At 37.8% G+C, this 52,796-nt stretch carries 39 protein-coding genes; 13 read left to right on the forward strand and 26 right to left on the reverse strand.

Going from position 1 to position 52,796, the window contains the following annotated elements; genetic code table 11:
* Positions 1-297: 297 nt before the first annotated feature.
* From HY841_11160 to HY841_11175, 4 genes are all read left to right on the forward strand, one after another.
* Entirely contained in the window at positions 298-2,445 is a 2,148-nt protein-coding gene (locus HY841_11160) for a SpoIIE family protein phosphatase (protein ID MBI4931313.1), read from the forward strand.
* A gap of 60 nt (positions 2,446-2,505) precedes the next feature.
* Positions 2,506-3,081 (forward strand): DUF1697 domain-containing protein, encoded by a 576-nt coding sequence (locus HY841_11165; protein MBI4931314.1) that lies wholly within the window; start codon positions 2,506-2,508, stop codon positions 3,079-3,081.
* A 157-nt stretch (positions 3,082-3,238) separates the two neighbouring features.
* Entirely contained in the window at positions 3,239-5,287 is a 2,049-nt protein-coding gene (locus HY841_11170; protein MBI4931315.1) for a M13 family metallopeptidase, read from the forward strand.
* A gap of 42 nt (positions 5,288-5,329) precedes the next feature.
* A complete protein-coding gene (locus tag HY841_11175; protein ID MBI4931316.1) occupies positions 5,330-5,704 on the forward strand; it encodes a VOC family protein in 375 nt (124 codons plus the stop codon).
* A gap of 30 nt (positions 5,705-5,734) precedes the next feature.
* Here HY841_11175 and HY841_11180 read toward each other — a convergent pair whose 3' ends face one another.
* The gene (locus tag HY841_11180; GenBank protein MBI4931317.1) at positions 5,735-7,471 is read right to left on the reverse strand and encodes an ABC transporter ATP-binding protein; all 1,737 of its coding nucleotides are present in this window, start codon (positions 7,469-7,471) and stop codon (positions 5,735-5,737) included.
* A 115-nt stretch (positions 7,472-7,586) separates the two neighbouring features.
* Between HY841_11180 and HY841_11185 the strand changes: the two genes are divergently transcribed.
* Complete coding sequence (locus HY841_11185) at positions 7,587-7,796, forward strand: hypothetical protein (GenBank protein ID MBI4931318.1); 210 nt, start codon at positions 7,587-7,589, stop codon at positions 7,794-7,796.
* 62 nt (positions 7,797-7,858) lie between these two features.
* Here the strand turns inward: HY841_11185 and HY841_11190 are convergent, their stop codons facing one another.
* The 6 genes from HY841_11190 to HY841_11215 all read right to left on the reverse strand — a co-directional run bounded on the left by HY841_11190 (position 7,859) and on the right by HY841_11215 (position 16,740).
* The gene (locus tag HY841_11190; protein MBI4931319.1) at positions 7,859-10,354 is read right to left on the reverse strand and encodes a choice-of-anchor B family protein; all 2,496 of its coding nucleotides are present in this window, start codon (positions 10,352-10,354) and stop codon (positions 7,859-7,861) included.
* 330 nt (positions 10,355-10,684) lie between these two features.
* Complete coding sequence (locus tag HY841_11195) at positions 10,685-11,500, reverse strand: hypothetical protein (GenBank protein MBI4931320.1); 816 nt, start codon at positions 11,498-11,500, stop codon at positions 10,685-10,687.
* A 117-nt stretch (positions 11,501-11,617) separates the two neighbouring features.
* The gene (locus tag HY841_11200; protein ID MBI4931321.1) at positions 11,618-12,973 is read right to left on the reverse strand and encodes a choice-of-anchor B family protein; all 1,356 of its coding nucleotides are present in this window, start codon (positions 12,971-12,973) and stop codon (positions 11,618-11,620) included.
* A 70-nt stretch (positions 12,974-13,043) separates the two neighbouring features.
* Positions 13,044-14,039 carry a hypothetical protein gene (locus tag HY841_11205; protein ID MBI4931322.1) on the reverse strand — a complete coding sequence of 332 codons (996 nt, stop codon included), beginning with the start codon at positions 14,037-14,039 and terminating at the stop codon, positions 13,044-13,046.
* A 2-nt stretch (positions 14,040-14,041) separates the two neighbouring features.
* A complete protein-coding gene (locus HY841_11210; GenBank protein MBI4931323.1) occupies positions 14,042-16,243 on the reverse strand; it encodes a trypsin-like peptidase domain-containing protein in 2,202 nt (733 codons plus the stop codon).
* Between the two features lie 95 nt (positions 16,244-16,338).
* Complete coding sequence (locus HY841_11215; protein MBI4931324.1) at positions 16,339-16,740, reverse strand: polymer-forming cytoskeletal family protein; 402 nt, start codon at positions 16,738-16,740, stop codon at positions 16,339-16,341.
* Positions 16,741-16,828: 88 nt separating this feature from the next.
* On the opposite strand from HY841_11215, the gene HY841_11220 reads away from it, so the two are divergent.
* Positions 16,829-17,533, forward strand: coding sequence for a VIT1/CCC1 transporter family protein (locus HY841_11220; protein MBI4931325.1), 705 nt, complete (start codon positions 16,829-16,831; stop codon positions 17,531-17,533).
* On the opposite strand, the gene HY841_11225 is transcribed toward HY841_11220, so the two are convergent.
* From HY841_11225 to HY841_11300, 16 genes are all read right to left on the reverse strand, one after another.
* Complete coding sequence (locus tag HY841_11225) at positions 17,530-20,400, reverse strand: DNA gyrase/topoisomerase IV subunit A (protein MBI4931326.1); 2,871 nt, start codon at positions 20,398-20,400, stop codon at positions 17,530-17,532. The genes HY841_11220 and HY841_11225 overlap by 4 nt on opposite strands.
* A gap of 293 nt (positions 20,401-20,693) precedes the next feature.
* Positions 20,694-21,458 carry a phosphocholine cytidylyltransferase family protein gene (locus HY841_11230; protein ID MBI4931327.1) on the reverse strand — a complete coding sequence of 255 codons (765 nt, stop codon included), beginning with the start codon at positions 21,456-21,458 and terminating at the stop codon, positions 20,694-20,696.
* A gap of 18 nt (positions 21,459-21,476) precedes the next feature.
* Positions 21,477-24,365, reverse strand: coding sequence for an adenylyltransferase/cytidyltransferase family protein (locus HY841_11235; GenBank protein ID MBI4931328.1), 2,889 nt, complete (start codon positions 24,363-24,365; stop codon positions 21,477-21,479).
* A 12-nt stretch (positions 24,366-24,377) separates the two neighbouring features.
* A complete protein-coding gene (locus HY841_11240; GenBank protein MBI4931329.1) occupies positions 24,378-26,141 on the reverse strand; it encodes a hypothetical protein in 1,764 nt (587 codons plus the stop codon).
* A gap of 25 nt (positions 26,142-26,166) precedes the next feature.
* Positions 26,167-27,237, reverse strand: a complete 1,071-nt coding sequence (locus HY841_11245) for a nucleotidyltransferase family protein (GenBank protein ID MBI4931330.1) — start codon at positions 27,235-27,237, stop codon at positions 26,167-26,169.
* A gap of 10 nt (positions 27,238-27,247) precedes the next feature.
* A complete protein-coding gene (locus tag HY841_11250; protein ID MBI4931331.1) occupies positions 27,248-28,150 on the reverse strand; it encodes a methyltransferase domain-containing protein in 903 nt (300 codons plus the stop codon).
* On the reverse strand, positions 28,137-28,835 hold the full coding sequence (locus tag HY841_11255; protein MBI4931332.1) for an acylneuraminate cytidylyltransferase family protein: 699 nt from the start codon (positions 28,833-28,835) through the stop codon (positions 28,137-28,139). Before HY841_11255 ends, HY841_11250 begins: the two co-directional genes overlap by 14 nt.
* Positions 28,832-29,884, reverse strand: a complete 1,053-nt coding sequence (locus tag HY841_11260) for an N-acetylneuraminate synthase family protein (protein ID MBI4931333.1) — start codon at positions 29,882-29,884, stop codon at positions 28,832-28,834. The genes HY841_11255 and HY841_11260 overlap by 4 nt, the downstream gene beginning before the upstream one ends.
* Positions 29,874-30,788 carry a hypothetical protein gene (locus HY841_11265; GenBank protein MBI4931334.1) on the reverse strand — a complete coding sequence of 305 codons (915 nt, stop codon included), beginning with the start codon at positions 30,786-30,788 and terminating at the stop codon, positions 29,874-29,876. Before HY841_11265 ends, HY841_11260 begins: the two co-directional genes overlap by 11 nt.
* A gap of 12 nt (positions 30,789-30,800) precedes the next feature.
* Positions 30,801-31,385 (reverse strand): NeuD/PglB/VioB family sugar acetyltransferase, encoded by a 585-nt coding sequence (locus HY841_11270; protein MBI4931335.1) that lies wholly within the window; start codon positions 31,383-31,385, stop codon positions 30,801-30,803.
* On the reverse strand, positions 31,382-32,521 hold the full coding sequence (locus tag HY841_11275) for a LegC family aminotransferase (GenBank protein ID MBI4931336.1): 1,140 nt from the start codon (positions 32,519-32,521) through the stop codon (positions 31,382-31,384). The genes HY841_11270 and HY841_11275 overlap by 4 nt, the downstream gene beginning before the upstream one ends.
* Positions 32,514-33,506: an SDR family NAD(P)-dependent oxidoreductase gene (locus HY841_11280; protein MBI4931337.1), complete on the reverse strand. Its 993-nt coding sequence runs from the start codon at positions 33,504-33,506 to the stop codon at positions 32,514-32,516. The genes HY841_11275 and HY841_11280 overlap by 8 nt, the downstream gene beginning before the upstream one ends.
* On the reverse strand, positions 33,503-34,798 hold the full coding sequence (locus HY841_11285; GenBank protein ID MBI4931338.1) for an ABC transporter ATP-binding protein: 1,296 nt from the start codon (positions 34,796-34,798) through the stop codon (positions 33,503-33,505). The genes HY841_11280 and HY841_11285 overlap by 4 nt, the downstream gene beginning before the upstream one ends.
* 186 nt (positions 34,799-34,984) lie before the next feature.
* Positions 34,985-35,836 (reverse strand): ABC transporter permease, encoded by an 852-nt coding sequence (locus HY841_11290; GenBank protein MBI4931339.1) that lies wholly within the window; start codon positions 35,834-35,836, stop codon positions 34,985-34,987.
* A 23-nt stretch (positions 35,837-35,859) separates the two neighbouring features.
* Positions 35,860-38,187: a polysaccharide biosynthesis tyrosine autokinase gene (locus HY841_11295; GenBank protein ID MBI4931340.1), complete on the reverse strand. Its 2,328-nt coding sequence runs from the start codon at positions 38,185-38,187 to the stop codon at positions 35,860-35,862.
* Between the two features lie 171 nt (positions 38,188-38,358).
* A complete protein-coding gene (locus tag HY841_11300) occupies positions 38,359-39,081 on the reverse strand; it encodes a hypothetical protein (GenBank protein ID MBI4931341.1) in 723 nt (240 codons plus the stop codon).
* 452 nt (positions 39,082-39,533) lie between these two features.
* Here HY841_11300 and HY841_11305 point away from each other — a divergent pair, with 452 nt between their 5' ends.
* Positions 39,534-42,176: a T9SS type A sorting domain-containing protein gene (locus tag HY841_11305; GenBank protein ID MBI4931342.1), complete on the forward strand. Its 2,643-nt coding sequence runs from the start codon at positions 39,534-39,536 to the stop codon at positions 42,174-42,176.
* A gap of 56 nt (positions 42,177-42,232) precedes the next feature.
* Positions 42,233-42,427 (forward strand): hypothetical protein, encoded by a 195-nt coding sequence (locus tag HY841_11310; protein MBI4931343.1) that lies wholly within the window; start codon positions 42,233-42,235, stop codon positions 42,425-42,427.
* 3 nt (positions 42,428-42,430) lie between these two features.
* On the opposite strand, the gene HY841_11315 is transcribed toward HY841_11310, so the two are convergent.
* Positions 42,431-43,210, reverse strand: coding sequence for an enoyl-CoA hydratase/isomerase family protein (locus HY841_11315; GenBank protein ID MBI4931344.1), 780 nt, complete (start codon positions 43,208-43,210; stop codon positions 42,431-42,433).
* Between the two features lie 111 nt (positions 43,211-43,321).
* Positions 43,322-44,407: an acyltransferase gene (locus HY841_11320; protein ID MBI4931345.1), complete on the reverse strand. Its 1,086-nt coding sequence runs from the start codon at positions 44,405-44,407 to the stop codon at positions 43,322-43,324.
* A 139-nt stretch (positions 44,408-44,546) separates the two neighbouring features.
* Here HY841_11320 and HY841_11325 point away from each other — a divergent pair, with 139 nt between their 5' ends.
* The 5 genes from HY841_11325 to HY841_11345 all read left to right on the forward strand — a co-directional run bounded on the left by HY841_11325 (position 44,547) and on the right by HY841_11345 (position 51,706).
* A complete protein-coding gene (locus tag HY841_11325) occupies positions 44,547-45,218 on the forward strand; it encodes a hypothetical protein (GenBank protein ID MBI4931346.1) in 672 nt (223 codons plus the stop codon).
* 168 nt (positions 45,219-45,386) lie between these two features.
* On the forward strand, positions 45,387-48,188 hold the full coding sequence (locus HY841_11330) for a T9SS type A sorting domain-containing protein (GenBank protein ID MBI4931347.1): 2,802 nt from the start codon (positions 45,387-45,389) through the stop codon (positions 48,186-48,188).
* Positions 48,189-48,214: 26 nt separating this feature from the next.
* Positions 48,215-50,650 carry a T9SS type A sorting domain-containing protein gene (locus tag HY841_11335; protein ID MBI4931348.1) on the forward strand — a complete coding sequence of 812 codons (2,436 nt, stop codon included), beginning with the start codon at positions 48,215-48,217 and terminating at the stop codon, positions 50,648-50,650.
* Between the two features lie 3 nt (positions 50,651-50,653).
* Complete coding sequence (locus HY841_11340) at positions 50,654-51,229, forward strand: DUF2179 domain-containing protein (protein MBI4931349.1); 576 nt, start codon at positions 50,654-50,656, stop codon at positions 51,227-51,229.
* Positions 51,230-51,322: 93 nt separating this feature from the next.
* Positions 51,323-51,706 (forward strand): RidA family protein, encoded by a 384-nt coding sequence (locus HY841_11345; protein MBI4931350.1) that lies wholly within the window; start codon positions 51,323-51,325, stop codon positions 51,704-51,706.
* A gap of 3 nt (positions 51,707-51,709) precedes the next feature.
* On the opposite strand, the gene ftsY is transcribed toward HY841_11345, so the two are convergent.
* On the reverse strand, positions 51,710-52,651 hold the full coding sequence (gene ftsY, locus HY841_11350; protein ID MBI4931351.1) for a signal recognition particle-docking protein FtsY: 942 nt from the start codon (positions 52,649-52,651) through the stop codon (positions 51,710-51,712).
* Positions 52,652-52,796: the final 145 nt, after the last annotated feature.

Below are 52,796 nucleotides of genomic sequence, written 5' to 3' on the forward strand. Positions count from 1 at the left end.
CGATACATTGTGATGCCAGTACCATATCTCCTCGCTCGTGTCTACCATGAAGTAAACATACTCTTTTGCGCTTCGCGCAACGGCATTTCATCCCTGTGGCAAGACCACAGGGAGTTCATGCCGGGGTCATTAAAATAAAATCACTTAATAGACATTATTATGGAGCATTACACCGGCAAACATGAATCTGTCTTTACTGAAAAAAAATGTAAGAAGTATCAGAATAATAAAAGTAATTATTGAAAGCATGAATGGGAAAATGAATGCGTCTTAAAACTCAATTTATAAATAGAAATTATGAACCTGCTTCCGGTCAAACCATCCTTAGCAATAAAATTTTTTATCTGGGTTTCAATTATTCCCACTTTGGCAGGACAGATTTTTAAAATTCAACATTGGCCTGGAGCCAGTATGTTAATGCTCTTCGGCACTTTTGTTTTTGCTTTTTTTTATTTACCTCTTTTTGTAACTGAAAACTGGAAAACAAAAGAGAGTAGCATAACAAAATCGATCTTGATTTTTCAATCTTTAGTTATTTTCATTTTTGCAATTGGATTTTTATTTAAGATTCAGCATTGGCCAGGTGCAGGATTATTCTATTACTTTAATAATTTTCTTCTTTTATTCATTGTACTTCCCTATGCATTTTATCACTTTATAAAAGCCCAAAAAGGAAGTTTGGATAGAACTAACAACCTCTTTTTATTAATTTATTTTTTTAGCCATTGTACAAGCGCCTTAATTAACTCTGGCAGCGGAAAAATAAATATTGATAGCGTGCTCCAGCAAGGAGTGAACAGTGAAACTGCTTTCAAAACAGCTTATTCAAGAAACAAACAATTATACGCCACATTAAACAGCGGTACATCAGATAAAAATTCCGAAATATTTATTAAAGCAAATAAATTAAAAACCCTGACTGACTCAACGGTAATTCACATCAAGGAATTAAAATCTTCGTTAGTTGTTGCAACAGACAATATTCCAAAAGTTCAGGCAGATACATTATCTTCAATAAATATTGTAAACAAAGTTAATTATGACGTGCCAACTTTTCTGATGATAGGCAATGAATACAATGTAAGGAAAGACAGGTTTTCAGCATATAAATTAAAATCAGTAATTAATAATTTCAGGGATTCACTAATTAGTTTGGTACAGGAACAAAACCGAGCCATTATAAAAGAAGGTCTTAATTTAAGTACAGATAATTATGCAGATGAAAATGGTGAGCCGATTAGTTGGGAGATGACAAATTTCAATCATATGCCTTTGTTATATGTATTTAATACTTTAACAAATATTCAATACGAAGCAAAAAATGCCGAATACCAAGCCCTGACGGATATTATTAATTCCGGCAATAAAGAACTGAACACAGCGCTCTTTAGTCAAATTGCCCAACTCAACTCAAAATATGATGCTGTAAAAAAGCAAGAAGAAATTTCTAAGCTGCAAAGTGAGAATGACAAGGGCATGCAGTTATTGAATGCAAAGGATTCGGAGTTGAGTAATACAAGACAAGCAGTCGTTCTCTTTGTGCTCATCATTTTAGTTTTTATTGTTCTGGTCTTTTTTGTTATCCGAAGTAATTATCTGAGAAGGCAGGCAAATAAAACATTGCAACGGCAAAAAGAAATTATTGAATTGCAAAAATCAGAAGTTGAAAACCAGAAAACATTAGTGGAAGAAAAACAAAAAGAGATCATTGAAAGTATTACTTACGCCAAACACCTGCAGGAAGCCATTCTGCCTCCGGCAGAATTCATAAATAAATATTTGCCGGATAATTTTGTTGTTTACAAACCCAAAGATATTGTTGCCGGTGATTTTTATTGGGCAGAGAAAATTAATGATTTATTTTTTATAGCTGCTGCTGACAGCACCGGCCACGGTGTGCCAGGAGCTATGGTTTCTGTTGTTTGCAGCAATGCCTTAAACAGAACCGTTAAAGAATTTAATTTAATTGAAACAGGGAAAATACTCGACAAAACAAGAGAATTAGTTTTAGAAACATTTGAAAAAAGTACAAGCGAAGTAAAAGATGGTATGGATATATCACTTTTATGTATCGACTTGAAAAATCAACAAGTGTATTGGAGCGGTGCAAACAATCCACTCTGGTATATGCAGGATGATTCATTAATAGAGATTAAACCTGACAAACAACCGATTGGTAAAACTGTATATCCAACACCTTTTACAACACATAAAATAGAGTATAGAAAAAATACTTCCTTTTACCTGATTACGGATGGTTTTGCTGATCAATTTGGTGGTGAAAAAGGCAAAAAGTACATGTATAAGCAACTCAAAGAAAATCTGACAACACTTTATAATCTTCCAATGCAAACTCAAAAAGAAAAATTAGAAAAAGAATTTCAAGATTGGAAAGGAAATATAGAACAGGTAGACGATGTGACAATTATTGGAGTAAAAATATAATTAGCAGTTAATGTAAACTTGTGCGAATGTAATACTTAGTAGCAGCAGTAAATAAAATCCATGGCAGCAACACACTACCTTGCATTGTTACGTGGCGTAAATGTTGGTGGTAACAACATTATCAAAATGTCTGATTTGAAAGCTTGTTTTGAAAACATGGGCTTTACCGATGTTGCAACCTACATTCAAAGCGGCAATGTTTTGTTTCAATCCGATGAAAAGGAAAAAACTAAACTGACAAATAAAATCGAGAAGGTGCTGTCTGAAAAATTTCATTATAGGTCGCGTATTGTTGTCGTTTCACATAAACAACTTAAAAAAGTTGTAGATGAAGCGCCACGGAGATTTGGTAAAGATGCTGACAACTACAGATACGATGTTATTTTTTTAAAAGAGCCTCTTAGCCCAAACGAAGCAATGAAAAATGTCAGCGCAAAAGAGGGCGTTGATACTGCTTGTGCAGGGAAATATGTTCTTTACTTTTCCCGGCTTATAAGCAAAGCATCGCAAAGCCGCTTAATTAAAATCATCACACTTCCTGTGTATCAGAATATGACTATACGCAATTGGAACACCACCACCAAGCTGCTTGAACTGATGGAAAAAGAAGCAACAGTTTCTCACTTTCAAAAATGACACTAAGAAAAGCTTAACAGTTACTGCATTTCTGTTTTTTTATTTTACTTTCGCTCATGGAAAATTACAATACTTATAAATTGATAAAAAGGTTTTGCTTTTCTTGTTAACAGCAATGAATCTTTTTAGTTTAATTTTCAGGATATAAACATTTTTTATGAAACACATCCAATTCATTTCTCTTTTGTTTGCTGGAATTATTTTTTATTCCTGCGGAAATAATAATCCGTCATCTGACGAAAAAAAAATCAAAGACCCGCTCATTGAGCATATAGATTCAGGCATTAACGCCAGCAAAGATTTTTATCTTTTCGCTAACGGAAAATGGTTTAAGCAGAATCCGATTCCGGCTTCAGAAACAGGTAATGGTATTTTTCTGATTGTGAACGACAGCGTAAACAATGTTCTGAAATTAATCTGTGAATCAAACGCTAAAGAAACAAATCTACCGAAGGGAAGCAATAAACAGAAGATAGGTGATTTCTTTTTTTCGGGAATGGATTCCGTGACAATTGAAAAACTAGGAATGAGTCCGCTGGATGAGGAGATGAAAAGAATTGAATCAGTAAAAACAAAAGATGATGTGCTGGCTTCTATCGCAAGTCTCAACTCGATTGCTGTTTCACCACTGTTCAGATTCGGTGTCACACGTGATGATAAAATCAGTTCGAAGTATGCGGCACGCATAGTTCAGGGTGGATTAGGACTGCCCGATCGTGATTATTATTTAAATACTGATGAGCGAACAAAAAATATCAGGGAATCCTATACGAAGCACGTTTCAAATATATTTAAGCTGATGGGCGATAATGCCACAGATGCGGATGTTCACTGCAAAAGCATTTTAACTTTAGAAACTTCCTTAGCAAAAGCAAGCCGTACCATTGAAGCTCTTCGTGACCCTTATAAAAATTATAACAAGATGACGATTGCAGAGATGAACAAGCTTTGCCCTTCTGTAAATTGGAAGCAAATGATGGCTGGGCTTGGAATAAAAAATATTGATACTCTTATTGCCGGTCAGCCCGAGTTTTTCAAGCAAGTGGATGTTTCGCTGAAAACTGTAAGTATTGACGAATGGAAAACTTATTTGAAATGGAACCTCATCCGCGCCTATGCACCGTACTTAAGTAAAAATTTTGATGACGAAAATTTTAATTTCTATAACCGTATTTTATCCGGACAGAAAGAGCAAAAGCCAAGATGGAAAAGAGTAGTCGAGGAAACAGAAAATGATCTAGAACAGATTCTGAGCCAGGAATACGTTGCAAATTATTTGCCCAAAGAAACCAAAGAAAAATTCATTGAACTTGCGAATAACCTTATGGAAGTGTATGCGGAGCATATAAAAAAACTGGATTGGATGGGCGACACCACCAAACAAAAAGCGCTGTACAAGTTAAGCAAAGTCACCATGAAACTCGGCTGGCCCGATAAGTGGAAGGATTTTTCCTCGCTGGAAATTGACCGTAATGCGTATTGCATGAATGTGATGCGAACTGCTGAATGGCATTATAATTATAACGTCAATCATTTTGGAAAACCGGTTGACCGCACCGAATGGCAAATGACTCCCGAAACGTACAACGCATATTACGAACCAACGAATAACGAGATATGTATTCCAGGTTGCAACATCATTGTTCCTGGTTTTGACAGCATCCCTGATGACGCAGTGATTTATGCAGTGATTGCCGGCTCCACTTTCGGGCATGAGATTACGCACGGTTTTGACGATGAAGGAAGACAGTATGATGCGGAAGGAAACCTGAAAGGGTGGTGGACAAAAGAAGACAGCGCTAAATTTGCCAAGCGCGCAAATCTTTTAGCATCGCAATACAGCGCATACACGGTGCTCGACAGTTTGCATGTGCGCGGAGAAGCAACGCTTGGTGAAAACATTGCCGACCTTGGCGGAGCAATAATGGGATTTGAAGCATTTAAGAAAACAGAGCAATACAAGCAAAACAAAATCATCAACGGACTCACCCCTGCGCAACGTTACTTTTTAGCATTCGCTTACTCATGGATGTTTCAGCGCACGGATGAAGCCCTGGCGAATCAAATCATGACCAATGTGCATTCGCCCTCGCAGTTTCGCGTGGATGGACCTTTGAGCAACATCAAAGAATTTTACGAAGCGTTTAATATAAAAGCAGGTGATGGAATGTACCGTGACGATTCTGTGAGAGTAGTGATTTGGTAAACCGCTTTTCCTTCTCCAGGAAGGAATGAAAAAAAATAAAATATGGATAGTGTATCTCCAAACATTTTTGTAAAGGACATTAATAAGACAATTGACTTTTACCGGCAATTAGGATTTGAATTAATAACAACCGTTCCCGACCAAGGCGACTATGTTTGGGCAATGATGAAATGCGGCAATGTTACTTTCATGTTCCAAACTTTTGACAGTTTAGCTGATGGGTTGCCTGCCATCAGCAGACATGACGGTGGATCACTTTTGCTTTATATCGGACTGAAAAACATCAGAACATTTTTTGACAGCATAAAAGATAAAGTGACGGTTATTAAAGGTCTTGAAAAAACATTTTATGGCGCAACTGAATTTTCAATTACAGATAATAACGGATATGTATTAACCTTTGCTGAAGATGAATAAACTATTAGCATTTCAATTTCAGACAATTCATCATATCCTCGCCTGATAAGTATACAACTCAAAGTATCTTCCTTTTTTATCTATCAGTTCCTGATGTATTCCCTGTTCCTCTATTCTGCCGTTTTCAATCACTAATATTTGTGTGGCTTGACGGATGGTGCTTAAACGATGGGCGATAACAAAAGTGGTTCTTCCTTTCATAAGTTCACCCAAACTTTTTTGGATGAGCGCTTCGCTTTCGGTATCTAAATTGGAAGTGGCTTCATCCAGAATAATAATTTTAGGGTCGGCTAAAATAGCGCGTGCAATGGCAATGCGCTGGCGCTGCCCACCGGAAAGTTTTACACCTCTTTCGCCAATCAACGTATCTAATCCTTTTTCAAACCGGTCTGTAAATTCGTTTACATACGCTGCTATCACTGCTTTTTGTAATTGTTCAGCAGAAGCGTTAGGTCGCGGGAAAAGAATATTTTCCCTAATGGTTCCTTCAAATAAAAATTCATCCTGCAGCACCACGCCTAAATATTTCCGGTAGCTGTTTAAATTCACTTTCGATAAATCATTTTCATCAATGGTTATCGTTCCCGAATCCGGGGTGATGAAGGATGCAGCCAGTGATGCAATGGTTGATTTGCCTGAACCGGATGTTCCTACCAGCGCTGTAACAGAACCGATAGGCGCATCAAAACTAATGTTGCGTACCACTTCTTTTCCTTCTTCGTAGGCAAATGACACGTTATCATATTTAATATTTCCGATAATATTTTTTAAGTGAATCGTTCGTTTTGATTCATCGTTCTCAGGTTCCATGTTCATTATTTCCTGCGTTCTGTCCAATCCCGCAAACGCTTCTGTGAGCTGACTGCCGATATTGCTCATCTGCACAATGGGCGCAATCATGAAGCCAAGATAAAGCGTGAAAGAAAGAAACTCTCCAAAGGTCATTTGCTCAAGCATAATTCTGTACCCTCCTATTCCCATAATGGCTGTGGATGCCAAACCCAACAGCAGAGCGGAAGCGCTCGTGATAAGGGCAGTTGAGGTGAGAGACTTCTTTACGTTCTCAAAAAGAAGCGCTGCTCCTTTTTCGAATGCAGTGTTTTCCTGATCTTCTGCATTAAATCCTTTTACTACTCTGATGCCGCTGATGGTTTCGGTTAATCTTCCGGTTACGTTCGCATTTATTTCACCTCTTTTTTTAAAGATAGGGCGAATCGTGCCGAAAGCTTTCAGGGCGATCAACGCAAATATTCCAACGGGAACTAAAACATATAAAGTCATCATCGGACTAATTCTGATAAGCAGCACCAAAGAAACAATCGCAGTAAGTGTTCCGCCAACGAGTTGCACCAACCCTGTGCCAACTAAGTTTCTCACTCCTTCCACATCATTCATAATTCTTGAGACGAGCGCGCCCGATTTATTGTTATCGAAATACCGGATGGGGAGAGAAAGAATCTGTTTCTGCACTTTCACTCTCAGCAGAGAAATTAAATGCTGCGCTTCCACACTCAATAGTTTTGTTAAAAGGAAAGATGTTACGGATTGAACAATGATTGAACCCGCCACCGCCAACAGCAAAAGTTTTAGCATGTGCATATCCTTATTGACAATTACATCGTCCATCAGATATTTGCTTGCTCCGGGCAGCACCAAACTTGCCGCTCTGCTGATGACAATTAAAATTAATCCAATCAAAACAAGTTTCCGCCTCGGCCAGATGAAGGACTTGAAGGCGTCCATCATGGTTACTTTATTTTTCTTCATACAGGGGGTTTATAAAAAAATAATTTGATTGATTCAAAAGTAGGTAAATTCATTCCCCGATAGACGCGGAGTTACTTTTCACGTAATACTAAAAGCAAGCTGAGTTACATAAGAAATGAGAAACACAACAAAGTTAAAAGCCATTCTTCTTAAATACACGGTATCATTTGATATGAATGATGATGAGATTTTTACCATGACGATTATAGATAAAACCCTTGGCAGCGGTAAAGAGTTTCAAGCCAAAACATATTCTCAGGTTATCAGCAAAGCATATCACTTTATGTCAGGTGAGTTAAGAAAGTCCGAAGAAAGAGAGCAATAAAAAAGCCCGTTCGAAATTCCGATAACTATGGGACCGAACGGACTTTTTAAAAACAATCTCCTCTACTCTATCATTAATTTCCCTGAAGAAATAATCTCTTTGCCTGAGGTTATTTTGTAGAAATACATTCCGCTGGGCTGAGAAGTTAAATCAAGAGTTATTGAGTTATTGAGTTGTTGAGGGATTGAGTTTAACTTCTTAACTTTTGCACTCATCAACTCAACAACTTTCTCCCCCATCACATTATAAACAGAAAACTCAACAGGAGACTGTAAACCGTAAACCGTAAACCTTCCGTTAGAAGGATTGGGATACACCGTAACATTGCCGTTTTCAGCAGCTAAATTATTCACAGCGCTTGCTGCCGAATCATAGACAAAGAATTTATCCAAGCCACCTTCCACTATAGTTCCTCCGGGTCCGGCATCTGATGTGCTGAGAATTATTTGCATGTTAGCAGAGGGAGTTACAAAGGTGGATATCTTGAATGTTTTATGAAGCCATGTTCCGTTTCCTACAGTGCTTTTTATCATTCGTTCAAGCAGAACAGTGGTGCTTCCATTCGTAATATAAATGTTCATGGTATCGTTCGGCTGGTTGGCGTTTAGCTTGGCATCGTAGAACCAGCGGTAATAACTTACATAGGCATCGGTGTAAGCAGTGGGATTAAAAGTTGGCGATGTGAGAATGGTGTATCCCGGTGGATCCACATCGTGGTCAGAAACAGCTCCGCCACCGTTATCAGTAACGAACGCTTCGTCAGAGCAATCGTTTTGTACATCTGCATCCGGATTTGCCGTTGCACCGCCATTGGCAGCATCATAAGTTCCTACCGGAATGCTTCTCTCCCATGCATTTGCAGCTAATCCTGAAACTGTCCAGCCGAAATCAAAACTGAAGTCGTCATAAATGCCGGGGTCAAGACCCACGCTTAAAGGACCTGAAGATGAATTAAGATTTATTCCGGAAAAACATTTAGTGATATAGCCCCACTGACCGATAAGAATATCATACGTGCCACCCAGCATGTTTGGAATAGTAAAGTTTCCGCTGGCATCGGTGATGGTATCCCAAATCAAACTTGAATCCTGAATGTGTACAAAGGCTCCGTTCACTCCGTTTGTTGTAGGATTATCAAAAACATTTCCTGTATAGTTGAAAGGAGGGGTTAGTGAGCAGAGCTGAACATTAAGCGCAGTCACATTTCCTGAAGTAACAGAAACTGTAAAAGTCTGAGAAATATATGCTTGTTTAGAAACTGTTACCGTATACGTTCCGGCAGTAACAACACCCACTCCGTATTTGCCCTGCCCATCGGTAATATCAGAAGAAGAATTAACACTGTAGGCAGGAGGATTTACAATCTGCACCAGCGCACCGCTGAGAAGATTTCCGGTAATGCAATCGGTGACCACTCCTTCGAGATAACTTGCGCGGACATAGGTTGGGGAACAAACAAATAAACCATTCGCCATATCAGAAGCTACAATTGTTCCGGATGGAAAGAAGGGATAAACTCCCCAATCATTACTCATGCCTGAACCCGATGCGGTGGGCGCTGTGTCATAATTACCAACCTGAACGAGATTGTCCGGCCTTCCGGCATCCACAATGGTGAAGCCATCTTTATACCATGAAGTAACCGCAAAATCATTTCCTCCCACATTAATAATGTGCGTGTTGTGCACTACAGAATTGCTTCCGGGATTGGATTGTATTCTGTCAAGTTCCGTAATGTTGCCGAGAGCAGATACATCAAAAGCAGCAAGGTAAGAATCGTTGACTTCATCGGTGGTGAAACAGGTTTTGCTGTCGGCAGAAAGCCATGCGTTGTGCGCAAAATTGTTTGGAGTAGCAAAATCACCTATAGAAACTCCGGCAGCAGGATTTGCCACATTCACTACTTCGCAATCACCTTCATAAATGTGGCAGGCATACATGGTATCGTTGCGAATATACCCATCGTGGATGTAGCGGTTATCATATTTGCCGAGGTAAATGGGAGCCATAGGCGTTGTCTGGATATCAGCGATGAGCGCTCCCTGATTGGCAATGTTGCTTCCGAATAAATAAATTTTTCCTTTTGCTTCATCAATATGCAAGGCATGAATTGTTTTCAGCACTGTGCTGCTGATGGTGGGAGCCCATGTGGCAACGGGAAGCGGGGTTGCGGGAAGATTGGTGAGGTCAACAATTTGCAAGCCGATGGTTCCGCACTCGGTGGTAACGTAGGCATAATTGCCAAGCGTTTTGATTTCGCGCCAGGTGCAGTTGGGACCTGATACGAGCGTGACCTGAAAAACATTTGCCGGATTTGTTATATCCACCACTGATAATCCGTTAGCCGCACCTACCAGTGCGTATTCTTTTCCATCAATGGGACTTTTCCAGCCGCAGATATTGGAAAGGGCTGTGGCGCCATAGGTTAACTGGTCTGCCAGAGTAACGTTGAGGTTTTGGCTGAATGCAGAAGCAAACAGATTAAAACAGATGCAGACAGATAACATCCGTTTGAATCCATGTCTTTTATCAGTTTGAATCTTTTTAAGTTTTTTCATAAAAAGGATTTTAGTGTTATACGAATGAATAAAATGCCAATATACAAATGAATACCAATGATACAAATAATACGAATGGTTGTTTTATTATTATTAGTTTCATTTGTATGGGCTGTATATTAGCATGGCGCATCAAAGGAAACAATTTCATACTACGCAAACAAGGAAAGGGCGGGAATTATTTTTGAACGCAGATTGCATCAGGTTGAAAACAAAATAGAAAAGGCGCTCAATAACTGATAAATGCATTTCTTTTTTTACTTGTTCATTTATAGAAATAAATTCAGATAGAACTTTACTTTGTATAAGATTTCAAAGATGTCCTTTTAATTACTGACAAGTATCATTCACCAAAACAGTATTCCAGCAATGCCATTGTGAATCGGAGAAGTGGAACTGGTCTAATACCCTGCCTGCCATTGAACTTCTGTTCCATTTAATGCTGGTAAGGTTATTCTGCCCTTTGTTATAAATATAATAATAGGCATCATACACGGGGTCGCTTGCAATTCCGTAGTTGATGTATCCTCCGTTTTCGGCTCCACCTGGAACAACATTCGTATAGCGGATATCGCAGGTGCCGATTGAATTTTTGGTCCAGTCAATCTGCAATAAAGGAGTTTTATTAGTAGGATTATCGTTTAATGTCCATACCCCGCTTGTATTATCTTTTTTAGAAGTTCCGGTGTACCAAATGAAATCAGAAAAGCCACCGTCTTTAGATAGGTGCATTGACCAGTTTACATTATCTCCGTCTTCTTTTCCGTGCAGTTTGCAGCTATATGAATCGTTTCCAACAGGTACAGAATAGGACCATACCCAATCTTTACTTTTTTTATTCCATTCTGCCTGATGCTTGAATGATTCGGCAAAAGAGGCGACCGGAACTGCCAAACCTACTGTGAGAATAACATTCCAGACGAGTACGTTTGTTCCGGCAAAAATAAGATTGCTTTTTGTAGTGTCCGTAGCGGTGCCGGCAAGTTTTGCCGTGCCATCCCAGAAATTTCCAACTTCAATCGCCATGGATGAAGAGGGAGGCAATGTTAATTCAGGGTCTTTCTTTTTGCAGCTGATAATTGATGCTGCCATTAAAACAAATAAGAAAGCTACCGTGGTGATTTTAATGAAACAAGAATTTTTCATTGTAGATTTGGTTTTGTTGATTGTACAAATAACAATATGACAAATATAAATAAAAAAAAATTACTGCATCATGATCTTATCAGGACTTTCGCTCCGAAGGAGTCCCTTCGGGACAAATCATTCAACGCATAGTTTTCCGGTTGCAATTATTTTATCGTTTGAAAAGAGTTGATAGAAATAAATTCCACTCCTCGCTTCGCTTAGATTTACGGTTTCCTGTTTACTGTTTACAGTTTGTTCACGGACAATTTCACCTAAAGAATTGTAAATATGTATTTGAACCGGAAACTGCAGACCGTAGACCGTAAACTTCCCATTATTTGGATTCGGATAAACATTCACCGGCAAATTTTCAACAGTGTTTTCATTTACACCTGTTGTTAAATGAACAGAATTTAAAACAAAAAGCCCGAGTTCAATATCTGAAGCCACAATTATTCCCGAAGGAAGAAATGGATAAACTCCCCAGCATCCTCCATACCCTCCGCCCGACATGGAAGGTGAAGTATCATAGTTGCCTACCTGAATAAGATTTGAAGGGTTAGAAGCATCCACGATGGTAAGCCCATCTTTATACCATGAAGTTACCGCATAGTCAATTCCAAATTTATTAACGATATACGTATTGTGCACGATAGAGCCACTTCCGGGATTCGATTGTATTTTGTCGAGCAGCGTGATATTGCTGAAATTAGAAATGTCGAATGCGGCAAGAAAAGAATTGTTCACTTCATCGGTAGTGAAACAGGTTTTTCCATCGGTGGAAAGCCATGTGTTGTGCGTAAAGTTATCGGGAGTGGAAAAAGAAGCGAGCGGAATGCCGCTTGCAGGATTCGTGAGGTTAACAATTTCTACCGTGCCGGCATAGACATGCGATGCATACATGGTATCATTACGCACATATCCATCGTGAATGTATCCACCTGCATCATAGCTTCCAAGATAAACTGGCGCCATTGGAGTTGTGCTGACATCGGCAATAATTGCTCCTTGTCCTCCAACATTGCTTCCATAGAGATATAATTTCCCGTTATCAATATGCAAAGCATGTATTGTTTTTAACTGTACAGTGTTTATGGTAGGAGTCCATGTAGCGGTTAAAAGATTGGTTGCCGGAAGATTTGTCAAGTCAATAATCTGCAAACCCATTGTTCCGCATTCGGTAGTAACGTAGGCATAGTTTCCCCATGTTTTCACTTCGCGCCATGAACAGTTGGCAGATGCAGGCGGAACAGGAACCTGGATTATTTCTGTTGGAGCGGACGGATTGCTCACATCCACAATGGACAAACCATTGGCAGCGCCAACGAGGGCATATTCTTTTCCATCCACCGGGCTTTTCCATCCCCATATATTTGAAAGTTCCTGTGTTCCGTAACTTAATTGCCCGGCAAGGGTGATGTTTACATTCTGTGAATGAATGTAAAATGTAAGATGGCAGAAGGCAGATGTAATGAGTAAAAGGTTTTTCATAGATAGTTTTTTAAAGGAGACCAAAGGAAAGCAAAATATTTCGTAAAGGGAAGGAAAAAGTGTTAAATGTTTAATGCATTTTCCCTTTTTGCTCCTCTTCCGCGTTTTGAATCTTTTTCTTTTTGAGGTATTCAAATTCTGAAGTAGGAATAATGTCAAGCTTTTTGTCAACTAAAGTAAATACACACGTGTATTTTCCTGCCACCACATGATGTTCATCCCACTCTAACTGGCTTTTATACAACAGAAGCGTTGCTATGTCGGTGGGTGTAATCAGTTCGGATGCTCCTTCTTTGTGAGTGTGAATCGTAGCTTTGCTGACATCATACGATTTTCCTTTGTATTGAATGGAAATAAAAACGCAATCCTTATGCAAATCAGTTTTTTCTATCAGCATTTTTGTTTTCTTGTCATACACCAAAAGATAATCACCGCCAAAAGGAACTATGCCATCCTTCTTCACAGATGAATACACATATACTTTCACTTCTTTGCCTGCATCAAATGGAACTGCTTTGAGCGATGTTTCAGCATATAGTTTAAAAAAGGAAGTGTCTGTATTAATTTCTTTGTAAACCATTGAGCGATAATCCATCAGAATTTTTTCCTGTCCGGTTGGTTCTCTTTCTTCTTCCTCAATTATTTCAGAATTATTTTTTTTAACGATCATTTTAGGATAACAGATGGTCTTTATAATAACGCGAAGGTCTTCTGTTTTTTTCGGTTGCTGCTGAGCAACAATTCCGGTATCTCCCGCCTGCTTAAAATTTTTTGCTTTGTATTCTGCCGATGTTGTATCAATCTCTCTCCAGAAAATCGTTTTGATGGTATCTTTTTGCCGATAGGATAAATATCCTTTTACATAACTTGTATTGAATTCATTTTCATAATACAAATCATTGGATGTCCAGTTGGCAAGGATGAGTGTATAAAGGGCAAGCCCTTCACCTACTATTTCCTTCTTTTCTTTTTCTAGTTTTTTTTGAGAAAATGCCGGATGCAGACAAATGAATACGGATGCAATGGAAAAGAAGAATAATTTTGAAAAATGAATGTATCTCATCATTATTACTTCTTTCCTTTTTCTTTAACGGGCTGCTCTGCGATGGAAGAAAGCGTTAGCTGATGAAAAGCGAGCCGAACATTCTGCGATTCAAAACCAATTCTTCCTGCACTCATCAGAATATTTTTGTTGTCATAACTTAGCCATGTGGAATAATCAGAGCCAACAGAAATCGAATTACCATCCGCTTTAACTTGTATGGATGCTGTTGAGCCGAAAATTTTTGAAACAATATTTTTCTCTTTCAGAATTTTTTCTTTCCCGTTCTCATTCTGAATAAGAGATAATTTATTTTTCTCTTTCTCGAAACGCAGCGAGATTTGATTTTGATTATCTTTTCTTAAAATTATTTCAAACAGCGCATCCTTCTTTCCCTCATCAATGGAAACAACAATGCTCATTACAAAATCTGCAAGTTTGTATTTTGTGAATTCCATTATTTGAGGCGTGTCGCATTCTTCTGTGATGGCGAAAGAACCATCCACCATATAAAGAGGGCTGAGTTCTTCCGCTCCGTTATTTATTTTGTACTGATACCACCAGTTTGATTTCAAATCAAAATTGTCAGAAAACCAAAACGAAACAAGCGAAGGGGTTTGTGAAATGTTGCCAGTTTCAATGTTTTTTGTTTTCACAACCGTTAAACTGTCAAAAACAGGTTTGCTCTCGACCGAATAGAACCCCACTCTTCCACCCATTGAATAAGACGCATTCACATTGAATAAATTTTTTCCGTCAAGAAAACATGAAATACTATTTCCACTTACAGAAGCGGAAAGCCGATACCATTTTCCGATTTCAATGTCATCGTCTAATTTCTTTTCGGTGATGATAAACCATCCGAATGGACTTTTGCAATGATATGCCAGTTGCGCTTTGTTGGTTTCCTTGTGAATCCTCAGAAGGTAAAAACCATTTTCGGTCTCCCGAAAAATAATTCCAGCCCTGCTGTCTGCCTCCATCCCACCGCCCTCATTAGTGATTTTTACTTTTGCTTTCACAGTGTAATCGTTCCAGTTTTTATCACCCAGGTAAATGGCATGAAGCGTTCCATTGTTTTCGAACTGGTTGAGCTTTCCGTCCTCCAGATACCATGTTCTGTTTTTTTCTCCCCCTGTGCTTTGCTCCCATCCATCAAATCTTTTTGCATCATCAAAATTCTCTTTCATTAATACTTCTTCGGTATTAGTTATTGATGAAGCGGTAGTAATTTCTTTTTTATCAGATTTATCTTTAGCAGGAACAACAAGATTTTTTTCTGAACTCAACGTAATTGCTTCCTCATACTTTCCCGTAAAGCTCACTTCCTTCATAAAGGATTCATATCCTTTTTTCATGATAAAGATCGAGTGCAATCCATTCGGTTTAAAATCATCCTTGTATCCATCTTTAGAAAATAATTTTTCTCTGTCTACAAACACTTGCGCATCTTCAGGAATGGTTTTGATTTTTAGATGCGTTGTTTCTGATATGGAAAACCCATCAGGAATGTCTTTCATTAATTTACCAAGGTAATGCGATGGTACAGCAAAGTTGATACGCGTATTTCCCATCATACTGTTGATGATGCCAACTACTTTTCCATTTTCATTTACTACAGGACCACCGCTGTTGCCGTGATTGATAACAGCATCCACCTGCAAACTGTTTAATTCATTTCTGTCATCATGCCGCAAAGCCGAAACAGAACCATTGTTCACTGTGATTTCAGGACCGCGCTGTAAAACCGTAAACTCATCACCAAACGGAAATCCAAAAATCCAGACAGAAGCAAGTTCATTTAGCTTTGACGTATCAATTTCAACATATGGAAGTTTTAACGAATCGCTCACAGCGAGAATGGCAAGGTCGTTATCTTTATCTATGGAAACAATAGTGGCGCTGTAAGTCTTGTACTCTGAAGTTCCGCTGTTACGGGTAATTTTTATCTGATTAATTTTTGTGGGATACGTTGCGTTGTAATCTCCCAGCAAAGATTGAATGACGTGATAGTTGGTGGCAATCCACCCTTTATCGTTAATGAAAAATCCGCTGCCCGATGAACTTAACTCTTCGCCCGTAAGAATGAAATGATGTTTAACTTCTATAAAGACAGTTGCCTTTTTTATTTTATCGAGGGAAGCAGAAGGAAGCGTTTGCGAAAACGTAAAATGCAGGAAGACAGAGGGCAGATGCAGAAGAAAAAATATATAAATAATTTTTCTCATTTGAAAATGAAATCTAACAGGAAACGAAATAAAGATACGATTATTTGAGAAGACGCGGAATGTTCAGAAAATAAAGAAATGAAAACAGGGGTTTTTCAATAGAAAAAGAAATAGAAAAAAAGAATCGCCTGCTGAGAATTAACTCCATCAACTCTTCCAAGTGTGGAGCCGGAGGTATCATACAAATAGTTTCCATCTATTCTCCCAAGCGAACTTCCTGATTTATCATAAATATAGTTGCCATCTATTCTTCCCAAAGAACTTCCGGAAGCATCATAAACATAATTTCCATCAATTCGCCCAAGTGTACTTCCTGATTTATCGTAAATATAATTCCCGTCAAATCTGCCGAGCGTTGCGCCCGATGCGTCATAAACATAGTTGCCATCAATTCTTCCCACAGTGCTTCCCGATTTATCATACAGATATTGTGCGGAAAGATTTGTAGCGCACAAGAGAAGCGCGCTGAATAAAATGAAATGAATACTTTTTCTCATGGATATATATTTTATTTCATCAAAGATATAAAAGAAATACTTTTACATCTTATTGATTTCACTCATTTCAATTAACAAACACCACACCATGCACCAGCATCAACACGAGGAAAAACACTTAAAGAGTTCCGCTTTTATTACAGATGTAGTAATCGGAATGGCTGACGGACTTACCGTTCCTTTCGCTTTAGCGGCAGGACTCAGTGGTGCATTGCAAAGCAATACTATTGTGATCACAGCAGGCATTGCAGAAATTGTTGCCGGAAGCATTGCCATGGGATTAGGCGGCTATCTTGCAGGAAGAACTGAAATAGACCATTACGAATCTGAACTCAAGCGCGAATACGATGAAGTTGAACATCTGCCTGAAAAAGAAAAAGAGGAAGTAAGAGAAGTCTTTCGCAATTACGGATTGAGCGAACAATCGCAAAACATGATTGCCGATGAACTTGCAAAAGACAAAGACCAATGGGTAAATTTCATGATGAAGTTTGAATTGGGACTTGAAGAGCCACACGCAAACCGTGCGCTGAACAGCGCAGCCACTATCGGCATTTCATATATCGTTGGAGGTTTGATTCCATTGACTGCTTATTTCTTCACTGCTACTCCGCACGAAGGATTAATTGTTTCTTCCGCACTCACCATGGTATGCCTTTTTATATTCGGATATTTCAAAAGCAAAGTGACAGGACAGCCGGCTTTAATGGGTGCAATAAAAGTTACGCTGATTGGTTTGGCAGCAGCCGGAGCCGCATTCTTTGTTGCTAAAGCTTTCGCAGGATTAGTTTAGAATAATTTCATTTGATTTTTTCCTGCTTTGCCTTTCTTTTTTTGCTTTTGACTTTTGACTTTTTTCTCTTTTGACTTTTTATCCTTTGGATTAAATTCTTTCACACTCTCTTTTCTCTTCGGAACAATTTCAAATTCCACTATGCGAGGTCCGCTGTCTTTTGTAGCCCCACCCGACCTCCCCGAAGGGGAGGAGATTTGCTTCGTATTGCTTTTTTCTTTTACCTCCTTCTTCTTACTCTCTGATTTCACAACTACTTTTTCTTCAGCAATTGGCTCTCCCCCATCTGGAGAGTTGGAGGGGGCTATAACAATATCCTTCACTTTATAATCCGAAAGTTTATTTCCCTTCGCTTTAACTCCTTTCACATCGATAAACTCAGCAAGATTTAATTTTTTATTTCTTGGCTGCACTCCGTCTGTTGTTCTGAAAGTGATTTCTGCTATAGGGTTTGCAGCAGTTGATGCAGCTTCTACGGATGAGCCATCAGATTCTGAAATAAAAAGTGTTTTTCGGCTTGCGGCTTCAATCATGAAACGCTTAACATATTCTTGCTTGTCATCCGCATCGTAATGCACAACTGAAATTGGTTTTCCTGGTTTGAATTTTTCTATGAGTACAATTCCTTCGTCAAAATGCTCGCTCAGATCGAAGGTGTGCAATTCAAAAAATCCTTTTTTAGTAATGGTGAGAATTTGATCATCCCCGGAAAATTCTCCAAGATATTTGCCGTGTTCATCCCTGTTAATACGGTGAACAGTTTCATCAAACCAGATTTTGATGGCAGCAAGCGTTGCTTTTCCTTTTTCTTCCTGAACCACTTTCTTCACTGGATTTCGGGTAAGAATATTTCCAACAGAATCTCTTCCTTTAATATCCAGTTCACCGAAATTAAATTCAAATTCCAATTTCTTCAAATGTTTTTTCTCCTTATGAATAACCGTCACAACTTCCGCTTCTCCATTTGGATTCACGCTTAAGTAATGAACTCTTGAACCTTCGTTTCCGCGCGTGAGAACATATTCCTTATCGCGTATCACACCTTTTATGCTAAACCGTTTCACATACACATTTCCTTTCAATCCATCGCGATAAATCATATGATACACCGTGCGGTCATCCTCTTTGTTGAATACGCCAATGTATTGCACATCTTTTCCAACGAACGCTTTGTCGGTTACTTTGATCATTCTCATCGTTCCGTCTCCTGCGAAAACTATAATGTCATCCAAGTCAGAACAATTGCAGACAAATTCATCGCTGCGCATGCTTGAGCCGGCAAAACCCTCATCGCGGTTCACATAGAGTTTTACATTGTTGGCGGCAACGCGTGTCGCGACAATTGTTTCAAATGCTTTAATTTCCGTTTTTCGTTCTCTTCCTTTTCCGTATTTCTCTTTGAGATTTTTGAAATAGTCAATAGCATAATCGGTAAGATGAGCCAGATGATGTTTCACCTCACCAATTTTCTTTTCCAATTCTTTTATTTCTTCATCTGCTTTCTTTTTATCGAATTTGGAAATGCGTTTGATTTTTATTTCTGTAAGGCGAAGAATATCATCGCGAGTAACATCACGGACAAACAACTTTTTGTAAGGTTTTAAGCCTTTATCAATTGCTTCAATAACTTCTTCCCATGTTTCGCAGGTTTCAATGTCGCGGTAGATTTTCTTTTCAATGAATATTTTTTCGAGCGAAGAAAAATGCAATTGCTCTAAGAGTTCTGCTTTTTGAAATTCAAGTTCCTGTTTTAGAATACTTAATGTTCTGTCAGTAGAAATTTTCAGAATCTCACTTACGCCAATGAACTTCGGCTTCTCATCCTCAATAATGCAGGAATTCGGAGAAATTGAAACTTCGCAATCCGTGAAAGCGTACAGCGCGTCCATCGTTACATCAGGCGAAACACCTGCAGAAAGGTGGATTTGTATTTCAACAGTTTCAGAAGTGTTATCCTCAACTTTTTTAATTTTTATTTTTCCTTTGTCGTTTGCCGAGATGATTGATTCAATCAAGGAAGTTGTAGTTGTGCCGAAAGGAATTTCATTCACCACCAGCGTTTTCTTATCCAACTGAGACATCTTCGCACGTAAACGAATCTTTCCTCCGCGTTTTCCATCATTGTAATCAGCAAAGTCTGCCATTCCTCCTGTGGGAAAGTCAGGATAGATTTTTTTATTTCTTCCCTGAAGAATAGAAATGCTTGCGTCTATGAGTTCGATAAAGTTGTGCGGAAGAATTTTACACGCAAGTCCGACAGCAATTCCTTCCACGCCCATCGCAAGCAAAAGCGGAAACTTTGCAGGAAGAAAAACAGGTTCTTTGTTTCTTCCGTCATAACTCAACTGCCACTGCGTAACTTTAGGAGCATACAAAACATCCAGCGCAAATTTTGAAAGACGCGCTTCAATGTATCGTGGCGCTGCCGCGCTATCGCCTGTGAGAATATTTCCCCAGTTTCCCTGCGTGTCAATCAATAAATCTTTTTGTCCCAACTGAACCAGCGCGTCACCAATGCTCGCGTCACCGTGCGGGTGATACTTCATCGTCTGCCCGATCAGGTTCGCTACCTTATTATAGCGTCCATCTTCTAATTCCCACAACACGTGTAACAATCTGCGCTGAACGGGCTTCAGTCCATCTTCCACATACGGCACAGCGCGTTCGAGAATCACATACGAAGCATATTCCAAAAACCAGTTCTGGTACATGCCGTCTACATGCGTCACATTGCCGAGTGATTCCGAAGCCCCACCTAAATCCTCCCCCAAGGGGAGGACTTCTTTTTTTGCTCCCTTCCCTTGGGGAAGGGCTGGGGATGGGCTCTTCTTTTTCTTTTTTTCGAATTTATCTTTTTTCTTTGCCATAAACAAAAAAACTTTTGTCCGATGAAATACGTACTCCGTACGTTTTATCGAAGCCGAAGTTAATCACTGTTTTGATTTTCTTCCTCTTCATAAGAATAAATTCTTAAAAGTATGTTGTTAATATCATTTGGGCTGATGTTTCAATCCGTCATAGCTAACAAAATTGCCGAGGCACTCCCATCGCTGACTCAAGTCGGGTATTAGCACAAATCTTTTTGAGATAAAAAGGATTTTCGCTGCTATTTCGCACAAATTTTTTTTATTTTATATTTCAAATCGCCACGACCTTCTGATCATGGATAAGTAATGATTCCCCCTTTAATTTTTTTTAGAACTATTTCATAATCTTCAAAAGTATCGAACTCCAGCCATCCACCATCAGAAACAATAGGAGTAACAATATTTCCCATAAGAATTAATTCATTTAACATATCGGTCATATAACCCTGCTTAAATTCTTTTCCTGATTGTATCCAGTACTCGTTTTTCATTTTTTTATTATCATATATATCAAGGGCTCTTTGAATACCATTTACTGAAAATTTAATCATTCCGATATATCTGAAATCTATTCCTAAAGAGTTATTGACTGATTTTCCAAGTTCCACAATTTTATTGTCCTTAACCGTTAAGGACTCTAAATCATTTTCTGTTGTGCCATATCGCATTTGCCAATAGTCCCTCCACGACTTATCTACAGCAACTCCAATATCTGCTTTACTCTCAGTAATCAATTTCGCCAATTTATCAGTAAAAATAATATCTGAGTATGTAATAAGTATGTCAGAATTTAATTCATCACGTGCACACAGTAGAGATTCAACCATGTTGGTTGTTGCATAGTTGGGATTGTGATAGTAATGTATATTGGAAAAATTTATTTTTTCTTTTTTATAACCGGTAACTATAATAATTTGATCTATTCCAGCTTTTCTTAATTGCAATATCTGCCATTCAATAAGCGGTTTGCCATTAAAATTCAACATTCCCTTGGGCATGTTCTCTGTGTATTTACCCAAGCGAGTACCCATTCCCGCTGCAAGTATGATTGCTTTCATAACTAAGGCTTCTAAAGATTATATTGTTTTAATCACCTTATTATTACAATCCAAGATAACGTGAGAGGCTTTACATACTTTCGAAAAAATTAAATCACCGCAGCCGATTGCTGCCGGTATCCGAAATTCCGCACAGCGTATTGCCATGTGGGATGCCGCTCCACCATATTTGGTAATTAATGCTTTTATGTTTTTTGTAAAAATCCAATCGTAACCCGGATCAGCTTTTTCAACTACTACAATTTTATTCTCTATCACAATGTCTTTTCCAGTATTCTCCAAAAAAATAACTTCACCCTCTATGATTTCATCAGTAATAAAATTTGGTTTTGTTATGTATGATGGAACTGTAACAAAATCTTTTTCTGAAAAAAGGATCGGAGGGAGAGATACCTGATTATTTATTCTTTTTTCTTCTGTTCTGCCGGCAATTAAATTCTTCCATGTGTTTTTCACCTCATTCTTTGAGCAGAAATCTTTGCATCCCACTACACTGTAATAGTCAAGTTGAGCTAATTGTTCCCTTGAGAAACCCAACTCATCTCCTACTTCAGCAAGCAATTCAATTGCCATGCTTATATTTTTGGTGTATATAAATTTATAAAACTCTCTTAATTCAATTGGCCGAGTAATGAAATCGAGCGTGTGCGATACGTCTATTTTGATTGAATGTTTTTTACATTGATCAACAATTGCTTTATGAATCAATGATTGTATTTTGATTGTTTCACTTTCTGTGATATTAGTGTTTTCAATTTCAAGAATGCCTTTATCTAAATTTAAAATAAATGCGTTTTTGCTATAAGGAAAATTATTAATGTCAAAGGTTCCTGGCCTGAGATGTCCATATTTTTCCATATAGGTCTCTAAAGAAAATTTTTTATTCTTTAGTCTGTTAAAATCACGATCCATTTCTGAGGCAACCGTGTTGATTGAATTCATAAAATCATCTAACTCGCTACTGGAAACAGTCCCAGTATTTACTAAACTTTTAAGAAGCGAATTGGAAATAAAAGCCAAACGCGCCACTCTTGAGAACTGGAGTGTTCCATATTTTCTGCAATCTTCAATGAGTAAAAAAAGGATCTCCAGTTTTTCATTCCATTCGCAATTATTGCTTAAACGTTTTTTAAAAGCGGTATATTTTATCTCTAACTCAGCAATATCTTTATTATCTTTTTCAACAACACTTCCCCATGTTTGCAAAATATTATTTGTAAAATCTATCAGAGATTGTTTTAAGCAGGCAATTTCATCAGATGTAAAATTATTTTTCATCAACTCTTCAGACTGCTTATCAAAATCAAAACTATAACAGCTATGCACAATATTGAATTCTATTTTATCGTGCAATTCCGGTTTGCCTTTTAGTTTTTTATTATAAAAGTTCAATAATTTTTTCTTGAGTGCTGATGGAATATCATCAGGTAAAAGGGTTAAAAAAGCATGGTGTACATTTATATACGGTTTATTTCCAACCAAAACCATGAGACCGTCATTTACTTTTGAATATCCAAGCGGCAACAATGCCTGATTCCAGTTGGATTTCATTAACAAATGATTGAACAAAGAGTAATCAAGGTAGTTTGGCCTGTCGCCAATTAATTCAGCAGGATTCCAGAATGCCATATCGCTGAGAAAAATTTCTTCGGATAGAATTTCAGTATTATTATTATTTTCCAAGTTTCTATATTCTTCCTGAAGCAAGCGTATTTTTTGTTTTATTGAATCATCATCAAAGGAATAAAACTTTGAATTTGCAGCAAGAGGTCTAACCTGAAAAATAACCACATTGCCATTTGATTTAATCGCAAATTCTATATCTAAAGTTAAACCTTTAAAAAACTGTTCTATTTCCCTAATAGCAGAAACAAGACCGTACCATTTAGGGATGATTTCATCAAGAGGAAGATCATTTAATATTTCTATTTTCGAACTTTCTATTCCTGAGGTAACCGTATCTGTCTTCGAAGTTGTTTCATCATAGTTGATAAGATAGTACGGAGTATTTGTCCATAAATTTCTGGTGAAAACAACTCCGCTTATTGCAACATCTTCGGTTTGCTTCTGAACAAGCACCTGGTTTTCTGAAAAAATATTTTTTGCTGATTGATAGCTATTGACAACTTTATTTACTGCCAAAGTAACCTCTCCATAATCATTGGCATCTACATTTAAAAAACTATCATAATGTCCTGCGTTTGACTGGTCAATAGAATCTTCGTTCATGCTTGAACTGCGGATGACAATTTTCTGATTGAGAAACAAACCAGATATTTCCTTCACTATTTGTTCCTTATCTTTTCCCCATTGACCAACAGTAAAAACAAATTCTTTCTCAATAATTGCATTTTTCAAAACTCTTTTTAAACTTTGAATAGTATTGGCTTTTGTAGAAAAATGTTTTTTGAAAAAATCTATATCGGCAATTTTAATGTCACTTACAGAAATATTTTTTATGTTGTTCTTTCCCGCTGCTTCTTTTAAAAAAATATTTCTTATGTGTTCGCGAGAGAGATTAGAATAGAAATTATGAAAAACAACTTCGCCATTTATTTCTTTAATATAATCCAAGCCGAGGATACTGTTTCCTCCTAAAATATGATTTTGTATCAGTAATATTTTGGCAGATGGAAACCTGCTATGAAGTTTTTTCAGATTCTCTGTCGGATCAAGCGAATCCTGACAAATAGTTTCATCTACATATTTAATCTTATCTATTACTTCTTTTCTTTCTTCATAATTACATATTAAAGGAGTAATCCACTTTTTCACTACATCATCACTAATTACACCGCAAATATGATAATCTCCGCTTTTTTTTGCAGTCTCAAGCATCTTCAGATGCCCGTAGTGAAAAAGATCTCCTATTATAATACTATAGACAATATTTTTAGGACTCGCCATTTTCAGTCAAAATTACTCCTCTAAATATGAAAGTAAATATTTAGTAGTCTTATCTGAAGAATCAGATATCATTTCTGAAATTAAATTCAAAAGATGGTCTTGTATTTCTTGTTTATTCCACCATTCGTATACGTTGTCATATATTAAATTAAGGTGAGACATGGCAGATTGAGCAGAATCATGGAATACCTTACAATCATAAAGCCGATCAATAATTACCTGATACTTTTTTGAAATAGGATGCAAGGACTTCTCATGTATTACTAAACAAGGCACACCAGATAATAATATCTCAGCAAAGCCGGTAGAAAGATGATCAATAATAACAATCCTTGATTCAGTAATACTTTTTGAAAACATACCTTCGTCCAGTTCGATTTTTTTTTCTTTTACCTGCCAGGCTTTTTCAGTATCCCAAAAATACGGAGAACGTCTTACTCTGAGTTGAAAAATATTTTTCAAACGTGCGGGAAGCAAATTAATAAAATCTTCGACAATTTTTAATTCGGTAACATATGTGCTATTAGCCAAATGATGCCCAGTATAATTGAATAAATATGGTAATCTGATGTGACTTATAAATAAAATATTTTTCTTTTGTGATTGCTGTTCGTATTTAATTATTTTAACGCTTAAAAGACTTCCCTGAATAAATTTACTTTCATCTACTTTCCATCCGGTTGTTATATATTTATCTGCAGCAAGAAATTCCATCCACATCATATTCTTCTCAAACAACATCTGAGATGCCGCATGTTCATTTAAAATAATTTTCTTCCCTTCTTTTTGAGCTATAGCTGAATGAATAGAGGTATTGAGATTACTCATCCAATCTTCAGAAACAATGTATTTATAACTGCTTTTTATAATATCAGCATGAAATATTTTATAAATAGGAATAAATTGTTCTAATAGTTTTTTTGGGAAACAATAAAAAAGGGTTTCAAAAAAATATTTTTCGTAATTATTTTCTGATTTGATAGCAGTAAGTTTTTTTCGTTTTTTAAAGTCAATTTTGATTTCATCAGTATTCACGGATGCAGGAGTAATACTTTTTATCCTGCCATTTGATTTTTCATATAATTCTTTTTTTACATCAGAAGTATAAAATAATCCACAAAGCGCTATTTGAGAATTGTCGAAACCGGATTGCGATTGTACCGGAGTATAATATATATTTTTTATTGTTTTTTTTAACCGGTCAAATAAAGATATTACCGGTTTTGATTCACCTAATTGGAATTTGAATTTGGATTTAATTACAGGATGATCGGTTTTTGAAAACAAATAATAATAGTGGCTTACTAACTGCTGAACTCCGAAATCATAGGCAAAATAATGAAGATAGTCTACATGATTATCCGGGATATAAAAACATTTCTTATGCAAAAGATTGATACTTGATGAATCAATATCTATTTGAGAAAGCGCTATAAATTTATCATAGGTTATACAAATATGCCTGAAAAGCCAATAACCAAAAATAGTAATCCAAAAAGATTCAGGAAAATCTTTTGAATGAATTTCATTTAGCTTTTTTGTTAAAAGAGGGATAAACTTGTAATATAATTTTTTACAATAGTCGTGTGCTTCATTGATTTTCTCGCCAGTAGAAAACTGATCATGAAGGGTAGGAACTGGATGATTTATAATATCCTGTAAGGGAAGATTATGTTTCGCTCCTTCCCATAAATAAATTGATTCTGGATATTCTTTTCCCCAGAATTCATCTAAAGAGGTTGCCCTGATATTTTTATTTGAAATAATCTTTTCCAAAGCTGGTAGCTGGCTTTCTTCTCAATTACTCTAAAAATGTTTTTAAAGTTTTTTTATATTCTGACCATTGCCCGATATCTATATATGATTTCTCAGAAACAGGATATACACCGATGCTGTATTTTTTTTCTTGAAGTATATTTATAAGATTTGTCATGTTGAATAATTTACCGGTTGGAATTAATGTAAGCACTTCAGGGTTTAAAATATACATGCCTGTATTTACAAGAAAATCATACTCGGGTTTTTCTATAATGGATGTAAGTTTTCCGCCAGCTTCTATTTCACAAACTCCATAGGGAAGAACATGATGCTGCATGGAAGCCACCAGTGTCATAACAAATCCTCCATTAATATGAAAATCATACAACTTAGAATAATCGTCCTTGATAAGGATATCGCAATTGGATACAAAAAAGGGAGCATTAAATTTTCCTTCAACATATTTAAGGCTGCCTGCTGTTCCCAAAGGTTGTTCTTCCCTGATATATTTAATTTCATATTTATGGGATTTGTCTTCAAAATATGCTTCAATCATTTTAGCCATGTGGTTGACAGAAAGATAAAACTGGTTAATACCATATTTTAAATATTCATTCATAATAATTTCAAGGATTGGTTTTTCTCCAATAGGGATAAGTGGTTTTGGCAAGATATGGGTAAAGGGTTCGAGGCGCGTTCCCTTACCTCCTGCCATTATAACTACCGGCACATTCAGTAATTTACGTTCAACTTTGTTATCAGAATCGAAAAACAGATTGGCTTTTATTATTACATCTAATAGATTCCCATTTTGAATAACAGGAAGTTGCTGCGAAACAGAATTTTTGAAAATGTTTATGGCATCTTCTTTATTATAACCGGGTTCTAAATATTTATAATTTCTGTTAGTTATTTTTATAATCGTATCATTTAAAGATATGCCCTTCAGAATTGCCTTTCGGAAATCACCGTCCGTAAACACACCAATTACCTTATCCGATTCATCCACCACTACCATGAAACCAATACCTCCTTCATCCATTCTCTTGATTGAATCTCGTATATTAAGGAGAGATGAAACTTTATATTTTTCAATTGAACTGTTTTTTTTCATGTTGAATAAATTATATAGTATCTAGATAATGAGTAGCTATAATTGCATTATTCGGAATCAAGCATGGTATTCCATCTATAACAGGATACAGAAGCATGCTATCCTTGCTAAAATAATTATTTCTGATTAATTCCAATGGCGTTTTTGTAACAGGGCAAGCATAAGGAATACTTGTCTTTTGCTTAGCAGTATTGTTCTTCCTGATAATCAACACACTTGTATTATTAGAAGTAAATGGATGTTTTTCGATAAATATATTATGTTCCAATATTTCATATCCAAGTTCCCTGGCGATCTGAGACAGATTTTTTACATAGCCATGCTCATCAATATATTTTTTTGTATCTGAATTTCCAAGTTCGCAGGAGGGTTCAAAAACAAATAAATATTTTCCCGTAATTCTATATAATTCCATAAGCGCTTCCTTTTCCCTTCCACCGTTGGGTTCTAAAGAATGCCATGTATAAACCAAGTCAACAGAATTATCCTGCATGGGAATGTTGAATAAGTCACCCATGAACAGATTAACGTGATTAATATTTTTGCTTGCAAGATAGCTGAGTGCATACTTTATGCGCGACCATGAAATATCGAACCCATATGCTTCTGATGATTTTTTCAATTGTTCAAGTATTCTGTATAAAGTAGTGGCTTCGCCAACTCCCGCCTCCAGTATAGAACCGTAATCATTATATTTATTAAAAAGTTCAACTATTTTTTTTGCATAATCCTTCTCAAAATCAGACAAGGATGCAGATTTTTTAATGTAACTTCCAGCTTGAAAATCATAACTTATCTGAATTGATTCAAGCGAATTATTATCAGCATTCGTAATCTTGTTCATGTATTGAATCATATTCCCTCCTTTAGAATATATTTCTTTAATTTTTTTTAAACTTTTAATCAGTTCCATGCTTCTGCTTTTTAATATATAATTCTGCTAATTCAAAATCAAAATAACTGTCAATATCGAACGACCTTTCTGCGGGCATTATATATGCATAAGTTTTATCAGAATAATAAGTTTGTTTTTGCTTCAATAATTTATATTTGAATACATAGATTGCCCCATTGGGCATAAATGCCATTTCCGATTCCTGCCGGTTTCTGTTATCAGCAACCGATTCAAAATAATTTGACAATATGCCATCTTTATTTATTTTTTTTGCCCAAGAGGGAGGATGTGCGGCTTGGCAGCATGAAATAACTGAATCAGCATTCTTCTGAGAAAAAAGCTTAATAGCGTTGTCAATATCCATAGAAGTTCTAAGTGGGGATGTTGGCTGCAATACTGCAAATTCGTTTATATTAAAGTTAAATTCGTTATTCAACCTTTCAACAGTATATATATAAGTATCTATAGCCGGAGAATTATCAGTTGAAAGATATGACGGACGCAAAAACGGAACATCGGCTCCATATTTTATTGCTATCTCTGCAATTGCTTTATCATCTGTTGAAACAATCACTTTCTCAATGCTTGCTGACGCTTTCGCTGCTTCAATGGTGTATGCAATCAAAGGCTTGCCGCAAAGGTTTTTTATATTCTTGCCCGGCAATCCTTTTGAACCGCTTCTGGCTGGAATTATTGCAATCATATATCTAAATCTTTTCTATGAATTAATTCGTCTTCCTTAATATTCCGTTTTATTTTTTTTCCAACTATCTTATTAATCTCATCGGGAGGAATGCCTGTTCCGGGACGTTTAAAAACCAGATCATTCGTTGTAATAATGTGTCCTGCTGTCAAATTGTGTTTCGCAACAATGCTTCTTCTGAATTTCAGTTTTTTTTCTTCTTCTTCTTTTAACACGACTCTCTCATACATGCCGAGCGCTTTAACAATGTTCTTAGATTCATTTACAATCGTTTTCATTTCTAACGGGTCCGCAGAAATCTGATGATCCCATCCGGGCAAATCCTTATCAATAGTAAAATGCTTTTCAATTATACAACTGCCAAGCGTGGTGGCAGCAAGCGGTATGGATGTGCCAATAGTATGGTCTGAAAACCCAACCGGATAATTAAAAGTTTGACGCAACATTAAAATATTATTCAGATTTATATCCACAAATTCCGGAGGATAAATAGAGATACAATGCAATAAAATAATCTTATAGTTCCCTTGCGACTCTATAGTTTTTACAGCAGATTTTATTTCATCAAGTGACGCCATGCCTGTAGATAAGACGATGGGTTTATTGGTATTCGCAGCATATTTCAGGAGTGTAAGGTTATTCACATCCATAGAGGCAATTTTAATAAACGGTACATCTAACTTCACAAGCAAATCAATTTCTAATTCAGAAAAGGGCGATGAACAAAAATCTATACAAACGCTGCTACAATATTTTTTTAATTCAAAATGCTGCTCTTCCCGGAGATAATATTTTTCAACCATTTCTTTAAGAGAACCGAAATGTTTTTTGGGTGAATCCGTGTATTTTGTATTCCGTTCATACTCCTCCCGCGCTATAAGCGATTGGGGAGTCCACGACTGAAACTTCACTGCATCACAGCCGCATTTTTTTGCAGCATCTACTAACTTCCTTGCCAGATCCATATCGCCATTATGGTTGGAACCCACCTCAGCAATAATATAGGGAGATTTATTTTTTTTTATCCTTTCAAAAAAATCAATTGGCATAGGTTTGGTATTCATTAATATTAATTATATCGCTCCACCACCCTGAGAATATCTTATCATAGTTCTGATTGACAGCTTTAATATACTTCTGCTTAAAATCTGATTCAGATATTTTTTTTTCAAGAGCTATCATTTCATCAAGTTTGACTGTATATATCAGGGCTGCATCAATATATTTATTCTCTATGCAAAATTCTTTCATGCGGGAAAAATGTTTTTTTTTCACCTCAATGCCAAACATCAATTTATCATTGTTCATGCCGCCTTTCATTCCTACTAAATTACCGTCATGCTGCCTGTAAAAGGTTGTGCAATGAGTTATAAATTTTCCTTTGCATTTATTCAGGAGCATGCATGAAAATAAGTACCAGTCAACAGCTATAACATCGTTCGGTATTATTATTTTCTTTATTGCATTCACATTAACTGCTGTATTGCTCATGCCGGCAATGTTTTTATCAAGCAATATTGTATAATCACTCAATTCATCTTCTGTAATTATTCCGGATAAAAAGCAAGGTTGAATTACTAAGTTGTTTTCATCCACCAGATGAAGTTCATTCAAAACAAAATCATATTTTTTCAGATATTTAATTGACAATTCAATTCTTTGTTCAGAAAAAAAATCATCTGTATCAGAGAAAATTAAATTTGCATACTGATTTTCACAGGCGTATTCAATAATTTTTTGTCTTATCCGGGCAAACGTGCATTTTTCTTTAATCAATAAAACATTAATATCTTCCTCATAAATATCTAGTTTTTCTTCTCCCAAGCCATCATTAATAATTAAAACATCAAAGTTTTTATCTGATTGTTTTTTTATTGAATCAAAATACATAGGCAAAAAAGGTTCTGCACCTTTATAAACTACTCCCGCCAACAAGGTATTATGCTTCTTCAAAGGAGGTTCAACTTATTTTACAATACTGTTAGCTTTTATAAAACTACCTTCTCTGATCACCACATTTTCTTTGGTTACAGCGCCACTTCCAATAAAAGTATCGTTCTCTACTTTTACTCCGCCATTAATAGTGGCATTTGTTGAAATATGGCAAAAGTCACCAACTATGGCATCGTGCTCAACAAGAGCTTTGGTGTTAATAATACAATTATGTCCGATTAATACGCCAGCATTAATAATTGCATGATGCATTATAATAGTTCCTCTGCCAACCTTAGCATGTTTCGAAACGTAAGCGATGGGAGAAATAATGGTGGGCAAAAAAACATCCAAACCGTTAAGAGCATGGAATACTTTTTTTCTTGCTTCAGGTTTTCCTATTTGCCCTATGGTGATAAAAAAAATCGAATGTTCCTTAACTAATTTTGGCAAATCTTTATCGCCAGCAATTATTTTATGCCCTAATACTGATTCTCCGATTTTACTTTGAGTATCAACAATACCGGCAATATTGTATTTCCCTTCCTGTTCAATAACATCTATACATGAACAACAATGCCCACCTCCACCAATTAATATTATATCTTTTCTCTTCATAAAATCATACTACTTGGCAAATTAACAATTCTATCTTCAATCCATTGGCTGTTTTCTAAAGAATCGGTTTGACAACTTTGATACATAGTAAGTTTGTTCGTAAGTTTCCATACAGGGCGGGTCATCACACCGTTTTCATTTGAATACTTCAAAAAATCATCGCGTTCCTTTCTGCTCTCCAAACAAATACAATTCAGCCAATAGTTTGCTTTGCAATTTTCTGGCTCTGTAATAAATTTAATGTTCGTTTTTTCAAAAAATAATTTGTACTTCTTAGCCAATTCTCTTTTTTTTTCAATAAAGAAATTCAACTGTTCCAACTGAGCACATGCTAATGCAGCGTTAATGTTTGGCATACGGTAATTATAACCAATCATATCATGAATATATTCCCATGCATGTGGCTGCTTGGCTGTGGTTGTGATATGTTTTGCCAGTTTTGCCAATGCCTCATTATCAGTAATTATTGCACCACCACCGCCACAGGTAATAATTTTATTCCCGTTAAAACTTAATGTTCCGAGTAAACCAAATGTTCCGGTATGTTTGCCTTTATAACTACTCCCGATTGATTCAGCCGCATCTTCTACTACAGGTATATTATATTTAGCACAAACATCAATTATTTCTTGTATCCTGCAAGGAAATCCAAAGGTATGCATGGGAACACATGCGGAAATCCGTTTGCCTGATTTAATATTATAGCAGCCATCTTTTTTAATTTCTGTGTTTCTTTCTAAAAAAAAATTCAACTTATCAGGAGATAGCCCTAGTGTGCTTTTGTCAACATCGAGAAAAACAGGATTGGCTCCGGTATAATTTATGGCATTGGATGTAGCCACAAATGAAAGAGCTTGAGTAATTACCTCATCTTCTTTTTTTACTCCGGCAAGAAGCAAAGCAATGTGTAAGGCAGCAGTTCCGTTTACGGTAGCAATAGCATATTTTGAACCTGTATAGGTGGCGATATTTTTTTCAAACTCATTTACATACTTTCCTGCTGAGGATACAAAAGTGGAATCAATGCAATCATTAACGTATTTTTTTTCATTCCCAATAAATAATGGTGCGTGAAGAGAAATTGTTTCCTTTGTGTGAAATATGTTTCTTATATAGTCAACGGTATCTTTATACATTGTAAATGTCTGCTTTATACTTAGAAAGATTTTTAGGTTTAATAAACCATTCGATTGTTTTGTTCAATCCATCTTTAAATGTGACTTTTTGATTGTATCCGGTGAGTTTTTTCATTTTGGCATTATTGCATTTTAATCTCTTTACTTCAGATTTGGCAGGACGAATTCTTTTTTCTTCTCTAACTAATTCAACATCACTTTTCATTAATTGCTTAATCATTGAAAAAATATCGCCAATAGATATTTCAGTATTGGACCCGATATTAACAGTTTCACCTATTGATTTCTCGCATTCAGCCAATGCAATTAATCCGTTGCATGTATCTGTAACATAATTAAAATCTCTGGTCGGGGATGCATCACCTATCTTTATTTTTTTAAATCCTCTGGCGATTTGTGTAATGATGGTTGGGATTATTGCCCTTGCTGATTGTCTTGGACCGTATGTGTTAAATGGTCTTGCAATAGTCAGTGGCAATCCAAAAGAATAATAAAAACTTATTGCTATCGCGTCTCCGCCAATTTTACTGGCACTATAGGGGGATTGTGGTTGTAAAATATGTTTTTCGTCAATTGGGACATATTGAGCCGAGCCATATACTTCGCTGGTTGAGCAATGAATCACTCGTTTGCAGCCATTTTCAAATGCGGCATGGCAAATATTTAATGTTCCTTTTACATTTGTATCAATATAACTATCTGGAGCGGTATAAGAATAAGGTATTGCTATCAGTGCGGCAAGATTAAAAATCACATCAACATCTTTTGAAATTTTATTACAGAAATGCGGGTCTCTGATATCTCCCGAAATAATTTTGATTTTATTTTTACAATTAACATCTTCCAACCATCCCCAATGATTAAAAGAATTGTAAAATGATAAAGCATTGACTTCACCACCCATGTTTACCAAAGTTTCTACTAGATGAGAGCCAATAAATCCATCTGCCCCAGTTACTAAAATTTTTTTCCCTTTTAATTTCATAATGCTTCAGTTAGTTGTGTACTCCATTTGCTTCTGATAAAATTTCCATATCCGCGAAACCTGTCATAATCTACGAAATGTCCTGTAAGGTTATCGGAAACAACATCTATAACGATTGCATTTTCGCAGGCACAATCAACTTCTCTGTGATGTACAATCCATACACCGATTGTATATTCAGACGGAAGAAGGAGCAATGCCGGAATCTCCACCTCAATCTCCTGAATGCCAGTACTGAAATCATTAAACCCTTCCGATGCACTCGACAGCATGCCAAGTACTTCCTGCCTTACACCTTTTATAAAAATTCCCAGCTCAATGTTCTTTTGATGATTTGTCATTTCAAACTTCACCATTATTTTTAATGTGCTTCCCATTTTGAATGCGCTTTGCCTTTTATTATTCTTATCAAGTGTTTCAATGCTTAACAATCTTGAAAAATTTTTATTTTCTTTCCACATCTCTGATTTCTTGTCTTGTAAATCTGCATATCCTTTTGAATGATCCCCATAATCCAGATAATGATCTATGCCTTTTCCCACATCACCCAAATACCCGGCTTGTCCATTTTCCAAAATAAACAATCTGTTGCAAAGAGAAGAAATAGCAGCCATATTATGGCTCACAAAAAGCACCGTTCTTCCTGCGCCACTTACGTCTTTCATTTTTCCAAGACATTTTTTTTGAAATTCAGCATCTCCAACAGACAGCACTTCGTCAAGTATTAATATTTCAGGTTCCAGATGAGCCGCAACAGCGAATGCCAGCCGAACATACATTCCGGAAGAATATCTTTTAACAGGCGTGTCAATATATTTTTCAACTCCGGAAAAATCCACCATTTCGTCAAACTTTTTTTTGATCTCAGATTTAGTCATTCCAAGTATGGCTCCATTCAAAAAAATATTTTCTCTTCCTGTAAGCTCAGGATGAAATCCTGTACCAACTTCAAGCAAACTGGCTATTCTTCCTTTTATTTTTATGTTTCCGGTTGTGGGAGTTGTAATTTGGGAAAGAATTTTGAGAAGTGTAGATTTTCCCGCTCCGTTTTTTCCAATGATGCCAAGTACCTCTCCCTGCTTTACGTCAAAACTGATATCCTTCAACGCCCATAAATATTCATTGTTTATATTATTGCCTGAAAAATCTTTCTGACCAATTTTTACAAAAGTATCTGCTTTCCCCCGAACACGGTGCCACCATCTGTTCACGTCCTGTATAATGGTTTCAGCTCCAATTGTTCCGAGCTTATATTGTTTGGAAATGTTTTCTACTTTAATGACTGTATTCATTTGTTTTTTAAATCCTATATAAGTAACTGTTTAAATTTCTAAAATAGAACGCTGATGACGCTGGTTAAACTGATTTTCACGGATTTTATCTGCGCTTATCTGTAAAATCTGCGTCATCTGTGTTCCATCTTTCTTCATAAAAACATTTCAAAATAAAATTTAAACAGTTACTAATATCATTATTATTTAAATAGTATCAATAAAGTTTTTTTCTACCCTGTTGAAAATAATGATTCCTGTTAAAAGAAGTACAACTGCCACGCACATGCTGTATAATAAAGAAGTAAGATTAAATGAACCGATACCCAAAAAACCATAGCGAAAGATTTCGATGATTGATGTCATGGGATTGGCAAAAATTATCCAACGAATTTTTTCAGGCCAGATGGAGACAGGAAAAATCACAGGAGATAAATACAAAAGCAGTTGCACTCCAAATCCAACGAGATTTGATAAATCACGGTAACGTATAGTAAGCGAAGAAACAATCATGCCTATTCCCAGTCCAAGAAATGCCATAGTAATAATAAGTACGGGGAATAGCAGAATGAAATAATTAGGATGAATAGCAACATTCCCTTTCAAGTAATAAACGAAAAAGAAAATCAGAAAGAGACAAAATTGAACTGAAAAACGGATAAGATTTGAAAGCACAGAGGAAACAGGAACAACCATTCTTGGAAAAAAAACTTTGCCGAATATGCCGGCATTTTGCACAAATGTATTTGAAGTGCGGGTAGTGCATTCAGCAAAATAACTCCATGGCACAATACCGGATAAATAAAAAAGCACGGGGGGAATGTTTTCAGTAGAAATCTTTGCAATAAAAGAAAATGCAAATGTAAAGATGAATGAGCTTATGATCGGCTGCAAAAAATGCCACAGCGGACCTAAGATTGTTTGCTTATATGTGGCGGTAAAATCCCGCTTTACGAATAAAAAAATTAAATCGCGAAAAGACCATAACTGACTTAATTTAATATTTAACCAACTGCTTTTTGATTTTATTATATGAGTCCACTCGTCTTTTTCCACCATAAACATTTTAAGAAAAAATAGAATTAACTTTCTTGAGGAGCACTGTAACCGTAAACATATTTATACCTCTTGTAATAATACCTTGAAAACCTTTGCCGCACATTATTCAGTACAAAACTGAAACCAACAGCCTTATGATTTTCAATAACATGATGAGCGTATTTCAATCCTTCTTCCGGTCCAAGCTTGGTGTTGAGAACGAATAAATTAATATTTGAATATTTCATAACCAACAAAGCATCCGAAATAATTCCCATGGGCGGGGTATCAATAATAACGTAATTATAATTTGCTTTTGCGTACTCCATAAAAGAGGCAAGATGGCTGCTTAGTATTAGTTCCGAGGCATTGGGTGGAGTTGGACCTGACAGAACAATATCGAGATTTTCTATTGATGATTTTAAAATGGCGTCTGTTGGAGGATGTTTTCCGATTAACAATGTACTCATGCCATATTCTGATGAAAGATTAAATGCAGAATGGATTTTTGGTTTATGTAAATCCAGTTCTATCAGCAAAACCTTTTTTCCACCCTTTGCCAGAATAGCGCCAAGATTGACCGAACAAAAGGTTTTTCCAACATTAGGGCGGTTGGAAGTAATCAAAATCGTTTTGCATTTTGCATCAGGCACCAGATATTCAAGGTTGGTCCTGATGGAGCGGAAAGATTCTGTAATGAACGACCTCGGCTGTGCATCAACAACTAAATACGAACCCTTTGTTTCTTTTGAATGAAAAACCTCTCCTAATACGGCAAGGGTGGTTCGCTCTCTTAACTCATCGGCACTTTCAATTTTCACGAAGAAGAACGACCTGATTAATGCAATGACCAATGCTAGTAAAAGTCCCGCGCTCATAAAAGAATAATATATCTTTTTCAAATCTGGTTTTACAATTCCTATAGAATGAGCCGATTCAATCACAGAGGTCTCTGAAATTATTCCTGAACGCGCAATGACTGTCTCTGCCCTCTTTTCCAACAGGTATAAATACATTTTTTCATTCACCTGAAGTTTTCGGTCAATGTTTAATATCTGGCGTTGATTGCGCGGAACTCCTTTGAGCATTCCTTCGTAATAAGCAATTTCGCCATCAACTGATTCAATTTTTTCATTTGCCGCTTTTTCGGAATTAACAAGGTATTTCAGAATATCATTTCGAAGCAATTCAATTTTATATTCCAGTTCTTTTACTCCGGTGCTTTTTTCTGTGGTGGTAAACAAAGAACTGTTTATCTGCACCTGATAATTATATAACTCTGCAATTGCCTTATTCAGGTAAGCATCAGTGGCTTCAATGTATAAGGCGGGAGGAAGCAGCTCCTTATTCATATTTGAAGTGATATAGTTTTTCAGATACGCAATTGTTTTCAGTTGCATCTCCAATCCTCGTTTTGAAATTTCAAATTTGGTCAGGTTTTCATAATACGTTGATTCTTCTTTGGTAAGGTTAAGAATTGATTTTGATTCTTTGTAATCTTCCATCATATTCTCGATTGAATCAAGTATAAATATTATCTGGCTTAACTGCCTGTCTATATCTCGTATTGTATTTTCATTAACTCTGACTTTTGTTTTAAGCGAGTTTTGAATGTACACTTTTGACAGGGTGTCAAGAAAAGTAATGGCTCGTTCAGGGCTTTCATTTTCCAATGTAACTTCGAGTATGGCTGTCCATTCAATGTTTTCCACTTCCAGTGAGTTTTTATACGTGTAAATGAGATTATTGCTGTCGTGAACAACAAACTGATAGGTGATTTCACGAAAAGAAGAAATGCTTGTGTTGGTTACTACTGCTGATTTTTTGATTAATAAATAATAGTCATTCTTGATTAACGGCTCGCCAAATTTATTTTTTATGACTGTTTGGATTCCGTTTTCATCATATGAAATTTCATAATTCTCCGTATCAATCATTTTTATTGTAAAGGGAAATTCGTAAAATTTATCGGAAAAGATTTTAGCTTCAACTTTAAACGGCATGCCTGCATACACTTCCTTTGTTTGAATTCTTCCTACAATAAAGTAAGAAACATCCATGGTTAATTTTGATATGGTTTGTGCTATAATATCGGTTGAAGTGAGCACGTTTCTTTCATTTGACATTTTTTCAAACCCGGTGTACATCCCCAATCCATTATATAACCCTTCCTGATAAGAATATGTTTCCTGAGATTTTAACAGCAGCTGGGTTTTAGCGGCATAAATTTTAGGAAGTTTATAGGAGTAAAAATAGGCGGCAATGATGGAGATAGCAAGAAAAGAAATAATAATCAGCAGGTTATCAATGAAGATTTGCGCAATCTTCTTAATATCATTAATATCAATAATGGTGTTGGTTTTGGAAGCCATAGCGTGCGTTCAAAATTCTAACAAAGATAAAAATAAAACGCTTTGGCGGTTTCACTCTCTGTGGCGAAGAAGAAGCAAGAGAGTGTGTGTGAGTGTAAGAAGGTGAGAGTGTGAGAGAGTAAAATTCATTCTCACTTTCTTACTTCCTTACTTTCTTACCTTCTCACTTTCTCACACCTTGATGAGCCGTATGGAATTCCATTCATCCGAACTGCTGCCATAATTTCCGCGCACATATTTTTTTGTTTCGCTCACTATTTTGCGTATGCCATCGCTCTTGCGGTTGGTTAATTTTTCGCGTTCTTTTTCTTTGGGTTTGAGTTTTTTTTCGGTTTCACTCACATTTTTAGTCAGCTCTTTTATCTTCGCAGTCAGTTCGTCATAATTTTTCAGTGAAATGGTTTCATCGGCAGGAGCGTAATCAGCATCCATGGCTTTTATGATGGATAAAATTTCATCGGCATGAGCGGTGATGGAAGCAAAACTTTGCTCCGATGTGCTTCGGGTTTTATCTTCGGGCGAGGTAGGTTTTCTGCGTGTTTTGCTCGGCTTCATTTTCTCCACCAATTTTCTAATCTGTGCGGCTTCTGATTCAAAGGGCTCGCCCATGCCATCCACATACAAAGCAACCTGGCGGCTTCTGCGGATGATTCCTTCAAAGGCATCATCTTCTATTTGCCCGTGCACTTTCAGTTCGCGCTCATCGCGCTGGTCTTTGAGCAGGGTGATAAGCGGGTTCATTTCAAGCGCAAGTTTATCCAATGCCGATATGCGTTTGTCCATTCCTTTGATTTGGATGAGTTCCTGCTTGGGAGAATATTTTGTCATCAGCGCGCAGGCGTTTCTCAAATCCTTGAGCGCCTGTAATTTTGTTGCAAAGTTGCTTTCAGCCATGGTAGATTGATTAGTGAGTGATGTGTAAGTATTTTATGGGGATGTGAATGTATAAAATAATATGGTATGCAGGTTTTTTTTTTGAGGCATAGCGGTTTTACAGATACGCATAAGGGTTTTTTTCATTTTGAAACGCATGTGCGTATCTATAAAATGCGTGTGCGTATCTATGAAACGCGTCTGCGTACTTGTGAGAGGGCTCTGCGTATCTGTGAGAGGGCTCTGCGTATCTGTGAAACGGCTCTGCGTATCTGTGAAACGGCTCTGCGTATCATAAAAACGCAAAAAAATAGGTTTTATACTGAAAAATTCAGATTTTATCCCCACAAGTCGGGATGCGTAAGCCCTGAAAAAAGTATCTTTGCCAAAGCCCTCTGTCAATAAGTTTATCCGCCAAAATGTAACCTTTAGAACAAAAATTGAGTATCAGACAAAAAACCAATTAAACCATTATGAAAAACTTATTACTCTCAGGCATCCTAACTGCTTGTATTAATTTTCTGTTTATTTGCTCATACAGTCAGGGCACTTTTCAATCAATAGCCACCGGAAGTTATACCACCGCTGCTACCTGGACACTTACAGCGGGAGCAGATGCCAATGGGGTTCCGGATGCAGATGATGATATCACTATTTTATCAGGGCATACGGTTACAGCTCCGGCTAATTCAACGCAACAATGCAAAAATATTACCATCAACCTTGGCGGTCAGCTAACAAGGGCAGGAACCTTTGTAATAAATGGAACCACATTCAGCAATAGCGGAACTTTTGCAAGCAGTGGAGCTCAATCACTTTATTTCAGAACGTATGCACCAAAAACAATAAGCGGTGCGGGCAGTTATGGCGCTTCCGGTGGATGGCAAATAGAATCCAACACCACTATTTCTGCAAATGTAACTATCTCAAAAACTGATGCTATCACTGTTGTTAATACCGTTACTGTAACAAATAATGGAAAGGTTACTCTTTCAAATAATACGTTGAGTGTTGTTGGACCTAGTGGCAAATGGATAAACGCAGCAGGTTCCACTCTTTCTATCAGAAACACACTTTCAGGAAGTGGAACAGTGGATGCAACCGCAAGCACCAATACAGTGACCATGACCACCACTGCAGGAACCTGCACCGTAACATCTACCGATGGAAAAAGACCATTAGGAGGGCGTTTTAACACCTTGGTTCTTTCAGGAGGAGCTCCAAAAAAACTGGGCAGTAATTTAGATGTTGACGGAAATTTAACTTGCAGCACCGGAGGTCTGAATGTAAATGGATTGAATATGACTATTGGAGGTAATTGGACACAAAACTCTACCGTTTCATCCAACACCGCAACCTGCACCTTTGATGGCAGCAGCGGAGCGCAAACAATCAGCGGAACTGTTGCCAACATCAGTTTTGCCAATTTAACCATCAATAATGCTTCAGGTGTTTCATGCAGCAGACCAATAACCGTAAGCGGAACAAATACGCTTACTTCAGGAGTTTTTACAGAGAGTTCAACCCTTACATATAATGGAGCAGCCCCCCAGTCAATAACAGGAGGCACCGGCAGCATTACCTGCCCTTCAGGAGCAAGCATTACCATGAGCAACGCATCGGGAGTAACAACCACCCAGCCGATGACCATTGCCGGAACCATTAATGTTACTGCCGGAACATTTGCAACAGGCGCTTCTAAAATTAATGTCACATCAGTTGCCGGCACAACCGGCAGAATTGGCGATTGCACTGGAGGAAACATTACAGGAACAAAATGGTTTTTGGAACGCTACATTGCCTCAAGCGATACCGGGTGGCAGGATATTTCTTCTCCTATTAACGGAGCAGATATCAGTTCATGGGACAGCACATTATATATGAGTCTTGCTGCTGGTTGTCCGGATGGATTATCAGGCGGATGGAATTCAGTTTATTACTGGGATGTAACAGGTGCCGGTTCCTGGGCAACTGTTACCAGTTGCAGTGAACCGCTTACTGTCGGAAGAGGATTTGAAATGTGGCTTGCATCCACCACCACCACATTTGTTCCTACCGGAACCACCAGAACAATAGGCACACCCAATGTAGGTTCAAAAATAATTACAATTGGAGATGCTGCGGCAGAAACTGCTTTGTTAGGAAATCCTTATATGTCACCGGTTAGCTGGACAACCATGTATGGTGATAATGCCAATGTGCAGAATTGGTTTCAGGTTTATGATGAAGTGAGCGGCACCTATTCAATATGGAATGGCTCAAGCGGAACCGGTACAGGAAAATTAGCTGCCTCAGCAGGAGTAATTCCAGCTTATCAGGGCTTCTGGGTTGAAAATCTGACGGCAACTTCTACGTTTACATTTAACGAAAATCGAAAAGTTGCCAGTGCGCTTGAATTAGTGAAACAACAACATATGCCTGAAGTAAATATTCTGAGAATGAAAATTCATTCTGACTTCATGCCCAATGCACACGAGTCTATGATTTGCTTTATGGATGGCGCATCAGAATATCATGATGGTTTCGGAGATGTTACCTTTTTACCCAGCAGAGAGAAAAAATCTCCAAGTTTAACCCCAATGTCTGCTGACAATCACAAATTAACCGTTTCAGCTTTTCCTTTAGACAAACAATCACAGGACATCACCATCATTGCAAATGTTAGCGTTCCTGGCGATTACATGATTGATTTCAAAAATGTAAATCTCATTTCTGCATACCCTTGCTTATCACTTCAGGAAATCGGAATGAATACTGTTATTCCGCTAAAAGGAGATTACACTTATCACTTCACTTCACATGGCGATGCCGACAGTGAAAGAAAATTTATTTTACACTGCAAAAAAACTACTTCCGGTTGCTATGATGATGCAAAAAAAGCTTCTCCTGATTTTCGCATATCACCGAACGATGCGGGAGTAAATATTTCTTTCTATTTCGATAAACTAACAAAAGCAAACATTTCCGCATACAATCTTTTAGGGCAAACTCTTTTCAACTCAAATGAGATTGTTTCTCAAAATGACATTACGTTGCCGCTTGCAAAAACAAATTCTGTTTACTTCATAAAAATCATAACCGAAGAAGGCACAATAACCAGGAAAATAATTTATTAATAATCACAGCTAACAGAAAACCCCGAATACTCTTCGGGGTTTTTTATTTTTGCAACATGCCGCTTTCAAAAGGACAAAAAATAGTCGCGCTTGTTTTTCTGATTTCATTTATCATCACAATGATTTGGGCATACAGGTCAGATGCCAGAATCAATAAAATGTTTTATAAAAATGTATGGGTGGTGTTAATCAGCGTACTGCTGATTTTCGGAGCAATTATCGTTCTGATAAAAATTTCGCACTCGTACTAAAATTTATTCTCCTTTAAAAACAGGTTTCCTTTTTTCAAGAAACGCTTTCACTCCTTCGCTGAAATCATACGTGCTTGCGGCACTCGCCTGCACTGTTCCTTCCGCTTCAAGTTGTTTGTCAAGCGTATTGTACATAGATTGATTCAGCAATCGTTTGGTAAGCCAGATTCCTTTCGTAGGCATTTCAGAAAGTGTTTTAGCTACGGCAAATGCGTCCGCATGAAACGCAGCATCATCAACAACTTTATAAATCATTCCCATTTTTTCCGCATCGGCAGCAGAAATTTTATCACCCAGCATCATCAGTGCCGAGGCTTTTCCGAATCCAATTAAGCGGGGAAGAAAAAAAGTTCCTCCGCTGTCGGGAATAAGACCGATTTTAGAAAATGCCTGCGTAAAACTTGCCGATGCAGCCGCAATCACCACATCGCATGCAAGCGCAATGCTTGCTCCGGCTCCAACAGCAGGTCCATTCACAGCACAGACAACAGGTTTTTCAATGTTTCGTATTTTCTGAATGATTGGATTGTAAGTTTCGCGGACAATCTCGGCTATATTTGCTCCCGGAGAAATCGCTTCGCTCAAATCCTGACCAGCGCAGAAGGCGCGCCCTTCTCCAGTTATATACACCGCGCGGATGTTTTTATCGGACGCACACACATCCAATGCGTTTTGCATTTGCTTTGCCATCTCGCGGTTGAAACTGTTCAGCGTATCCGTTTTGTTCAGAATTATTTTCCCGACAGAACCTTCTGCTGAAAATTTAATAAACTCATTTACCATGATTGAACTATTTTATGTAAAGTTTTTTTGAATTTGTCAGGAGCATTTCGGATACAGATAAAATACTAAAAAAAGAATTATGTAGTTTATAAAAATTCATCCATTAAGAAATTAATCATGTAGATTTTTCACTAATCTATATTTATTTTTCATTTTCAAAAATCTCTTTTCAATAACAAAATATGAAAAAGATGCCATTATAAAAGTACATAAAATATTTTGTGGAAATTTCTGCATCCACGATTCCTTTCCATGAACAGCTCCCATCAGGAAGATTTCTTGCCATAAATAAATACTGTAAGAGAGTTTTCCAATGAACTTTAAAATAGAAAATTCAAAAATATTTATCAAAACATGCGAATTATTATTGACAAGCCAGTAAATAAAAATTCCTACGCCCATCATTGGCAAATAATAAATTACATATGAAAAATAAGGAATAAAATGGAAGTATTGATATAGAGGAAACAAGGGTGAAAAATACATTGCAACGCTGACAGGAAGTAAAATATTTGATTTATAAATCTTAGAAAATAATGACATCACAGCAACCAAACAGCCAATTAATATCGGATAAATTCCTGGTATTGTAAGCCGATAAGATTGGTAAATGGTAGAGATGGGAAGAGTGTCATACCACCATTTAAATATCTGGGTAAATACAATTGAAAATAATATTAAAATAAAAATCCAATTCTTCTTAAAAAAATGCATCAGCAAAGGCCAAACTAAATAATATTGTTCTTCAACTGCCAACGACCATGTATGACCTATTTCTACAAATCTCAATTTACCATAGGGTACAAAATTATATAGATAAAAAAATGCAATCAACCATCCCGTAATAAAATGTTTACTTATTCTACCTTCAATTATGAAAACAACAAAAGTAATGAGCATGTAAAATGAAAAAGCAGGAAATAATCTAAAGAATCTACGAATAATAAACTTTTTATAATTTATTTTCCCAAATTCGATTTTTTCTTTCAATAATAAAGTAGTGATTAAGTATCCACTTAACACAAAAAAAATACCTACGCCCATGCCTCCTGAAGTAATACTAAATAACCTTCCTCCAAAATCATTGCCAAATAAGGTTTTAAGAAAATTCCCACCTTTGAGATGCTCATTTAATACAAACAGAATGGAAATGCATCTTAGTCCATCAAATCCCCTTATGTAATACTTATCATTCATATAATTTATTGGGCTGGATACGCATATTGGGAATATGTCAGCAATTCAAAATTAAGGTTTTTTTTAGATTCTGAACTTCACTATTTCATTGCTTAAACACCGAAAGTAATAGCGCTGATTTTGTCTGTATGTTCGCAATATGTCAGCAAAATATTTTCTGATACAATTGCTATTCTTTATTTTCGCCTGTTCATTCACTCCTAAAATGGATAACAAAATCCGCTACGTAGCCCTCGGAGATTCTTACACGATTTGCGAAGGTGCAAGTTGGGAAGAATCCTGGCCCGTGATTCTAACCAAGCGTTTAAATGAGAACGAAGTTTTCATTGAACTCATCGCAAACCCATCACGCACAGGATGGACTACGGAAGATTTAATTGACAACGAACTTCCTGTTTTTGATTCTTCCGCTCCCACCTTTGCAACGCTTCTCATTGGCGTGAATGACTGGGTGCAGGGCGTGAGTGAAGAAACCTTTCAGAAGAACCTTATTCAAATCATAGAGCATGTACAGAAAAAAACAGGAAATAAATTCGTGCTGATTACCATTCCTGATTTCAGCGTTACGCCAGACGGACCAAAATATTCCAACGGGAGAAATATCAGCGAAGGACTTGCTGCTTTTAATAAAATTATTTCGGATGAAGCTGAAAAGAGAAATCTGAAGTGCGTGGATATTTTTTCTGTCTCTCAGAAAATGAAAGACAATCCTGAATTAATTTCCAAAGACAACCTTCACCCTTCTGCAAAAGAATATGCTGTTTGGGAAAATTTGATTTATCCGGTGGTGTATGGAGTGCTGATAAAATAAATTCCAAGTATTAAGTCCCAAATACCAAGCCCAAAGAAACAGCCATTGCATTTTCTTCGGCTGTTCCCTTGGAACTTGGTATTTGATACTTGGTGCTTTGAACTTTGAATTACTTCCCTCTCCCTCGCCAATATTCTTACTTTTGGTTCTCCTTAAAATCACCAATACATGAAACAACTTTACTCATTTATTCCTGCTGTGATTTTTTCAGTGGGATTAGTTGCATTTATTTCAACACAAAGTCCCCGCCAAGCTCCACCAATTGTTGGCGGAGAAAAGACTCAAACCCTTTCAGAAGGAAATGATGCCGATGACGGACTTCTTCAATACGAACTCCAGCGCCTCCGCGATCCTGAAACAGGAAAAATTCCTTCTAACATCCGAAGGTTAGAATTAGAATATGCTGCTACACTGCCCGGATATGTTTCACCCTCTTCTAAAGGAGTACAGAATTTATCTTCCCTCAACTGGCAATCACGCGGACCCTGGAATGTTGGAGGAAGAACACGCGCTTTTGCAATTGATGTTACCAACTCTCAAAAACTTTTAGCCGGCTCTACTTCCGGAGGAATGTGGTCATCCGCCAACGGAGGAACTTCATGGTCGCAAAACTGGAGCGCTGTTCATCAAAGCGTTTCGTGCATTGCGCAGGATACACGCGCAGGAAAAACAAATACATGGTACATCGGCACAGGCGAAGGTTACGGACAATCGGCAGGAGCATCGGGCGCTTATTATCTTGGCAACGGAATGTACAAATCAACTGATGGAGGAACAACATGGAATTCTCTTCCATCAACTGTTTCAGGAACTCCGCAATCTTTTGACAATGTGTGGGATCTTATATGGAACGTTGCAACTAATCCTGCCGACACATCTGCAAACGGAACAGTGTATGCAGCAGTTTACAACGCTGTTTACAAAAGCATCAATGGCGGAACGTCATGGACATTGGCGAGAGGCACCGGCATTTCAGCGCCTTATTCTTATTTCACCGATGTAGCAGTATCAGATTCGGGAGTCATTTATGCCACGCTCAGCAGCGATGGCGGAGCACAAAAAGGAATCTGGCGTTCGCCCGATGGCGTTACATGGACAAGCATTACTCCTGTTGGATTTCCAACCACCTACGGAAGAATCAAAATAGGAATTTCTCCTTCGGATGGAAACCAGGTTTATTTCTGGGCGGGAACAACAACAGGATTCGGAACAGCTGATACAAATTTTCTCGGGCAGGTGGAATGGAACAGCTTGTGGAAATATCATTACAACTCAACAAGTCCAAAATGGTATGACCTTTCTGCAAATCTTCCCACCACAGGCGGACCACATGACAAGCAGCACGTGCAGGGCGGATACGATATGCTTGTGAAATTTCATCCCACTGATACAGCAGTAGTTTTTCTTGGAGGAACAAATCTCTATCGTTCGGATGACGGATTCTTTTCTCCTGACAGCACTCATTTCATCGGAGGATATAAAAAGGGTTCTTCCATTCCTTTAACTATAGATACATACCTGAATCATCACCCCGACCAGCATGAAGTGGTTTTCGATAACACAAACAATAGTATGTACAGTTCCAATGACGGAGGAATTTACAAAACCACCAACTTTATGGCAGATACCGTTGCCTGGACTAAACTGAACAACGGCTATCTCACTTCCATGTTTTACACTGTGGCGCTCGACCACGCGACACCCAACGACAGCACAATTATTGGAGGATTGCAGGATAATAACAGCTGGTTCGTGAATTCACAAAATCCGCAGTCACCCTGGGTAAGCGAATTTTTCGGAGATGGTTCTTACTGCGCCATTGACAACGGAAAGAACAATTATTATTTTTCCATTCAGAACGGAAAGATGCAGAAGATGCAGCTGGATGCGGCAGGTAATGTGCTCGCGCGAAGAAGAATTGATCCCATTGGAGGAAAAGGTTATCAGTTTATCAATCCTTATACTCTCGACCCGAACAATAATAACAGGATGTATCTGGCAGGAGGAAAAAATCTCTGGAGGAATGACAGTTTGAATTTTATTCCTCTGAACGGAAACTGGGACAGCATCAGTCAGGGATGGCTCATGTTTCCCGATACGGTTCCTACAGCAAATGCGAAGATCACCGCGCTTGCAGTTTCAAAAAATCCTGCAAACATTTTGTATTACGGAACAAGCAACAAGCGCGTGTACAGAATTGACAACGCAAATGTTGGAACGCCCATCGCCACCGATATTACCGGAACCGTTTCACCCAACCTGTTTCCTGCCGGCAACGTATCCTGCATCGCCATTGACCCGAATGATGCAGGCAATGTGATAGTGGCATTTTCCAATTACAGCGTTTACAGTCTCTTCTACTCCACCAATGCCGATTCCACCGTGCCCACATGGTCAAAAGTGGGCGGCAACCTTGAGCCGGGTAATGGAACAGGTCCTTCTGTCAGATGGGCAACTATTTTGCCCGTTTCTGACGGAACTGTATATCTTGTTGCAACAAGCACCGGGGTGTATGCAACCGATACGCTCACCGGAACGTCTACTGTATGGGCGCTTCAGGGAGCAACCACCATCGGAAATTCTATTTGCGATATGATTGATACAAGAACCTCAGACGGATTAGTGGCAGTGGCAACCCACTCGCGCGGAGTATTCACCACCAACATCACCAGCATAAATGATGTGGTTACATCAACCGGGTTTCCGATTGCAAATTTCGGGTTTCAGGTTTATCCTAATCCGAACAGCGGAGTGTTTAATGTGCAGATGAGCGGATTAGAAAATGTGCAGATGAAAGGCATTGAAGTTTTCAATTCACATGGTGAAAAAGTATTTGAATCCGCACATCCGCATATCCGCACATCTTCACATCTGCAAATTGATTTGTCTTCTCAGCCCAGCGGAGTTTATTTTTGCGTGATGAAAGCAGGAGAAGCTACTCAAACAAGAAAACTACTCATTATTAAATAACTACTGATAACAGAAACAAACCAAGAATGAATTGTCACATCTCATCCATGAACCGAAGCATCCCAAGCATGCAACACTATAATGTAAGCAAGCAGCGAGAGGTTGTAATCACGCAACGAAACAATGTAAGCATGCAACGTGGCAATGTAAGCTTACAACGAAACAGTGTAAGCACGCAACGCGACAATGTAAGCTTACAACGAGACAGTGTAAGCATGCAACGCGACAATGTAAGCTTACAACGAGACAGTGTAAGCACGCAACGAGACAGTGTAAGCACGCAACGCAACAATGTAAGCTTACAACGCAACAATGTAAGCTTACAGCGAAGAAAACCATCAAAACAGCAACAAAATCAATCTTTTATGAAAAAACTATTACTCACATTTGCCACCTGCATTTTTACATCTTACATTCTTTTCGCCCAAATTGGCTCATGGAGCGCAAAAGCTAATTTTGGAGGAACTGGCAGAAGCAATGCCGTTGGCTTTTCCATCGGAAGCTACGGTTACATAGGCACCGGATATGCAGGCACCAATCAAAAAGATTTCTGGAGATATGATCCTGTGGCAAATTCATGGTCGCAGATGGCGGATTTTGGAGGAACTGCCCGCAGAGCAGCAACAGGGTTTGCTATTGGAAATTTCGGATACATCGGAACAGGATTCGATGGCGCTTACAAAAAAGATTTCTGGAAATATGATGTTGCCGGCAACTCATGGGCTCCTATCGCTAACTTTGGCGGCAGCGGAAGATATTATGCCGCGGGGTTTTCTATAGCAGACAGCGGATATGTTGGAACAGGAATGGACGGCTCGGTGGCTTACAATGATTTCTGGAGATATAATTCGATTACCGATACCTGGACTGCCCGGGCAAATTTTGGCGGAAGCACTCGTGGTGATTGCTTTGCCTTTGCTGTGAGCGGAAAAGGATATATGGGCACCGGAAGAAATTTTGCCGGCACAACGTTTTACAATACCTTCTATCAATATAATCCTGCAACCAACACATGGGCAGCAAAAGCCAACTTTGCCGGAACTGCGCGCGAAGGTGCAGGCGCTTTTGTAATTGGCAATTACGGCTATGCAGGAACAGGTAGTATAAATACCTTCTCAACTCAATACACTGATTTTTATAAATACGATCCGGTTGGAAATGCATGGACAGCCATTGCCACATTCATTGGCACACAACGAACAAATGCTGCAGCTTTTGCTGTGGGAAACTATGGTTACCTGGGAACAGGATATGCGGGCGGGTCTTACACCAACACTTTCTACCAATATGATTTATGTGGTGTTACTCTTACCGTAACCCCTACAGCGCCTTCCTGCAATGCGGGAAGCAATGGTTCTGTAAATCTTACGGTGACAGGTGCAACAAATCCACTCACCTATTTATGGTCAAACGCCTCAACGGTTGAAGATGCCACCGGACTTTCTGCAGGAGGATACACTGTTACCGTTACAGATGGTGTGGGCTGTACTAAAACAACAACCGTTACAGTTACTCAGCCAACCGCACTTGCAGGAAATATAACAACCGTTACAAATGCATCGTGCTATTCACTCTGCAATGGAAAAATTACTGTTACGGTTTCAGGAGCAACTCCGCCTTATACCTATTCGTGGGCGCCAAGTTCGGGTTCAACTTCAGCGATTTCCAACCTTTGCGCGGGCGGATACACCGTTACAATAACTGATTCAAAAGGATGTTCAACAATAAAAGATTCTGTTGTGACTGAGCCCACTGCTTTGACTGTCACCGTATCATCTGTTCCGAATTCTACCGGATGTATTTGCGATGGTGAAGTAAGCGTTTCGGCTTCAGGAGGCACTCCGCCTTATACTTACAATTGGCCTTTAATTCCTTGCCCAAGTGACACTTGCAATTTATTGTGTCCGGGATTTTATACCGTAGTTGTTACCGATTCAAAAGGATGTACTTATATGGACGGAGCAACTGTTAATGGACCATTGCCTCCTATCATCAGCCTGACAGCCACTCCTGCCACCTGCCCCACTTGTCCGAATGGAGATGCAACAGCAAATATTTCAGGAGGAACTTCTCCTTTCACATATTTATGGAACAACGGTCAAACCACACAAACCGCAACAGGTCTTGTTCCGGGAACCTATCCTGTTTGTGTCAGCGATTCTGATAGCTGCGTTGTTTGCGATTCAATTTATGTTGGCTTTGCAATTGGAATACATGAAATCAGCAATCAGGATATTTACATTTCTCCGAATCCGTCAAGCGGAGTGTTTAATGTGCAGATGAGTAGATATGAAAATGTGCAGATGAAAATATATAATGTGTATGGAGAATGTATTTATCAGCATATCTGCACATCCGCACATCCGCAAATTGATTTAAGCGAAGTGCTCAACGGCATTTATTTCCTTCAACTAAAAACTGAAGAAGGCGTACTGACTAAAAAAATAATTCTGAACAGATAATTTGTGAGCGTTGATTTTGATTATTACAACTGGCTTATCCTTCCGCTGATAATTTTTGTTTCGCGCATCGGAGATGTCACACTCGGAACAATCAGGCATGTACTCACCACGCGCGGACAGAAAAGCATCACCCCCATTCTCGGGTTCTTTGAAGTGCTTATTTGGATAGTGGTGGTGAGCCAGGTGATGAAACAGGCAAATAATTTTGCTTGCTACATTGCATGGGCAGGCGGATTTGCAATGGGAAATTATATCGGTTTGCTTATTGAAGAACGCATTGCGCTCGGACTGCAAATCATCCGCATCATTACCAATCAGGAATGTTCTGCACTTATCACTCAGTTGCAAATCGCCAATCACGGAACTACTGTGATAAATGCACAGGGAGCAAAAGGTCCGGTGAAAGTTATTTTAACAGTTGTTAAGCGGAAAAACATAGAACCGATTATTAAAATCATTCAGCAGCATAATCCTGATGCTTTTTATTCCATAGAAGATATACGAGATGTGAATCGTGGTGTTTTCACAAAAAGCAGTCAAACTCTTTTAAGGAAAATGTTTCCGTCAGATAAGATTTGATAGGTTTGCAACATGAAACAGGTTCTCATTGCTACTGCATGTTTCGCTATCATTGGACTATCATTTTATTTTTATTTTTCAAAACATAAAATCATGGAAAATTCAACAATCATTTACACAGATAAATCTCCAAAACCAATCGGACCTTATTCTCAGGCGGTGATGCGCGGCAACGCATTATTTGTATCCGGGCAAGTAGCATTCGTTCCTTCTACAGGAGAATTAGATACTTCCAGCATTGAAAACGAAACAAAACAAGTGATGGAAAACATTAAAGCAATTGTAGAAGAAGCCGGAATGAAAATGAGCGATGTGGTAAAAGCAACCATTTATCTCTCTGATATGAATAATTTTTCAAGAATGAACGAAGTGTACGGAAAATATTTTAAAGAAAATCCTCCTGCAAGAGAAACGGTCCAGGTTTCTGCTCTCCCCAAAAAAGTTAATGTGGAAATTTCGGTGATTGCGATAAAGTAGAAATTATTCCGCCTTTGTATTAAAGAGCGAATCTGCAAACTCCTTTTTATCGAAGAGCTGCAAATCATCAATCCCCTCACCTACTCCGATATACTTCACAGGAATTTTGAATCGGTCAGAGATGCCGATGACTACTCCTCCTTTCGCTGTGCCATCAAGTTTGGTAAGAGCAAGCGCAGTGACATTAGTGACTTCGGTGAATTGCTTGCATTGTTCGATTGCATTTTGCCCGGTGGAAGCATCTAACACTAAAAGCACTTCATGGGGAGCATCAGGAATTACTTTTTGAATCACACGTTTTATCTTAGAAAGTTCGTTCATCAAATTTGTTTTGTTGTGTAATCTTCCTGCTGTATCAATTATTGCTACATCCATTTTTTTTGCAATAGCAGAATTCACCGTATCAAACGCAACAGCGGCAGGATCGGCATTCGCACCTTGAGAAATGATTTGCGCACCAGAACGTTTCGCCCAGATTCCTAACTGTTCAACTGCAGCTGCGCGAAAAGTATCTGCTGCACCAAACAGAACATTTTTTCCTGCTTTCTTAAAGATATGAGCGAGTTTGCCTATGGTAGTGGTCTTGCCTACTCCATTCACACCAACTACTAAAATAATATATGGCTTCTTAACAATACTTGCAAAATCTGTAAATGAATTATCTATCAACAAAGAAGAAATTTCTTCTTTCAGGATTTCATTTAATCCACCAGTTCCAATTTTCTTTTCCTTCTCAATGCTTTTCTGAATGTTTGAAATTATTTTAAGAGAAGTTTCTGTTCCGACATCCGCAGCAATCAATGTTTCTTCTATCTTATCCAGCACCTCTTCATCTATAATGGTTTTGCCTGTAATTGCTTTTCCAAGGCGCGAAAGAAATCCTTCCCTCGTGCGAAGTAATCCGCTATCGAGTTTTTTTCTGGTGAAGAGGTCAAAGATTCTCATATATCAAATTAAAGTAGGAAGCGAAGGTACAAAGTAACTTCGCCACCTCTCACACCACTGTACATGCTTAGACGCATACAGCGGTTTCATAAAGTTTTAATCGTTTGTAGTTTGCCGATAAACTGTAGTAACCTTCTTTTGCAAA

Source organism: Bacteroidota bacterium (assembly GCA_016213405.1).
In the GTDB taxonomy this organism is placed as follows: domain Bacteria; phylum Bacteroidota; class Bacteroidia; order Palsa-948; family Palsa-948; genus Palsa-948.

Coding starts and splice junctions, on each gene's coding strand:
- HY841_11160 (MBI4931313.1), top strand. CDS start 298: ATGAACCTGCTTCCGGTCAAACCATCCTTAGCAATAAAATTTTTTATC.
- HY841_11165 (MBI4931314.1), top strand. CDS start 2,506: ATGGCAGCAACACACTACCTTGCATTGTTACGTGGCGTAAATGTTGGT.
- HY841_11170 (MBI4931315.1), top strand. CDS start 3,239: ATGAAACACATCCAATTCATTTCTCTTTTGTTTGCTGGAATTATTTTT.
- HY841_11175 (MBI4931316.1), top strand. CDS start 5,330: ATGGATAGTGTATCTCCAAACATTTTTGTAAAGGACATTAATAAGACA.
- HY841_11180 (MBI4931317.1), bottom strand. CDS start 7,471: ATGAAGAAAAATAAAGTAACCATGATGGACGCCTTCAAGTCCTTCATC.
- HY841_11185 (MBI4931318.1), top strand. CDS start 7,587: ATGAGAAACACAACAAAGTTAAAAGCCATTCTTCTTAAATACACGGTA.
- HY841_11190 (MBI4931319.1), bottom strand. CDS start 10,354: ATGAAAAAACTTAAAAAGATTCAAACTGATAAAAGACATGGATTCAAA.
- HY841_11195 (MBI4931320.1), bottom strand. CDS start 11,500: ATGAAAAATTCTTGTTTCATTAAAATCACCACGGTAGCTTTCTTATTT.
- HY841_11200 (MBI4931321.1), bottom strand. CDS start 12,973: ATGAAAAACCTTTTACTCATTACATCTGCCTTCTGCCATCTTACATTT.
- HY841_11205 (MBI4931322.1), bottom strand. CDS start 14,039: ATGATGAGATACATTCATTTTTCAAAATTATTCTTCTTTTCCATTGCA.
- HY841_11210 (MBI4931323.1), bottom strand. CDS start 16,243: ATGAGAAAAATTATTTATATATTTTTTCTTCTGCATCTGCCCTCTGTC.
- HY841_11215 (MBI4931324.1), bottom strand. CDS start 16,740: ATGAGAAAAAGTATTCATTTCATTTTATTCAGCGCGCTTCTCTTGTGC.
- HY841_11220 (MBI4931325.1), top strand. CDS start 16,829: ATGCACCAGCATCAACACGAGGAAAAACACTTAAAGAGTTCCGCTTTT.
- HY841_11225 (MBI4931326.1), bottom strand. CDS start 20,400: ATGGCAAAGAAAAAAGATAAATTCGAAAAAAAGAAAAAGAAGAGCCCA.
- HY841_11230 (MBI4931327.1), bottom strand. CDS start 21,458: ATGAAAGCAATCATACTTGCAGCGGGAATGGGTACTCGCTTGGGTAAA.
- HY841_11235 (MBI4931328.1), bottom strand. CDS start 24,365: ATGGCGAGTCCTAAAAATATTGTCTATAGTATTATAATAGGAGATCTT.
- HY841_11245 (MBI4931330.1), bottom strand. CDS start 27,237: ATGAAAAAAAACAGTTCAATTGAAAAATATAAAGTTTCATCTCTCCTT.
- HY841_11250 (MBI4931331.1), bottom strand. CDS start 28,150: ATGGAACTGATTAAAAGTTTAAAAAAAATTAAAGAAATATATTCTAAA.
- HY841_11255 (MBI4931332.1), bottom strand. CDS start 28,835: ATGATTGCAATAATTCCAGCCAGAAGCGGTTCAAAAGGATTGCCGGGC.
- HY841_11260 (MBI4931333.1), bottom strand. CDS start 29,884: ATGCCAATTGATTTTTTTGAAAGGATAAAAAAAAATAAATCTCCCTAT.
- HY841_11270 (MBI4931335.1), bottom strand. CDS start 31,385: ATGAAGAGAAAAGATATAATATTAATTGGTGGAGGTGGGCATTGTTGT.
- HY841_11275 (MBI4931336.1), bottom strand. CDS start 32,521: ATGTATAAAGATACCGTTGACTATATAAGAAACATATTTCACACAAAG.
- HY841_11280 (MBI4931337.1), bottom strand. CDS start 33,506: ATGAAATTAAAAGGGAAAAAAATTTTAGTAACTGGGGCAGATGGATTT.
- HY841_11285 (MBI4931338.1), bottom strand. CDS start 34,798: ATGAATACAGTCATTAAAGTAGAAAACATTTCCAAACAATATAAGCTC.
- HY841_11290 (MBI4931339.1), bottom strand. CDS start 35,836: ATGGTGGAAAAAGACGAGTGGACTCATATAATAAAATCAAAAAGCAGT.
- HY841_11295 (MBI4931340.1), bottom strand. CDS start 38,187: ATGGCTTCCAAAACCAACACCATTATTGATATTAATGATATTAAGAAG.
- HY841_11300 (MBI4931341.1), bottom strand. CDS start 39,081: ATGGCTGAAAGCAACTTTGCAACAAAATTACAGGCGCTCAAGGATTTG.
- HY841_11305 (MBI4931342.1), top strand. CDS start 39,534: ATGAAAAACTTATTACTCTCAGGCATCCTAACTGCTTGTATTAATTTT.
- HY841_11310 (MBI4931343.1), top strand. CDS start 42,233: ATGCCGCTTTCAAAAGGACAAAAAATAGTCGCGCTTGTTTTTCTGATT.
- HY841_11315 (MBI4931344.1), bottom strand. CDS start 43,210: ATGGTAAATGAGTTTATTAAATTTTCAGCAGAAGGTTCTGTCGGGAAA.
- HY841_11320 (MBI4931345.1), bottom strand. CDS start 44,407: ATGAATGATAAGTATTACATAAGGGGATTTGATGGACTAAGATGCATT.
- HY841_11325 (MBI4931346.1), top strand. CDS start 44,547: ATGTCAGCAAAATATTTTCTGATACAATTGCTATTCTTTATTTTCGCC.
- HY841_11330 (MBI4931347.1), top strand. CDS start 45,387: ATGAAACAACTTTACTCATTTATTCCTGCTGTGATTTTTTCAGTGGGA.
- HY841_11335 (MBI4931348.1), top strand. CDS start 48,215: ATGAATTGTCACATCTCATCCATGAACCGAAGCATCCCAAGCATGCAA.
- HY841_11345 (MBI4931350.1), top strand. CDS start 51,323: ATGGAAAATTCAACAATCATTTACACAGATAAATCTCCAAAACCAATC.
- ftsY (MBI4931351.1), bottom strand. CDS start 52,651: ATGAGAATCTTTGACCTCTTCACCAGAAAAAAACTCGATAGCGGATTA.